Below are 48,808 nucleotides of genomic sequence, written 5' to 3'. Positions count from 1 at the left end.
GGAGAAATGGCCAAACCAGCTTATGGACTCCTCCTTAAATTTATTGATAAAAAGATGGAAAATATAAAAGGATGATGTCCCTTAAACAAAAAACCGGACTTCAAAAAAATGAAGTCCGGCTTTAACTAACTAACAAACTCAAACGATATTTTCGGTTTCGGTAATTTGATAAACTTTCTGCTTCCTAACGATTAATGTCATAAACAAAACACAAACTATTAAAGTTATAATTCCACCTAAAATATAGGATATCGTATTATCCAATTCAAATCCCTCCGGTGCAATCAAAATATAGGTGGAACATACCATAGTCATAAAAATAGCAGGAATAAGGGTAATCCAATAGAACTTTTTGGTATAGGTTAGATATGCTGTAATCGCCCATAGTACTACTGTTGCCAAGGTTTGGTTGCTCCATGCGAAATAACGCCAAATGACACCAAAATCAACTTGTGTCAGAATAAAGGCTATCACAAATAATGGTATACTTAGATACAGCCTATTCTTTATTTTCTTTTGATCCGTTTTAAATATATCAGCAAGAATTAGTCGTGCAGATCTAAATGCTGTATCCCCTGACGTAATAGGTGCAGCTACAATACCCAATAATGCCAAAAATCCCCCTATCTTACCTAACATATTGGTAGAGATTTCATTAGCAGCCCAAGCTGCGTTACTATTATTAGCGAGCATAGCATCATTCAGTAAGTCAACATTTCCAAAAAAGGCCATTGCGGCTGCGGCCCAAATCAATGCTACAATACCTTCCGTAATCATAGTGCCATAAAAAATTTTCCTCCCCAAAGTTTCATTTTTTATACAACGGGCCATTAGCGGAGATTGTGTTGCATGAAATCCTGAAATAGCTCCGCATGCAATTGTTATAAAAAGAATTGGAAACATGGGGGTTTCCGTAGGATTCGTAGTCATATTCCTTAAATTGGCAGGTACTATTTCCGGTATTACATAATCCCCAAACAAAAGGGCAATAAGTAACCCAATTGCCATCAAAAGCATTGCCAATCCAAAAATAGGATAGATCTTACTTATCATTTTATTAATTGGCAGTAATGTCGATAGGATATAATAAAGTAAAATAATACCCACCCATACCCATAGGTTCCAAAAATTACCGGTCATTTCATCTATTATCTTAGCTGGCCCCATTAAAAAAACAGTTCCCACAAAAATTAATAATACAATAGTGAAGAACCTCATAAAATACTTCATATTTGGACCTAAATAGATACCCACGACTTCACTAATGCTTAATCCATCATGCCTTAAGGAAAGCATTCCAGAAAAGTAATCATGGACAGCTCCCGCAAATATGCTTCCTAGAACAATCCATAAAAATGCCGATGGTCCAAACATTGCCCCCGCAATGGCTCCGAAAATTGGTCCTAAACCAGCAATGTTCAAAAATTGAATAAGAAAAATTCGCCAGGCAGGAAGTGGCAAATAATCCACATCGTCCCTTAATTTGATTGCCGGAGTTTCCCGATTTTTATCTATACCGAAAATACGTTCAACAAACTTACCATAGGTGAAATAACCTAAAATCAAAACTGCAATGGAAATTAAAAATGATATCATTTAAAAATCTTAATTATTCAACTATCTGACCCTTTGCCACTAAAACTTCTTTCAATTTATTATAATCCACATTTTGAACTGTGGTATTTTCATTGATTGCCAAAACTGCTGCTGCTGCTGCTGATTGACCCAAAATCATAAATACCGGCTCCATTCTTATAGAACCAAAAGCAATATGGCTTGATGAAACACACACAGGCACCAATAAATTTTTACATTCATTTTTCTTCGGCACCAAGGAACCATAAGATATTGTATATGGACCATTTGTTTCTACCCCGATATCGCCTTCATTCTGGACAAAACCATCTGGTTTTATATAGCGTTGCACATTGTGGGAATCCATTGTATATGATCCTAATCCAATTGGGTTTGGGGTTTTTCTCTTTTTTAATAATTCATTTTCTGTCATAACAAATTCTCCAACCATTCGTCTTGCTTCCCGAACATAAATTTGATGAGGCCAATTACCATTATCTGTAAACTCGTCTTTGGCTAACCCCCACTTTTGCATTTTCAACTGTATATCTTTAGGAACCCTTGGGTCGTTGGCCACAAACCACAATAGTCCCTTTTGATATTGTTCGTGTTCCTTTATAATTTCTTTTCTTCGCTCATAGGAAGCTTCCGGATAGTCATAATTCATACCAATATTATCGCTACTGAACGGACCATGATTATTCGTATCGGTCTTATGATTTGGTATGGCATCAAATTTTTGGAACCAGTCTTTTCTTCCTGTATCAAAAACTCGTGCCATTAGTTCATATTGCATTGGGTCATAGCCATCTGGTTTAGGAAAAGGAACTCTATTCGGTTCATGATCGGTCATACACATTCTAAAACAATAGGCCTGAATCTTATCGTCACCACTATGTTTTTCTCCTGGATTTTCCGCAGAAACCCTAGGCAATAGCCCGCTTGACGGGTCACCTGGTACTACGTAAGGAGAAATATCGGACTCAAACCAATGCTTATGATGTAAAACTCCTGTTTGTACGCCGTTCCACTCTTCCCCATACACGTCTTTACCTTCGCGACCTACATGATAACTAACTCCTGCTGCGGCCATTAAGTCTCCTTCATAAGTTGCATCTAAAAATATTTTACCAGAATATGTTTTACCGGATAGTGTAGAAAATGATTTGATATTACCGCCCTCAAGCACAACCCCATTTTCCCTATCCAACCATTCATCCCGATCAACTCTTATACTATCTTCTTTAACCAAGTCTTCAAATACTTTTTCTGCCACATGAGGTTCAAAAATCCACATAGTTCTATTTTCACCGTCCATCGCAGGTGTTCCCTGACCAGTATTCCCATACTCCTCTTTGGGCTGCCATTGCCAAGCCTCATCTGTATTATAATATTTGTATACTCTATGGTAAAACTCTCTTGCCAGTCCTCCAATCACGCTTTTGTCCCCTGTATCTGTCCATCCTAAACCTCCTGAAGTCAAACCTCCTAGGTGCTTATCCGGAGATACCACAATAACAGATTTTCCAGAACGCTTTGCTTCCACAGCTGCTGATATGGCTGCCGAAGTACCTCCATAAATAATGATATCCGCTTCAATTGATTCTTTTAGTACATTAGCTTTTTCCTTACAGGAAAACATAATAGATGTTGAAATCAGTAACACCATCATGGACAATATGATTTGCTTATTATTTTTCATAAGTTTTCTATTTTTCTGAGACCGTTCCTGTTATTATATTAAGTAATTCTTTACGCATTTCCTCTGCCACGTCAGCATTCTCCCTGATTAGGTTTCTTGATTCTGATTCATCCTCCAACAGATTGTATAATTGTCCTTCCAACTCATCATTATCTGGCTCAACGTATTTCCAATTCCCCTTTCTAAAACCCATACGGTTTTTTGCAGATTGTACCACCACGGATTCCCTAATGATTTTTTCTTCTCCCATAAGGTTCGGAAATTGGTCATAACTATCAATGGCAGCATCTTTGGGTAAGTCAAATCCAATTACCGAACTAATGGTTGCCAGTATATCATTTAATGCAAAAATCTTATCTGATTTGATACCTGCCGGAATCTTACCAGGCCATTTTGCAATAAAGGGCATACGCACACCACCTTCCCAAATTGTCCATTTAGAACCTTTTAAATTACCGTTAGGATGATGTTCATTTGGATTCTGACTTTTTCCGTTAACATCTTCTAGGTTGTTACTTGGATTTGCATTATCTATATGAACTCCGGTCCTCTCAAATTGGGACCCATTATCACTTGCAAAAAGGATTATCGTATTTTCTGCCAGTCCCAAACTGTCAAGTGTATTCAATATTTTACCGATATAGGTATCCAATTCAGATACGTAATCACCATAAAAACCAGCTTTGGTCGTACCTTTAAATTCTTCGCTAACCGATAAGGGTATATGAGGAACATAAGGGGCGAAATATAAAAAGAAAGGAGCTTCCTTTTTGGTTTTGGATTGTTGGGTTAAAAATTGAGTACTCTTCTCGGTAATACGTTTAAGATATTTATTGGCCGGAATAATTTCAATATGTTCCTTATGTTTGGCTGAATCGATATTATAAAATTCATGCTGTAAAGCGGCTACAATATCATCACCGTCCATAACCCAACATTCACTGGCACAACTGAATCCATACCAATTCTCAAAACCATGAGCGACGGGACCATCACTGATTGGCTTTTGTAAATCAATATTCGCACCATTATTATCTGCCTTAAATTTTCCAAATCCAGCAGGTTTTAACCCATCCAATGTAGGAAATGTAGCTCCCAAGTGCCATTTACCAAACCCTGCCGTCGTATAACCCGACTGTTGTAACATTTGTGGCAGAGTTAATTGACCTTCATCTATCATTGAGGGTTCATAATTGGACATAACACCTGAACTTTTCCAACTCCTAAAAGGATATGTTCCGGTCATCAACGCATATCTAGAAGGAGAACATACAGAAACAGGGCAATATGCATTGGTAAAACTAATTCCTTCAGATGCCAATTTATTCAAATTTGGTGTGGGGACTAGGGAATTATTATTGTATGACCCCAAGTCCCCATAGCCAAGATCATCTGAAAGTATCAATACAATATTAGGTGATGCTGTTAATTCTTCATTTTTATTTACACATGAATTAGCCAAAAGTGAGCCTAAACAAATTAAACCAATAAAAAAATACTTACTAAGGTTTGAATATTCTATTCTAAACATGACATTTTACGTTGATGTTTTAAAGGATATCTATTGTTTTAAAGGATATTTCCTGCTTCAATTATTTATTCTAGATGCTGCCCATTTTTCAACAAAGTTGATTTCAAATTTTCATAGGAAATGTCTTGAACCGGTTTACTAGAATCAATAGCCAAAGAAGCTGCTGTAGCCGCAGATTGTCCTAAAACCATGAATACCGGTTCCATTCGAATAGAGCCAAATGCAATATGGGTAGAACTAAGACAAACTGGAACTATCAAGTTTTCACACTCTTCCTTTTTAGGCACCAGAGATTTATAACTTATTGGATATGGATCAAAACCATGAGCTTCGACATTACCCTCATTTTGAACATAACCGTTAGCATCTACGTAACGTTGTGTATTGTGGGAATCCATCGTATATGCGGCTAACCCAATGACATCCTCTGCCACAACGAGACCCTCACAATTATGCTGTGTCATAACATAATCACTGATCATTCGTCTAGCCTCACGAATATATAATTGTTGTTGCCAACCATCTTCTCTTTCAAATTCATCTTTTGTAGTACCCCAATTGGAAGCCTCATCACGCACTTCCTTCGGAATCCTGGGATGATTGGCCAATGTCCACATTAAGCCCATTTGGTAGTTACGGTGGTCTTCGATGATTTTTTCCCTCTCAGCATATGAAGCTTCTGGATAGTTATAATTTTTTCCTATATAATCAGTTGAAAAACCAAATCTATTATTAGAATCGGTCTTACGATTTGGCATACCGGAATTTATTAATGGTAACAAAGGACCACCTTTATAGTACATGTCACGTACCGAACCTTTGCGAGCTTCATAATTTCTAAATAGAAGCTCATAATTCAGTTCATCATAATTAGCAGGTTTCTTAAATGAAATTCGGTTTTCAGGATGGTCGGTCAAACACATCCTAAAGCAATAAGCCTGAATTTTATTATCCCCTTCTCCTTCAATGCCGGGTTTTTCATTGACATTAGGCAAAAGTCCACTCTCTGGGTCTCCTTTAACTATGTAGGGATCTACTCTCGGTATAAAATTGTGGTTTGCAGCATTTTTAGAAATCAAATGGGTCAAAGATATATTATAATTGTTCGGTTGAACCCCGTTTAGCGTTTCTCCATATTCCTGATTGCTTTCACGACCTAACGCATAGCTGATTCCAGCCGAAGCTAAGAGGTCACCTTCATAAGTTGCATCAAGAAATACTTTACCGACAAATTTCTTTCCACTTTCCATTGTAATCGAAGATATCTTTCCATTTACCTTATCTACACCTGAATCCCTATTTAACCTCTCGTTATATATTACCTTTACCTTCTCCTTTTTTAACATATCATGATAAACGGACAAGGCAGCCGAAGGCTCAAAAGTCCACATGGTAGGTTCGCCTTTTTCCGTTCTTGTTTGACCTCCATCCATATATTCCGACGATTTCTCCCATTTCCAATTGTTTTCGTCATCATAATATTTTTTGATATTTTCATAAAATTCCCTGGATATACCTCCAATAGCCTGTTTGTTACCAATATCTGTTTGACCCAACCCACCTGTTGTCAACCCTCCTAATCTGTTGGTTGGTTCAATTAATACTACAGACTTATCCATTCTACTGGATTGGATAGCTGCAGCTACTCCTGCCGAAGTCCCCCCATAAATGACTATATCATATTTTTTTGTTTGGGCATCCAAAGCCTGAATCATTAATATGAGTATAAAAAAGCCTAATAATTTTTTCATATTCCATTATTTTATCATTAATACTTAATTGTGTTTTATTTTGGATCATATACCAATGTATTATCATACCAAACTCCTATCTATGTAACCGTTATTTGGATGGAATTTACTGTAACCCCATCATAATTGTTTCTCCAAATCGGAATTAGATCCGTTACCTCTTTTTGAAGTATTATCAATGGAAAACAATCAGATAACTAGTAGTTTTAATACCTAAATGCTATTCTAAACTGGGTAAACCAAACAGAGGGATTTCATTTCGGTAGTAATCAGTGGTATTTAATCCTATAACCGTTGCGTCATACACATAAATCCGTTGTAAACAAAAATGTTAGGAAAATACAGGCCCAATACCAGGCCTGTATTGACTTACTATTTATGTTAATATCCTGGATTCTGATCAGACTGACTGATTGCTGGATTATTGTTTATTTCATCTTCGGGTATTGGCCATAAAAGACGTTCGTCTATAATGTTTTTACCCGCAGCAGCAAAAGCTTCCTGAACTGTCCCCGTTCGTTTTAAATCAAACCAACGTCTACGTTCCAATAAAAACTCATATGCCCGTTCCTGTAATACTGCATTTCTAAAATCATCCGCTCCCATTCCAGAAGAATAATCTTCTACAGATGTTGTATTAAGGTCAAAACCATAAGCCCTCCTCTTTATTATATTCAACCGCTCCAACGCAAGTGCGGTTGGGCTTCCATTTGCATTACTTGCAGCTTCGGCATAAAATAAATATGCTTCAGCCAATCTATAAACAGGAACGCTATTTACGCTTTGTCCAGAGGCATTCGTAATAAACTTTTTGAAGAGTACAGGTAAAGTTTCAGGTAAAGGAACCCATAACCCTTCAGAATCCTGATACTGGGTATATAAATTAAAACCCTTTCGTAAGTCATTATCGTCCCAGCTATCACCAATAAATGAATTGGAATCTGGAAGCCATGCATAATATCCAGTTGAAGAATAGTTGTATGGTATTGCTTGTGCCCTATGAATATAGGTCGGGATGCTCGAAGTCTTTGTTTCAGAATGGTGTATGGACATTATATCCTCAGTGCTAGTATTAACAGCAAAAATGTTATAAAAATCATCTGAATTTTCAACTGTGACAAGACTAAACGGACCGTTTACAATTACATCTTCTGCCTTTTCAGCTGCGGCTTCCCATTCTTCCAAAGTTAAATAAACATGGGCCAAGAGCATTTTTGCAGCCCATTTAGACGCCCTACCTGTTTGTCCCCCTACTTCGCCAAGACCACTTTCAGCGGCTAAGGCATCAGCAATGATCAATTCATAGACCTCACTTTCCGGTTTCCGTGGAGCTTCCACAGCACTCAAGTCGATACTTTCACTTGTCTTTATCGGTACAGCTCCCCAACCACGAACCAATTCAAAATAACTTAAGGCCCTTAAAAAATGTGCTTCGGCTAAAATCTGTTCTTTTACCCCAGTATCCATATTTTCAATATTAGGCACATTATCCAATACCGCGTTTGCCCGATTGATGGTAGTATAAAAAGATGACCAATTTGTGGCACACCTTCCTATACTTGTCTGATCTAATATTTGGTCCCAAATAGTAATTGGGGCCTGTGATCCTCTTCCAAAGATAAAATCTCCGTGCAACTCTGTCATTAAATAACTGTTAATCCCAAAAAAGTCAGATTGTAAACCAGCATAAACACCGACAATAGCTGCTTGGGCGTCTTCTTCATTATTGTAGAAGTTTGCCTTGGAGATAAAATCTTTTGGAACTTCCTCCAATGTCTTTTCACAAGCAGAGAAACATATGATTATTATTAATCCTAAAACTATATTTTTCATAATGTTATGTCTTTATAAATTAAAATCTAAATTTTAGACCCATAGCATAAATCTTGGCACTGGGATAGCTACTCTGATCATGACCAAAACGTAGGCGATCACTAACATTACTTGAATCAGTTCCTCTGGTATTTGCCTCGGGGTCTAAACCTGAATAATTCGTGAATGTGAAAAGATTAGTACCAGAGATATACAATTGAACCATATCAAATCCGCTTAAACCAATTTTAGAAACTGGAAAATTATAAGCTAACCTCATAGATTTTACACGTAGATAACTAGCATCCTCGATAAATCTATCAGAAACAGTAATTTGAGTGGCACTGCTGATTTTTGGGTATTTGGCATTGGGATCTGGATTTTCTTCTGTCCAATAATTACCGATGATGTCACTAAATTGATTGTTTCCTCTCTGAAAAGAATTTAAATGTGTACCATTGGTTGCATTGAATAATTCATTGCCTTGAACGCCTTCTAAAACCACATTGAGTTCTACACCTTTAAAGCTAAAATTAGAGGTAAGACCATATATAAAGTCTGGATGATAACTACCCAAAATTACACGATCCAGCGTATTTATCAATCCATCAGGAACTCCATCGGGACCACTTACGTCCTGATATTTAATGAACCCATTTTCATCCAAGCCATCTTCAAGAAGTCCATAAAAAACCCCCAAAGGTTCACCGACTCTTGCAATATTGGCACTTGGCCAAACCGCACCTTGGGCTGACCCATAAATATCGCTATCTCCAGCAAGCTCAATAACCTCGTTTTTATTAGCGGAAATTTGTGCTGAGGCATTCCATTTAAAGTCATTTCTTAGAATATCGGCATCAATACTAAACTCAATTCCTGAGTTTTGAATTTCTCCTAGATTTCTTAAAATCGAACCAAATCCTACACTTGGAGGAAGCGGCACGGATGCAAGTAAATCTTTAGTATTCTTTTTATAGTAATCAAATACAAATCTCAACCGGTTTTTATATAAATTCAAATCAAATCCTACATCCAACTGTCCTGTCGTCTCCCATTTCAATTCACTGTTGGAAATACCGGCAGGATAAAACCCGATAACATCCGTTTGATCCTCATAAATATATCTGACCGAATTTAGCCTATCTAGTGATTGGTATGGATTGAGTGCAGTGTTGCCGGTAATGCCATAACTCGCTCTTAATTTTAGGTTTGAAATGGTGGTACTATTTTTAAGAAAGTCTTCATCAGAAACACGCCAAGCTAAAGCAGCTGATGGAAAATACCCCCATTTATTTTTTGCACCAAACCTGGACGAACCATCGGCTCTTATACTGGCAGTCACCATATACTTACCATCAAAGGAATAATTTGCCCTTGAAAGAAAAGAAGCCAATGTCCAGTCTGAATAACCTGACCAAGGATTTCCAATGGTCTCGGCAGCGGCTAAATTAAAATTCTCTGTAATATTATTGGCAAAACCACTTACAGAAATTCCAGAATAACGGTTCATATTTGTTTGATAGGTAGCACCTCCAATAACATTTAAACTATGCTTTTCATTGAAGGTTTTAGAATAGGTCAGGACGTTTTCCGTTAGGAAGGAATTAAAGTATGAATTTCCTTCAGTAGCAGAGCCCCTATCATTTTCATATACAATTGGGGTAAATGTTTCACTACGGGAATTTCGATATTGCAGTCCTAATAATGTTCTAAAAGAAAGATTAGGTGCTAATTGAATATCAAATGTTGAATTTGCTAAAATGCTATTTGAAAAATCTTGGTCTTTATTATACGAATACAATAAAGGGTTTCTCATATCCGCTGATCCAAAATTGTAAACCTGTTCAATTTGAGTAGGAAGACCAACTTCATCATATATTGGAAGTGTAGGTGGCGCAGAAGCAGCACCAGAAAGTATTGATGTGCCACGATATCCATTATCCACATTGACCGAGTTTATTTCATTCCTGGATAATTGGATATTAATACCCATTTTCAACCAACTTTTTAATTCTTGATCCAAATTGACTCTGACAGAACCCCTAGTAACACCGGAACTTTCAATTATTCCTTCCTGATCATAATAATTACCTGAAATAGAATATCTACCTTTTTCAGAACTTCCTGAAAATGTAACCGTATGATTTTGCACAGGAGAAGTTCTAAATATGGCATCCCACCAATCTGTTCCGGGATTTTGTACATCGGAAACATTGAAATATGGATTTAATCCTTCATTTTTCAACCATTCATTGGCAACAATCGCATATTCTTTAGCATCAAGTAAATCATATTTATTGATGGCCTGTTGCATACCAAAGAAACTATTTACTTCAATTTTACTTTCTTGATCTTTCTTACCCCTTTTCGAAGTTATAATTACTACACCATTCGCACCACGTGATCCATAAATTGCGGTTGCAGAGGCATCCTTTAAAATATCAACAGATTCTATATCTGCGGGGTTAAGGAAATCTATACCTCCTGTTACTGGAAAACCATCTACTACATATAATGGTTGATTATCACCAATTAAAGAATTTCCACCCCTTATTCGTACTTCAATTCTGGAACCAGGAGTACCTGAGTTTTGAGAAACCCTAACACCTGATGCACCTACTTTGAGTGCTTGCTCCATATTGTAAACAGGAACTGATTCCAGGGTTTCACTTTTTACCTGAGAAACGGAACCCGTCAAATCACTTTTCTTAACACTACCATATCCGACAATAACAACTTCATCTAAAGTGGAAGTACTCTCTTGCAGAACGATACTGAGATTATTTTGACTGTTCACCGCAATTTCTTTTGTAGCATATCCTAGATAAGAAACTACCAATATCGCATTGCCCCCTAGTAATTCTATCGAGAAATTTCCATCAAAATCTGCGGTAACACCATTTAGCGTACCTTTTTCAATCACATTCGCCCCCGGCAACGGTGTTCCATGGGAATCCACAATATTTCCTATTACAGTAAACTGTTGGATCGTATTTCCAATGGATACCCCCTTCGGCCCCTTTATGATAAGTGGTAACTTCTTGGTAAGCACTATTTGCCGATTATCCAGTACTTCATAATTTGTATCGGTCTCCTTGAATAATTTATTCAGTATATCATAGATTTTTTTCTTGTTGACATGAATGGAAACTGTTCTTTTAAGATCAACTTCCTTACTCTTGTACAGAAATCTAAATTCACTTTTTAGTTCTATCTCCTTAAACACATCACTTATACTTATCTGATCGTGATCTAGCGATATTTTAGTGTTTTGTGAATAGGTATTTGCCTGAATTTTAAAAAGTGAAACTATAAGCAATATAGTGGTCAGCTTCATTTTGAGGGTCATTTTGAAAGGAATAGGGTTGGTCCATCCCTTTAAACAAATGTTTTTCATATTTTTACACGGTTAATCGGTTTAACAATAGACTTCGTTAAATCACATTATCTCTATTCGGGGGATGGTCGGACATTCCCCGTTTTATGTGATATAACAGTTTTAATATTGGTTTTTTATCATAGGCATTCGTTTTAGTTTATAGTTATTATTCCATTTTCACTTATAACATAGCTATAAGGGGTGTTTTTAGAGATATAGGTCATTACCTGCTCAATATTTTCAATTTCCACATTAAAAGTGGCCGTGAAAATTTCATCATTGAGTGTCTTATTATTATTTATAATGGTACAATTGTAACTCCTTTCCAATTTTTTGACAATATCCTTAAAAGCCACTTCCCTGAATATCAATTGCCCATCCATCCACGCCATGGTTGTTGCTATATCAGCCTCCTTAACCACCATCTCTTTTTCAACCTTATTCCAAATGGCTTCGTTTTCAGGCTTAAGAAGTACTGCAGAATTATTTTCCTCGTTATTGCCCAATAGCTGAACAGACCCTTCTACCAAGACAGTATGCATGGATGGGTCCTCTGGATAAGCCGATACGTTGAACCGGGTCCCCAATACCTTTACAGCGATATTTTCAGCATTCACTATAAAGGGGTCTGTACCTTTAGTTACATCAAAAAAAGCTTCACCCGAAAGAAAAACTGTCCGATTCATACCCGGAATAAACTTAACAGGGAACTTAATACTCGAACCTGAATTTAAAAACACCTTGGTTCCATCAAAAAGGGTTATTTGAAACTTTTTACCATAAGGAACCTTTAAAGTATTATACACCAACTCCAAAAGCTCTGTATCTTCATATTGGATGCCCTGCTTAATTTGTTTCCCGATAATTTCCCCTTTCTCCGAAACAATATCTTGAGTACCATCCTCCTTCAATTTGACAGATCTCCCATTCTCCAATTCCAATGTTATCATTTGATCATCCTGGGATGGGACAATAGCTGTCTGACCTGAATTTTCCTTTCGGAATAAAAAAACAACTCCCACTATGACAACCAATATTGCAGCATATTTAGTTATCTTAAAAACACGTTTTCGAATTTGCCTTTTTTTATCCTTTTGGATTTTTTTAAGCAAGTGCTTTTTTACTTCTTCCGTATTATAAGTGCTCAATTTGTAATCTATTGTATAATTAATTCTTGAATAATCTTTAAAAACCTCCCTGTTCTCAGGGTGCTCCAACCAAGAAATAAGCTCATCCAATTCATCGTTATTAATGGAATGATTGAGATATTTTACTATTAAACTATCACCTCTACTTGGCTTCACAAATACATTATTTATAATTAATACGAAGCTATTTTACAAATCCCCTATTATTTTAAAATAAAAATTCACATATTTGAATATAATTTTCTAAAAAGAAGAAATGACGTGGGATTTTAATATCAATTCCGTACTGATCGATCAACTGGGAAAAGGCAACAAAAAAGCTTATTCCTATTTAGTGGAAAACTACAACCATAGACTATGCGTTTATGCCAATAGCTTGGTAAATGACCCGGCAAAGGCACAGGATATTGTACAGAATGTTTTTGTTAAAACATGGGAAAGACGACATACCCTTAGAACCAATTTCTCAATAAAGGGGTTTATGTACCGAGCTGTCCATAATGAATTTATAGATCAATATAGGAGTACTAAATCGCTAATGGCCTTAGAGCAATTGTATATGGATACCCTTATACAATTTGAGATGCAACCCGAACAACAAAAGACGAAAGAACTCATGAAAAGGGTCACGCTGGCCATAGATGATCTACCCCCAAGATGTAAACAAATATTTGTTTTGAGTAAAAAGGAAGGATTGGACAATATTGAAATAGCCGAATACTTAGAAATATCCCGTAAAACCGTTGAAAATCAAATTACCAAGGCCTTCGCCCTTCTAAGGGAAAAGTTAGGAAAAAAATACGAAACCGTTTTCCTACTTATTTTTGGTGTTGATACGGGAAAAATCAATTATTCAAGGAGAAACTAAAGGAGAGGCTTCCAAACAAAAAACAAAAAGCATAAAAATGCTAATTTCCGTGTTACTTTCCGGGACTTATTGTACCCCATATGCTCCAAACGCCTATGAAATATAGATAAATAATTTCTGTATCGGGAAATAAATAAGAATTTCATTTTCAGGTTGTCGAGTGTTGTTATGCAATTAGGAATACCCGAATTAAATGCATTTTCAAAAACAATAGTGAATATCTATCATATAAAAAATCACCATCCTAAGCCCTATTACCTACCAGATCAACTACGCCAACATACCCATTATTATTCGAATGCCTACCCATTTAGCTACCCTAACCGCTAGACTACCCTCTTGATTTCTTTTTAAAACAAGTGATTTTAAAAAGAAGTACTTATCCATCATGCAATCGCTGAATACAAAAATGCATCATTATTAACTGTAGAAGCCTAAATTATAAATACCAATCTTGGCAAAATTCTGATTTCTGAGATCGTTCCAAAACACATTATACCTCACATCTTATTGGGTGGTTTCAAATTAGGTAAACACTTTCCATATTAAATCATGGATTGCTCTTTTTTACCCTGTAAGTTATTCGTTTGTTGGTAATTACGGTACCGACCTTAACGGCTAACAGTAAATTTTCCGAAACAATGGGGGTACTACAGGCAAATCCGTCGTTATAGAGTATTACCCTATACATATAGCCGTTCATCGAGAGCGAGGCTCCTTTGACCTGTAGGGAAGCCGTATCTGTCCCTATATACTCTGCAGAATCAACAAGGTCTGAAAAATCCACCCCACCATTGGTACTTATCTGCCATTGATAAGACGAAGTATTCCCGGATGTAACCGCAAACGTCCCAGTACTACCATCGAAAATTACCGTATCATGGGGTTGTACCGTAATATTGGGAGCAGAACCTGTTTCTCGAAAATCAGGAGTGCCATTGGCATCAAGATCATCTGGATCCGTGTAGCCACCTTGCCCTGTCACTAGCCCCGAGGAATCGATGGATAATATACCGCTGCCTAAAAACCCATCATCGTCAACATCTGTAAATCCTGCCTCAAGAACATCATTACATCCATCGGAATCGCTATCAAGGGAAAGAAAGTCCAGAATGTTATCGTTGTCCGAATCTTTCAGTTCATAATCGATCGTACCATTATTTTTTTGCGAAGCTACCTGAACATTGTCGGGCACCCCATCATTACTAACAGGCCCCGTAACCCTACCATCGACAAGATTCTGTCCATGACCAGCCTCTACGGCATCGAATATCCCGTCATTGTCACTGTCCAGGTCAATGCTATTCGGTATTCCATCACCATCGGTATCAAGGGCTGGACAACTGGTAACGAAACTTTCCTCGTTCACGGCAAAAAAGATAGGATCAGCGTTTGCCGAAATCTCAAGTCGAAAAATAACGGCCTTGTCCATTTCTGCAGGGGTAAGTCCAAATTCAGAAAGTTCAACCGCTGCGAAACGTATCGCTTTACGCTGATTTCTGCCGCTTACCGAATCATCCGCATTGTATTGGTCTACCATGGAGTATCCCACTACGGGTACATTGTTCCAGTTCACTTCAACCCCGTTTCCTAAATAATTGCCGTCCTCATCCAGTAGGTGCACCCTATTATAATTCGAACCTCCTCCCAATTGCGCTCCCTGTGTCAATAAGATATCCATTATCCCGTCCCCGTAGGCGGCTAAGTTGCTGCCTCCCAAACGGAAATACCAAGAGTTACCAATATTGGCAATGGCATAAGCCATATCAAGGCCACGTTGCCCGGCATAGAGATAAGGATTGAATGGCAACCCACCCGAAGTCAGCAAAGGTCCAACAGCGCTACTCGTATTCCCATCGATTGACCTTGCCTCCAATCGTATTCCTGATTTGATCTTGGTAACCGGCTTAAGAGCTGTCCAAAGGGTTTCCTCCACGGTTAGATCCCCTATACCATCGCCATTGGTATCCATTAAATCCAAATAGCCGTTGGCATCACTATCAAACATGGCACCATCAGTGACCCCAGTCGCATAAGTTTTGGTGCCTACCTTGAATGCCAATAACGTAGAGAAGTCATCAATGGCTTGCGTATTGATAGCCCCTGTGGAGGAAGACCAAAAGCTGTTATAATCCGAATATAAGGAAGTTACATGATTTGATGAAAGCAAGGTTGCAGAAGGGGAACCATACGGTGTAGAGGTCTCGCAACGGCTCTCAAAAATATCGGGAATACCATCATTGTCATCGTCGTCGTCAATATCGTCGGTAAGTCCATCATTATCCGAATCCAAAAGTGGCTGAAAATCAAAAGAGCTTTTGCCGTGGTTACCTTCAATTTTTTTCATTAGTCCATCCTTTGAGGTGCCCGATCCATTTATGGAAAAAGCAAAAGAAAGGAAAATGATGAAAACAGATTTTTGAATATATGTTAACCTTGGTTTTCGACTGTTTTCTTGATGATACATCTACAATGGACATTAGTAATTTGACAAGCCAAACTTAAACTGTTATTTGGCACTGGTAAAAATAATGTTGTCAAAAACATGAAAGTCGTGGTAATGTATAACAATTGTATCATCGTTTTACTTTGAACATATATGGCAGGGTGTACTTGATCGGGGTTTTCATCATTTTATAAAATTATAGGTATACAGGAAATCCCTCTTTCCAACATAATCACTATCCATATATATTTACTTGCTCATACTAAAAAAACAATCTAATTGTAATACGCCAACAAGCGGTACAATGCACCAAGGAATCATAAGAATGTTGGAAAACATTTAACATTTTTTAAGCACCCCGCTATTACCTATTCCGATTTTTGTAGTGGAATATTTTGTAACTTCCACAAAATCATTCAATAACAAATTAGGTATGGCAAGTTTTAATCTGAATATCAACGGAAAGACACAGCAAGTGGAGGTTGATCCCGCTACCCCTATTTTATGGGTATTGCGCGACCATCTCGATTTGTTGGGTACCAAATATGGTTGTGGTATTGCACAATGCGGTTCCTGCACCATACATGTAGGGGGAATGGCGGTACGATCCTGCCAATTACCGGTTTCTGCCGTAGGCAACCAAGAGATCACAACCATTGAAGGCTTATCGGAAAACGGGGACCACCCTGTTCAGCAAGCATGGTTGGAGCACGATGTATACCAATGTGGCTATTGCCAGGCTGGTCAGATCATGTCGGCCTCTGCCCTATTGAAGAGCAATCCAAATCCTACCGACGAGGAAATCGAAGGTTCCATGAATGGCAACATATGTCGTTGTGGTACGTACACACGAATAAAGAAAGCCATCAAAACAGCGGCAGCCAACACGGAAAACGCTTAAAATCACCTTCAACCACCTAAAACTATAGAAATGACACGTATAAAGACCTCTTATAATCGACGATCTTTTATGAAGGTATCTGCCGCAGCCAGTGGAGGAATGCTTATAGGATTTAGCTGGCTCAACGGTTGTGTACCTGCTGCATCAAACAAAAAAGCAGGATTGGCCGTGCCCAAGGAATGGTTTGATATAAACGGCTATATAAAAATCGGGGATACGGGGTTAGTAACCATCTATTCCCCCAATCCTGAAATAGGTCAAAACGTAAAGACCTCCATGCCGATGATCGTAGCCGAAGAATTGGATGTGCCTTGGGAAAATGTTATTGTGGAGCAAGCGCCCTTGAATACCGGTTTTTACCAAAACCAATTTGCGGGCGGTAGCCTTTCCATACGATTGAGTTGGAACGCATTGCGAATGGCCGGAGCTACAGGTAGGAGAATGTTGATGGAAGCGGCCGCCAAGGAATGGGGCCTAACGGTGGCAGACCTAACGGCGAAGGACGGACAAATCAGTGAAACAAATGGGGAACGTACCGTTTCCTATGGGGAAATAGCCTCAAAAGCCGTGGGTATTGAAATACCCGAAGAAGTTGAACTCAAGGAAATAAAGGATTTCAAACTGATAGGAACAAGTATTAAAAATGTTGATGGTAAAAAGATCATTACCGGGGAACCCTTATTTGGACTCGATTTTAAGAGGGAAGGAATGAAAATCGCCATGATCCAACATCCTCCAGCATTCGGTATGACGGTAAAGGATTTTAATGCGGAAGAAATAAAAAAGATGCCTGGGGTGACCGATGCCTTTATCATAGACACGACCCTTGAAGAAGTGGGAATGTTCGATGAAAAAGGTTTCCTACAACTCATTGCCATTGTAGGTGAATCCACTTGGCCATTGATTCAGGCCAAAAAGGCCATCAAAGCCAACTGGGAAACCATTGGTGAATTAGAAGATTCCAGTTTGCATGTAGAGCGTTTGGAAAAAGCCCTTGTATCGGGCAAGGTTCAGGAAAGTAGAGTAGATGGGAATCCAGATGCCGCCTTCAAAAAGGCCGTAAAAGTGATCGAGAGAACATACAGCGCCCCGTTTATTGCCCACAATACCATGGAACCCATGAATTTCTTTGCCAACGTCACGGAAAATGCGGCCGAATTAATAGGTCCGACCCAAACCCCGGAGGCACTAGAGGGCTCTGTCGCTAAATTACTCAACATGCCCATTGAAAATATTACGGTGAACATGACCCGAATCGGTGGAGGTTTTGGAAGAAGGCTTTATGTCAATTTCGGGGTCGAAGCGGCTGCTATCTCCAAAAAGATAGGGGCTCCCGTAAAACTAATATATACGAGGGAGGATGATATGTCGCAAGGTACCTACCGACCCACGTACCGGGCAAGGTATAAGGCTGGTCTGGACGAAAACAATAACTTGATCGCCTTTTCGGTAAAGGGGGCTGGGTTACCTGATGGACCTATTTTCCCAAAACGTTTTCCAGCAGGGGCCGTTGAAAATTATAGGGCCGAAAAAATAGGTGGAAAAACCAATGTCACCACCGGGGCATGGAGGGCTCCCAGATCCAACTTTACCGCTGGAGCCGAACAATCCTTCCTCGATGAAGTAGCCGAACTGGCGGGTAAGGATCCTATAGATTTCCGTTTGGAATTGTTTGAGCGGGCCATGAACAATCCCGTAGGGGAAGAACATGATTATGAGGCCGAACGATATGCGGGCGTGTTGAAAATGGTAAAGGAAAAGTCAAATTGGGGTGAAAAAATACCAGGAGTGCATCGCGGTGTTGCTGCTTATTTTTGCCACTCTACCTATGTGGCCGAAGTGTTTGACATGGTCATGCAAAACGGACAACCTAAAATCAAAAAAGTATGGTGTGCCGTTGATTGTGGTATCGTTGTAAACAGGGATGCCGCCAAAAATATGGTTGAAGGTGGTGTCATTGACGGCATCGGTCATTCGATGTATAGTAAATTGACCTTTGCCAATGGGGCGGTCAGTGAAATGAATTTTGACAGGTACCAATTGATACGACATTCCCAAGTACCCGAGGAAATTGAAGTTTTCTTCGTTGAGAACGAAATAGCACCCACCGGATTGGGCGAACCGGGTCTGCCCCCAGCTATCGGAGCATTGGCCAATGCGATGTACAAGGCGACAGGACAGCGGTATTATCACCAACCGTTTGCAACCGAACGACAGATACTAGGTTGATAAAACATCCCTATTGAAGAATATTGGAATACAAAAAGGAGGGTAGTACACTACCCTCCTTTCATTTTTAAAAAACTATTCCTCTTTCTTTTTGGTTCTCTTGGAATACATCCTATTTCAAAAAACTTTCCGCAAACCGCTCGAAATGACAAGTATACCCATTAGGGTTTCGAACCAAATAATCTTGATGCTCGGGTTCTGCTGGCCAAAAAACCGTGAAGGGCTCTAATGTAGTCACTACTTTCCCTTCCCATTTTTGTGAAGCATCGACGATGCCTATCACTTCCTTGGCTTCTTCTTTTTCTTCTTCATTTTGAAAAAAGATGGCCGAACGATAACTGGATCCCAAATCATTTCCCTGCCTATCGACCGTAGTTGGGTTGTGAACCCTAAAAAAATAATCCAAAAGCTCTTTGAATGAGGTAATGGAAGGATCGTAGGTGATTTCAATACCCTCGGCATGACCTGGATGGTTTTTATAGGTAGGATGTTCGTTCTCCCCTCCAATATATCCTACTTCGGTGTCCATTACCCCTGGGCGTGTTCTAAAGAGGTCTTCCATTCCCCAAAAACATCCACCCGCTATATATGCTTTTTTATAGTTGTTCATCAGTATTGAATTAAAAGTTGTGCAATATCATTATTTGAAAAGCATTAGTCAATTTTAACCCCTAAAAATTACAGTTTTGAATAATTTATTGTTGGAATTTTTCACCAATGCATCAGTGACCGCTTCGATAAAGGAATCCATTCGTTGGTCTTCTTATCAAGAATCGCATCAGGAACTACAGGATAACATAGAGCACCCCACCTTGTTCCTAGCCCATTCAGGTCTTTTGGCAAACCATTTCTGCATGTTCAATTGCTCCTCATAGGGTTGCTTCAACAGGTTGAACAATTCATCCAAGAGGGAATAATCCCCTTTATCCGCTGCATCAATCGCCATTTGTGCCATATAATTCCGAAGTACGTATTTGGGATTTACAGCATTCATTCCCCCAAGGCGTTCAGCATCGTCTTTCTGCTCTATTTTTAAACGTTCCCTATAAGTTAGAAACCAACCGTTCCATTCCAATTCGACTTCCCCCTTTATTTCATCCGGATTATAAAAAGCCTCCTTTACCAATTCCAAACCAGCAGTGGAACCGTCTTTTTTAAAATCGGCAAGCAATCTAAAGAAGATGGTCATATCGGTTTCCGAACGTTGCAACACGGCCTCCAATTTATCCACCAAATCCTGATCGTGGGTATCTGTTTCATATAATCCCAACTTCGACCTCATCATGGTCAAATACGTTATTTTCAGCTTATCTTGATATTCACCAAGAATGGCCTGTAAGGGCTCTACTTCTTCAATCAGTGGATATAAGGCATTTGCAAGCTTCAATAAGTTCCAAAGGACAACCTGTGGCTGTGTACCATATCTATAACGCTTATGGGCCTTATCGGTCGTATTGGGTGTCCATCCATGGTCATACCCCTCCAGCCATCCATAAGGGCCATAATCAATGGTCAAACCTAGAATGGACATGTTATCGGTATTCATAACACCATGTACAAAACCAACCCGTTGCCAGTGTATAACCATTTCCAAACTTTTCATGGCAATTTCCCTGAAAAACGCAATGTATACTTCCTTCGAGGGTTCCCCTAAATAGGAATAATGGTATTTTATGGTGAAATCAGCTAATTCACGCAATGTTTCCACATCATCCTGGGCCGCCAATATCTCAAAATTCCCAAAGCGTATAAAGGATGGTGCCACACGACATACGATGGCTCCTTTTTCATAGGCAGGATTACCATCATACATGACATCCCGTAAAACCTGATCCCCGCTTAAAACAATTGATAATGAACGGGTTGTAGGAACACCAAGATAATACATGGCCTCAGCACATAAATATTCCCTAATGGAAGATCTTAAAACAGCCAAACCATCTGCAGTTCTTGAATACGGGGTCTCCCCTGCCCCTTTAAGCTGTAGCGCCCAAGTTTTATCGTTATGTGCTACCTCAGCAAGGTTGATGGCACGACCATCGCCCAACTGTCCGGCCCAATTTCCAAACTGATGGCCACCATAACACATGGCATAAGGTTGGGTTCCTTCCAGAACCTTGGAACCTGAAAACACCCCTAAAAAATCTTTTGATGTGATGGGTTCCGTAATTCCCAAAGCCCCGACCATTTCTGGGGAAACATGCACCAAGGAAGGGTTCGATGGTTTCTTGGGTGTTACATAGGAAAAACACGCTCCGCCCACCTGTCGCCTTGAATTCCCCACAATGGGGTCGGCAGGCAATTCCTTGTTGAATCTATCGGTAATATTGAGTTTCAGCGCCAAAAGCAATTGTTTAAGTTAGGTTATAAAGTTACAACCTTCCTTTTACATCAAAAGGTTGTAGCCAAGTTTAGGGTTTTAGGATTGTTTGGTTGATAACCAAAGCCCTTATCCTAGGTGTACCAATGATAATATAAGAAAAGTAATCATGTATGGGGAATTAACAAGGGTAAATCCCATTACCCTTGTTAATCGTTAATATTAAGTTAATAATTGATTGTTTCGAACCATTTAATCGACCAGTACATTGGGGAGTCAATATTATTCTTAATTTTAGCGTACTTCCCTCTTAACATCCCCCTTTATACAATAACTCATGGAACAAGTAAGAAACCTTGAATTGGGAAAAAGTCAACAAAAAGGCTATCAAGATCGGGATGACGCATTCAAAAGCCATAAGACTACAGGGCTTTCCGATTTCAATTTAGAATTTAAAATAACCACGGATACTATGGTGGCTAAAGTCTCATTTATGGCCAACAAATCCACAAAAATGATATGGGTTTTTTGGGGAGACCTCGAATCGGACAAAATATCGGTTTATCCTGGTCTGAATTTAACCCATTCGCCAGAATATGGATTACTGGATTCCGTACCCAATAGAACCTACGAATTATTGCACGTCTATGACGATCCGAAAAATCCCGATGAATTCAAAAAGAGTATCACGGTAAGAATCCAAGAACATTCCGGTCGTATCAGCCAATTCTCAAAAACAATAGCGTTCATCCCTTAAAGATAAAGTACAATCCATCGGGAAAGCATCTTATTTTTAAAAGTGACATAAAGAAAACAAGGATACCTTATGTAAGAAATCGTGCATGGAATCCTTTCTACTAAAACACTTCCCTTTTTCCATGAAGAAAGTTGGAAATTCTATTTTGATACAACGATTTTATTAAAGAAAACATCGGGATTAGAATGCCTTTTCGAGAAATAGAACAATTTTGTAACCTAAGTTACACAGGGCCTTATTCATGATATTTGTCATGTAATAAGGCTATTTAAATCTCTATTTTAGTTGGATACTAATAGAAACATCACTATGGAGACTTTAACAGAAATCAAAAAAAGAGTATATCTATTTGGAGATAAAAAAGCTGACGGAAACAGTAAATTGAAAAACCTCTTGGGTGGAAAAGGCGCCAATTTGGCCGAAATGAGTGCCATTGGAATTCCAGTACCACCAGGGTTTACGATAACTACTGAAGTTTGTACGGAATATAATATTCTGGGAAAAGATAGCGTCATTGAGGCATTGAAAGAAAATGTGCAAGAGGCTATAGCCTCCATTGAAAAAACAATGGGTACAAAATTCGGTGATTCCGAAAACCCACTCCTTATATCCGTACGATCTGGCGCTAGGGTTTCTATGCCTGGTATGATGGACACCGTATTGAACTTAGGACTCAATGATGAGGCTGTTATGGGATTGGTCAATAAAACCAATAATGCCAGATTCGCTTGGGACTCCTATCGAAGGTTCATTCAAATGTATGGTGGTGTGGTTTTAGGAATGAAACCAAAGACCAAAGAAGATTTAGATCCTTTTGAGGAGATCATGGAACACCTTAAGGATAAAAGAAATATTGTATTGGATACCGAATTCACCGTACAGGATTTACGAGATCTGGTATATGACTTTAAAGATGCTGTTAAAAAACAAACAGGGCATGATTTCCCTACCGATCCATGGGACCAATTATGGGGTGCTGTAATGGCCGTTTTTGATAGTTGGAATGGTGATAGGGCCATTTACTATCGTAAAATGCACGGTTATCCCAGTGATTGGGGTACTGCTGTGAACGTACAAGCCATGGTTTTCGGTAATATGGGTGATAATTCAGGTACTGGGGTATGCTTTACTAGGGATGCCGCTACTGGCGAAAATATTTTCAATGGTGAGTATCTTATAGATGCACAAGGTGAAGACGTTGTAGCCGGAGTAAGAACCCCTCAACAGATTACTAAATTGGGATCACAACGCTGGGCGGAATTAGCGAAAATAGAAGAAACAGATAGGGCCGAAAATTATCCTTCCTTAGAAGAATTAATGCCCACCATATACGCAGAATTAAACGAGTACCAACACAAGCTCGAAAAGCACTATTGCGATATGCAGGATATGGAGTTCACCATACAAGACGGCAAGCTATGGATCTTGCAGACACGAAATGGCAAGCGTACTGGAGCGGCCATGGTAAAAATCGTCATAGAACTATTAAAAGAAGGCGCTATAGATGAAAAAGAAGCTCTTCTTCGTATAGAACCCAATAAATTGGAAGAATTATTACACCCGGTCTTTGATACCAACGCACTAAAAAGAGCTCATGTAATCGCCCAAGGTTTACCCGCTTCCCCAGGGGCTGCAACAGGTCAGCTCGTTTTCTTTGCGGATGAAGCGAATAAGTTCAAGAATACGATTTTAACCCGTATCGAAACTTCCCCAGAAGATTTGGAAGGCATGAATATTGCCAAGGGTATCTTGACCGCTAGAGGTGGTATGACCTCCCATGCGGCCGTTGTTGCGCGTGGTATGGGTAAATGCTGTGTATCCGGCGCAGGAGCCTTGAAAATCGATTATAAGAATAGGGTCCTTAGGGTTGATGGCAAGGAATACCACGAAGGGGATTGGATTTCCTTAAATGGATCAACCGGTAATATTATCGAAGGTAAAGTTGCCACTATGGAACCTGAATTGAGTGGTGAATTTGGTGAAATCATGGAGCTTACGAATAAATATAGCACTATGCAGGTTCGTACAAATGCGGATACCCCAAAAGATGCTAGGATAGCTCGTAATTTTGGCGCACAAGGTATAGGACTCACAAGAACGGAACATATGTTTTTCCAAGTCGACCGTATCAAGGCCATGCGCGAAATGATCTTGGCAGATACCGTAAAAGGAAGAAAACATGCCTTAGAAGAATTACTACCTATGCAACGGGATGACTTTGAGGGTATTTTTGAAGCCATGCAAGGCTTACCGGTAACAGTACGTTTATTAGATCCTCCCTTACATGAATTTGTGCCCCACCAAATGGCAACCCAAAAAGAGTTGGCTGATGAGATGCACATATCGCTATCGGCTGTTAAAAACAAAGTTGCTGAACTTGAAGAGTTCAACCCTATGTTAGGCCATAGAGGTTGTCGATTAGGAAACACCTATCCAGAAATTACAGAAATGCAAACTAGGGCTATTATCGAAGCTGCATTGAATTTAAAGGAAAGAGGAATTGAAACCAAACCTGAAATAATGGTTCCCTTGATAGGTACGGTTAATGAATTTATTGAACAAGAGAAGATAATTAGAAGTACCGCCAATAAAATTTTTGAAGAACGAAACGATAGTATCGATTACTTGGTAGGCACTATGATAGAAATTCCACGAGCTGCCTTGATGGCTGATAAGATTGCGAAACATGCCGATTTCTTTTCTTTCGGCACCAATGATTTAACGCAAATGACATTTGGCTATTCTAGGGATGATTCGGGGAAATTCCTGAATGTTTATCTTGAAAAAGGAATATTGACCGAAGATCCTTTTGAAGTATTGGACCAAGAGGGTGTCGGACAATTGGTGATCATGGGAACCGAACGTGGCAGATCCACCAAACCCAATCTTAAGGTTGGTATTTGTGGTGAACATGGCGGGGAACCCAGTTCTGTTGAATTCTGTAATAAGACAGGCATGAACTATGTTAGCTGTTCCCCTTTCAGGGTGCCTATCGCCCGTTTGGCAGCTGCCCAAGCCGCTATTAAGGCCATGGCGTAGTTTTCTATACAAATGGATTAAAAATGGCTTTGCAACACCGCAAAGCCATTTTTTTGTCACACCAATGATGAAAAAGAAAGGTTTACCGTACAACGATTTTAGTAGAATCAGAAGTAGTATCTTTGCCAAATCATAAAAGATATAAACACCTTAAGTTATATCATTTTAATTGATTTGAACCATGTTTGACTTTTTTAAAAAGAAACAATTTCTTGTAGATTCATTAGAAGGGTTTATAGACATACACAACCATATCTTACCGGGTATCGATGACGGGTCCAAAAACGTATCGGAATCCATTGACCTAATCAAGGGCTTTGCCGATTTCGGGGTAACCGACTTCATTGCCACACCACATATCATGCACAATTATTATGCGAACACCCCTGAGACCATAAAAAATGCATTAATGGCCCTAAAAGATGGATTGTTGGAGCAAAAAATGAAGGAAGTTTCCATACAGGCGGCCGCGGAGCATATGATCGACGATAATTTTGAACCCATTTTGGAAAGTGGGGAAATCATGCCCCTTGGCGGCAATTACCTATTGGTGGAAATGTCCTATTTACAGGCCTCGATCAACTTTGGGCAGGCCTTGGAAAAAATACGGCAAAAAGGGTACTTTGCCATCTTGGCACATCCGGAAAGATATCTCTATTTACATTCGCAACTGTCCCAACATAAAATATACAAACAACAGGGGGTACTTTATCAATTGAATTTACTGTCCCTCAGTAAATACTATGGGAAGGAAGTCCAGCAAATGGCCCTAAAACTATTGAACAAGGGATTAATAGACTTTGCGGCGACCGATGTGCACAACATACGGCAATTGAATAGTCTTAAGGAAGTACAGGTAGATACCAAAACATTGGATCTTTTAAAACCCATACTCCATAAAACAGTCAATTCGTTTTAAGGTGAATTGTCGACAATTCCTTCATTTCCATATTGCTTATGCAAAATAATGACGAGGCTTTTCTCCATAATCCAAAAAGGCATCCATATCCCGATTGTCAATAAAATATTCCGCTTTTTACAAAGGATGAAAATTAGATCAATTGGGTTTAATGAATTACACCGATAAGCTAAAACTTTGATAATCATAACTTTTATCATTAATACGATAGCAAAGCACAAATCCTTTTTAACCAAAGCATCTATACTTAATCTATACCGACCAATATCAATTCATTTTTATAATTTTCAATAGGGTTATTTTTTTTGCAAATAACTTCTGACATTTAATAAAGATATTTCTAAATTTATTTAAAATGTGTCGATTATATACTTTTTAAGTATTTAATCGAGAATTAGGGAGTTATTCATTTAAAGAGCAATACCTTCGAATAGGATAACATAAAAGCTTATACATTTATACTGTTTATCCATTAAATTAATACGGGAAAATAAATTGAACCAATAGCAAATTATGCCCTACTTGTTAGATTTATTTTCAAAAATTTGTTTTAACGGGTGGCCTTCTGTTTTAGACAGAATACCACTCTTGTTTTTTATGGCCTATAAACCTGTCCTTCCTGAATTTAGTCGTGGTTTATGTATTAATCGAGCGATATATCACCGAAATACAGCATCAAAAGGAAATTGACAAAATAAAATAGGGATAAGTGAGTTTCAATAAAACCAAGGGCATGTACAATGCAAACAAAATTGTTTAAGATATGACAGAACATAGTAAAACGACCAAGAATATATTAATCACAGGCGGTGCTGGATTCATTGGGTCCCATGTCGTTAGACGATTCGTTACAAAATATCCCGAATACCGGATTTACAATCTGGACGCGTTGACGTATGCCGGGAATTTGGAAAACCTAAAGGATATAGAGGATAAGGAAAATTACACCTTTATCCAAGGTAGTATTACCGATGAAAAATTCGTAAATGATATTTTCAAGGAATTCCGTTTTGAAGGGGTAATTCATTTGGCGGCAGAGTCACATGTCGACCGATCGATAAGTGACCCTTTGGCATTCGCCAAAACCAATATTTTAGGTACCATGATCCTTTTGAATGCATTTAAGGAATTATGGGGTAAATACTGGGAGGGAAAACGCTTTTACCATATTAGTACCGATGAAGTATATGGCACCTTGGGAAAAACCGGATTATTTGAAGAAACAACCTCCTATGACCCCAATTCCCCCTATTCTGCATCGAAAGCAAGTTCAGATCATTTCGTAAGGGCCTATGGGGAAACATACGACCTTCCTTATGTGATCACCAATTGCTCCAACAATTATGGGGCAAACCAATTTCCAGAAAAATTAATACCCTTGTTCATACATAATATAATCCATCACAAACCACTACCTGTTTACGGGGATGGAAATTACACAAGGGACTGGCTGTATGTGATCGATCATGCTATAGCCATCGACCTGGTATTTCACAAGGGAAAAGGCAAAGAGACCTATAATATTGGTGGTTTCAATGAGTGGAAGAATATTGATTTGGTAAAATTACTTTGCCAACATATGGACGAAAAGCTAGGAAGGGAAATAGGCAGTAGCGAGCAACTCATCACTTATGTAAAAGACCGGCCCGGACATGATTTACGTTATGCCATCGATGCCAGTAAGATCAACAAAGAGTTGGATTGGAGCCCTACGGTAACCTTTGAGGAAGGCCTATCCAAAACCATAGATTGGTATTTGAACAACGAAGAGTGGCTCAATAATGTAACGAGTGGGGCCTACCAAAAATATTATACAAAACAATATCAATAAAACATGAAAGGAATAATTTTAGCAGGAGGTTCAGGAACCAGACTTTTCCCCATTACCATATCAATTAGCAAGCAATTGTTGCCTGTATATGACAAACCCATGATTTATTATCCGTTATCGGTTTTAATGATAGCCGGAATTCGGGAAATACTAATAATTACCACGCCTCACGACCAAGAGGCATTTAAGAACCTTTTGGGGGATGGCTCCCAAGTAGGATGTAAATTCGAATATGCTGTACAACCAGAACCTAACGGATTGGCTGAGGCTTTTATAATAGGAGAAAAATTTATAGGTGACGATAGGGTTGCCCTTGTTTTAGGCGATAATATTTTTTATGGTCATGGATTAGGTAGATTATTAAGGAGTAAAACCAATATTGATGGTGCCTCTATTTTTGCTTATCCTGTGAATGACCCGGAAAGATACGGGGTTGTTGAATTTGATAAAGAACAAAAAGTCATTAGTATTGAAGAAAAACCACAGGAACCAAAGTCCACCTATGCGATTCCTGGATTGTATTTTTATGATAATAAAGTCGTGGAATATGCAAAGAAGGTAAAACCGTCGGCAAGGGGGGAAAAAGAAATCACCAGTCTTAATCAAATGTATCTGGACAATGGAGAGTTGGAAGTTGGTATCATGGAGAGAGGAATGGCTTGGTTAGACACAGGTACCGTAGATGCTATGGATGATGCCTCTGAATTTGTGAGGGTAATGGAAAAACGTACGGGCAATAAAATAGCATGTATTGAAGAAATCGCATACTTACATGGCTATATTGACAAGAAACAAGCCATAAAGATTGCTGAAAAATATGGAAAAAGCGGTTACGGAACTTATATCTTGAAAGCAATATCCGAAGCATGAAAAAGGCCCAAATTATTGAACTGCCAAAAATTCTTGATCCTAGGGGGAACTTAAGTTTTTTTGAAAGTAGCAATCAAATTCCATTCGACATTAAGCGAACCTATTGGATTTATGACGTTCCGGGAGGTGAAACAAGGGGCGGGCATGCCTTTAAAGAACAAAACGAATTTATTGTAGTTTTGTCAGGTAGTTTGGATGTTGCCGTATTTGATGGCGTGGAAGAGAAAAAATACTCATTGAACCGCTCATACTACGGGTTATACATTCCCAATGGATTATGGCGTCGTATGGAGAATTTTGCAACAAACACGTTAGCATTGGTCGTTTCAAGCACTTCCTTTGATGAAAATGATTATATACGGGACAAAGATGAATTTTTGAAACTAAAATTGAAAGAAAATGACGGTATTTGATTGTTCCCTTATTGAGCTACCTCGAATTCAAAATAGGTCTGGCAATATTACGCCCATCGAGAATAATATAGAGATTCCATTTGAAGCCAAACGAATTTTTTATTTGTACGATATTCCGGGTGGAGAAAGTAGAGGTGCCCACGCCCATAAACAGTGTCACCAATTTTTAATTGCCGCATCAGGCAGTTTTGAGGTACAAATGGATGATGGTAAAGTAAAAAAAACAGCGATGTTGAATCAACCCTATAGGGGCTTACATATTCCTCCGGGCATATGGGCTTCGGAAGTAAATTTTTCATCGGGCGCCATTTGTCTGGTATTGGCATCCCATACCTATGATGAAAATGATTATTTAAGGGATTATGATTCATTTTTAGAATATACGAAGCTTTTATAATGGAAGGGTTACCAACAATTACAGTTAGAAAATATCGAAAAGAGGACAAAGAGATTTGGGATGACTTCATCGATCATTCCAAAAATTCCACATTCTTATTTAAAAGGGATTTTATGGATTATCATAAAGATCGATATGAGGATTGTTCTTTAATTGTTTTTGAAAATAACTTACCAATAGCCGCGTTTCCTGCCCATAAAATTGATGAAAATACCATTGCCTCTCATTTTGGACTAAGTTATGGTGGCATAATACTCCGGAAAACGGAAGTTCTCCATAAAACCCTCCAAATCGTTTATAAAATTCTATTTGTTCTAAAATCGAGTAAAATAGAAAAGATTATTTATAAATCATTTCATAAATTTTACAATTCAATTGGTTCAGAAGAAATTACATATGCCAAATATTTAATCAAGGCTAAATTAACAGTACGGCAATTTTCCTCTGTAATCAATTTAAATGATAAATTGGAAATGAACAGAACCCGATTGAGATTGGCCAGAAGAGCCATGAAGATGGGAGTGGTTATTAAGGAGGTAGATACATTTGATGATTATTGGAACAATATATTGATGCCGAATCTAAATTGTAAATATAGTGCGAAACCCGCCCATACCGTAGAGGAAATCACCAAGTTACATAATTCATTCCCGAAAAACATTCATCAATTCAATGCCTATTTGAATGATACGATTGTAGCGGGAGCTACATTATTCGAGACAGCTAACGTTGTGCGGGTTCAATATAATTCCGCGAATGAAGAAGGAAGGCATTCAGGAGCTTCCGATTTATTATACCTTGAATTGATTGAAAGGTATTTTAAACACAAGAATTATTTTGATTTTGGAACTTCATTTGACGATAATGGTCTTAACCTTGGATTATTAAATTGGAAAGAAAGTTTTGGTGCCAGGGCTTTTTCGATCGACACCTTTGAAATAGAAACGAAAAACTATATCCTATTGGAAAAAAGCATTAATTGTGATGATCGGAAATTGATTCAGAATCATCATCACCATTAACTTAAACCCAATAATGATTTAATGGAATTTGATTGAAGTTGTTCATAAAATAAATGTTCCGATACCAACAAATCGATTGTATTGATTTGAAAAGAAAAATAAGAATTTAAGTTTATTAAAAAAAGAATACCAATGGTCAATAATAGAAAAAAAATAATAGATGATCTTTTGCCTGCGAACGCATATGGTTGCTATTTCCGTCTGGTAGAAATTGAAGATGCGGAATTCATACTTTCCCTGCGAAATAATGAAAAACTTTCCAAGCATATAAATCCAACAAGTACCGATATTGAAGAACAGATCAAATGGATCAAGGAATATAAAATTCGGGAAGCGAAAGGAGAGGACTTTTACGTCATATGCATAAAGGAGGACAAAAAGACCAAACTTGGATTAAATCGAATATACAATGTTTCAGAAGATACCTTTGAGTTCGGTAGTTGGTTATACAGTCCGGATGCAGGTTCAAATGTAGCCGTTCTAGGGGAATTGTTTACAAAAGCCTTGGCTTTTGAACACCTTGATTGCAAGATCTGTAAAATGTCAACCATGAAAAAAAACAAACGTGTTTTATGGTATTGCAAATCTTACAATCCTAAGTTCACAGGAGAGGATGAGCACAGTCATTACTTCGAGTCTGATTATGAAAATTTCAAGGCACATAGAACAAAATATTTGAAATTGTTTCAAATGGAAGAATGACACCGGTACTAAGACAACAATACAATGTAAATTTGGGGTCAATAACCATATCCAAAATTGTATCCAAAGATTGAAATTATTGATTTAAGCCCCCTGAGTACGTTTTAAAATAACAAGAATGGGGAAGCAGATCATTTGAATCTTTTATTGGTACCATCAATATATTCATGCTAAATGGACATATGGAAGACGATATTATAAAATAGATCGTTATATTAAAAAATAATCAAGATCCTTAGAAGAAAATTATAGTGAAAGATTTTTTACAACTTAAGAAAAACATCAAAAAAGATTTCTCCGGTTTTAAGACTATCAAATTGGCAGTTTTAGGGGATACGGCTACGCAGTTCCTTACACAGGCTATAAAAGGTCTTGGTTACGATTACGCCATGAACCTTGATATTTGGGAGGCTGATTTCAATCAAATTGAAAGACAGGTTTATGACCCGTCTTCCGAACTCTATGATTTTAAACCGGAATATGTAATCGTATTTCAATCCTCGCATAAACTATTGGGGAAATACAACAAATTAAAGCCAGAGGAATATGCTTTGTTGGCAACAAAAGAGATTTCTTCCATTGAAACCATTTGTAATACGATTACCAATAATCTTGATGCGAAAATCATTTACTTCAATTATACTGAAATCGATGATGCCGTTTTTGGTAACCATGCCAACAAAACAGCGTCTTCATTTTTGTATCAATTACGGAAGCTAAATTTCAATCTAATGGAATTGGCTTCAAAGAATCCAAATTTATACCTCTGTGATATTTCTTCCATCCAAAACCAAGTTGGAAAATCAAACATGTTTCAACCTGCGCTGTATATAAATACAGAAATGGTTTTAGGTATTGATATTTTACCCAAGGTTGCTTCAAAAACAATTGATTTGATAAGCACACTTAACGGTAAGTTCAAAAAGTGTGTAATTCTAGATTTGGACAATACGACCTGGGGGGGTATTATCGGTGACGATGGCCTCGAAAACATTCAAATTGGAAGCTTGGGCATAGGCAAGGCCTTTTCAGAATTTCAATATTGGATCAAGAAATTAAAAAACCGTGGAATTATTGTTGCCGTATGTAGCAAGAATACGGAGTCCGTTGCAAAGGAACCCTTTGAGAAACATCCGGATATGGTTTTACGGTTGGAGGATATTTCTGTTTTTATTGCCAATTGGGAAAATAAAGCGGATAATATTCGGCAAATCCAAAACATTCTGAACATAGGTTTTGATTCCATGGTGTTTTTGGATGACAACCCATTTGAACGGAATATTGTAAGGGAAAACATTCCAGAAATATGTGTTCCCGAAATGCCCGAAGATCCTGCCAACTATCTCGAATTCCTATATGGGTTGAATCTTTTTGAAACCGTTTCTTTCTCTAATGAGGATGCTGAACGTACCAAGCTTTATCAAATTGAGGCAGAGCGGGCGAAAATCGCTCAAAAGTTCACAAATGAAGATGACTTTTTGAAAAATTTGGAAATGGTTTCAACTGTTGAACCTTTTAATAAATTCAATACACCTAGAATAGCGCAACTCTCACAACGTTCCAATCAATTTAACCTTAGGACCGTTCGCTATTCAGAAGCGGATATTGAGCGAATTTCAAACTCCGGGGATTATGCTACTTTTTCATTTACTTTGGAAGATAAATTCGGTGACAATGGCCTAATTTGCGCTATTATTTTACATAAAGAAAATGAAAAAACATTATTTGTCGATACCTGGTTTATGAGTTGTAGGGTTCTCAAACGGGGGATGGAGAATTTTGTATTGAATACAATAGTCGATTTTGCAAAAGAGAATGGATTTACGACCATTAAAGGGGAATATATCCCTACTGCAAAAAACCCAATGATGAAAGACCATTATCATAACTTAGGATTTACTAAAGACCATTCTTATTTTACTCTGGAAGTAGACAAATATCAATTTAAAACCAATTATATTAAAGTTAAGCAATAGTTATATGACAAGAAATGAAATACTGGCAGGAATAAATGAAATATTCATCGATACGATGGATGATAAAGATATCGTACTTAAAGAAACCACCCAAGCAGCTGATATAGAAGAATGGGATTCGATTATACATATTTTATTGGTAGTGGCCATTGAAAAAAGATTTGATATCCATTTTGCTTCCAATGAAATCCAAAATTGGAAAGATATCAGTGAGATCATCGATTCCATAAGTAGTAAAATTTAATTATATCAACGGATAATTCTATGGGCAATCCAATTCAAAATAGTTCATTTGGTCTCGATTTTCATCATGTGGGTGTTCTTGTTACCGATATAGTATCCTCACTAGAACATTTTAGTGTTGTTTTTGGAAAAGAAAGTATTTCAGAAATTTATGAGGTAAGTACACAAAAGGTTAAAGTTTGTTTCGTTAAAAATGGAGAGAACAGTTTTTTAGAACTTGTTCAGCCCTTAGGGGATGATTCCGTTGTTTCCAAACTTTTAAAAAAAAGAATTACCTATTATCATGTTGCCTATAAAGTAATTGATATTCGTCATTCGATCCATCAATTAGAAGAGTTAAATTACAAATCGTTGGATGTTTTCAATTCAGAAGCATTTGAAGGCAAGCTATGTGCATTTTTGTTTACACCGGACGGTCATCTTATTGAATTGATAGAAAAATAATGATATGTAAATGTATTTGGTAAGTTTTGTTTGTTACCAATACAGTTTAAAGGTCTTATGAAATAGGATTGTTGATTAAATTATCCATTATAGAATAGGCCCTTAGTTAAATTACCGTTTATAACTAATTAAACCATTGTTTCAAGATGAATTTAAAATTTAAGAACAAAAAAATAACCGGAATCCTAACCGTGTTGGGTGAAGATGAAATCAAATTTGACGACGAAATAGCAAACTATGGTTTCTCAAAAGGTCAATCCATGAAACTCAAAATGGTCATGGGTTATAACAAACGACGTGTTGTTAAGCAAGGAACCACGACATCTGATTTATGTGTTTTTGGATTGAATTACCTTTTCGATAAAAAATTATTGGACAAAGATGATATTGATGCGATGATTTTGATTTCACAATCACCGGATCATCTGATGCCTGCAACCAGTTACATAATACATGGAAGACTCGGACTTAAACAAGATATGGTCTGTATTGATATAAATCAAGGTTGTGGAGGATACGTAACTGGTCTTAGCCAGGCCTTTATGCTTTTAGAGCAAGATGAAATCAATAAAGTTGTGGTCCTCAATGCCGACATATTAAGTGCCAAGGTTTCCAAAAGTGATCGAAGTAGTGGTCCATTGACTGGGGATGGCGCTGCCATAACCATTGTTGAGAACGACCCTAACGGTGGTGTCATCCATGGTTCCGTAAAAAGTGATGGAACCGGTGCCGATGCCTTGATAATCCCTGCAGGAGGCTTCAAAATGCCTTCCACTGAAGAAACGGCAAAGTTGGTCACGGATAAATCAGGAAATGTCAAATCATTGGATCATTTAGAGATGAAAGGCGATTTGATTTATAATTTCGTAATACGGGAAGTACCACCAATGATCGATAACTTATTGGATAAAGCGGGTAAAAACAAAGAACAGATTGATTATTTCATGTTCCATCAGCCCAACAAATTCATGTTAAAACAGTTAACCAAGCAATTGGAAGTCCCTGAAGAAAAACTACCGACCAATGTGGTCGAGAATTTCGGAAACGCCAGTAGTGTAACCATCCCTACCACAATAGCACACAATCTTGGTGATCAATTAAAAACTAACTCATATTTAATCTGCATGGCCGGATTTGGAATAGGATTAAGCTGGACATCCATGTTGATGACGTTAGGGAATCTAAGCTTTTGTGAAAAAATTAATTATAAATAGATTTTATGGAAAAATACTTATCAACCATGACGGAATTTTTGGAAGTGGATAGCGTTGATTTAAACGATTCGCTTACGTCCTTTGAGAGTTGGGATTCAATGACCATTTTAATGGTTATTGATTTTTGTGCCGGTGAATATGGGATTAGCTTGTCTGCTGAAGAAATTGAAGGCTCGGAAACCATTCTTGGATTAAAGGAATTGATCGACTCTAAATTGTAAGGCTTACCCAAAGGGAAAATAGATGTTCCAATATCAATTTGAGGTTGTTTGCGAATCATTGCCTTTTAGTATAGAACAGGTTATTGAAATTTGGATTCATTGCACCATATTATATTGCCCTGAGACCAAACCGATCATTCAAATAAACCTTCTTTTGTAAATAACCCGGTAATTTTTAAAATAATATTTTGTGATAAAATTTTTAGATCTTCAAAAAATAAACGCCTGCTATGCCCAAGAGCTAAAACAGGCCGCTGACAGGGTCATTGACTCAGGTTGGTATTTAATGGGAAAAGAACTGGCCTCATTCGAAAGTGATTACAATGAATTTTGCAAAACGGGGCACACTATAGGGGTTGCCAATGGCTTGGATGCCCTTCGGTTGATTCTCAAAGGGTACATAGAACTCGGTATCATGCAAAAGGGTGATGAGGTAATCGTTCCTGCCAATACGTACATTGCTTCAATTTTAGCTGTTACGGATAATGAACTTACCCCTGTATTTGTTGAGCCCAATATAAACACATTTAATTTGGATGCTTCCAAGATTGAAGCTGCCATTACCCCAAAAACAAAGGCCGTCCTTACCGTGCATTTGTATGGTCAAATCTCAATAGATCAGCAGATGTTGGATATCTGTGATAAATATGGTTTAAAACTTATTGAGGATGGGGCTCAATCCCATGGGGCACAATGGCATGGCAAAGTATCTGGTGCTCTTGGCGATGCCGGCGGACATAGTTTTTATCCCGGTAAAAACTTAGGGGCTTTGGGTGATGCCGGTGCGGTCACTACGAACGATGAAAAATTATCCCTTGCCATACGGGCATTGGCCAATTATGGTTCCCACAAAAAATACGAAAATATTTACCAAGGGCTTAACTCACGTCTTGATGAAATACAGGCAGCCTTTTTAAATGTAAAACTGAAATATATACAAGAAGATATAGCGGGCAGGAGAAAAGTAGCTAACTATTATTTGGAGCATATCACCACGCCGTCAATCGTATTGCCAGAGGTTATACATGAAGATGGGCACGTTTGGCATTTATTCGTAATCCGGACAAAAAATAGGGATAAATTACAAAAACACCTGTTAGACCAAGGTGTTCAGACCCTTATCCACTACCCTATTCCTCCCCACAAACAGGAAGCCTATAAAGAATATAAGGATTTACACCTTCCTATTACCGAACAGATACACAAAGAAGTATTGAGTTTGCCCATAAGTGCTGTAATGACCGATGCTGAAATAGAACAAGTGGTCAAATCACTAAATTGTTATAATGACTAAAAACAGTGCTTCAGGTAAAAAAAGCAGTTATAGACAGATTATGAAGGCGACCTCCATTTTTGGGGGTGTTCAAGTTTTCAACATAATAATTTCCATTGTTCGATCCAAAGTCATAGCGCTTTTATTGGGACCGGCGGGGATGGGTATCGCCGGACTTTTAACTTCAACCATTACATTGGTCGGTTCCTTGACCAATTTTGGTTTGAAAACCAGTGCTGTAAAGGATATTGCTGCAGCCAATGAAAGTGAGGATAACCATCAAATTGCAAGTGTTATTGTCGTTATGCAAAGATTGGTCTGGATTACAGGCCTCCTGGGTGCTCTGGTAACCCTTGTGCTTGCACCTTGGCTTAGTGAATTATCGTTTGGAAATACTGACTATACCATAGCCTTTAGGTGGCTTTCAATCACTTTGATATTTAATCAGCTAACTAGTGGACAGTATGTTCTGTTACAGGGTTTACGAAAATTGAACCACTTGGCGAAGGCCAATATGTTGGGTTCTGCTTTTGGTTTATTGATATCAATTCCATTATACTATTATCTTGAATTAGAGGGTATTGTTCCTGCCATCATTTTAACAGCACTTATGACTTTTATCGTAAACTGGCACTTTTCCAGAAAGATAAATATTCAGAAAATCAATGTATCCTTTAAAGAAACAAAAGTTCTAGGAAAGGGAATGATGCTTATGGGGTTTATGCTCAGTTTAAGCGGTATTATGACCTATGGTGAATCTTATATTATCCGAATTTTCATCAGTAATACAGGAGGTATTGAGGAAGTAGGACTATATAATGCCGGTATCGCCATCATAACCAATTATGTGGGTCTAGTTTTTACTGCAATGGCCACTGATTACTACCCTAGACTCTCTGGAGTGGCCCACGATAATGAAAAGGCTACCGAATTGATCAACCAACAGGCCGAAATAGCCATTTTAATATTAGCCCCTATATTGGCCATCTTTTTAATTTTTATCGATTGGGTAATCATTTTATTATATTCCAGTCAATTCATAGGGGTAAGCGCAATGGTTTACTGGGCTGCCCTTGGTATGTTCTTTAAAGCGGCAAGTTGGTCCATAGCTTTTATCTTTCTTGCCAAAGGAGCTAGTAAGCTTTTCTTTTGGAATGAGCTTGTTGCTATAACTATTTTGGGAGGGTCAAATATATTGGGGTATTACTATTGGGGCCTAACAGGTCTCGGTATATCCTTTATCGTTGCCTATGTTATTTACCTTCTACAAGTGTTCCTAATTGCCAAAACCAAATACGGTTTTACCTTCAACCGAGGCTTTGTGAAAATATTTGTTTTTCAATTTATTTTGGCCCTAGGCTGTTTTCTAACAACTAAATTTATTGCAGCACCATGGTCTTATGTTATAGGTATACCTCTTATCTTAACTTCAGTATGGTATTCCTTTAAAGCATTGGACAAAAGAATGAATTTGAAAGGGGTCATAAATAAATTCAGAAAAAAATAATGCATTTAAATAAAATTGTAAAACAGGATAGCTAATGGATAATGAAAATCCCTTAACCCCTTTGGTATCCATTGTGGTGGTTACGTATAATTCGGCCAAATTTGTTTTGGAAACCTTAGAAAGTGCCAAAGCACAATCCTATAAAAATATAGAATTGATTGTTAGTGATGATTGCTCCTCGGACAATACACTGGAATTGTGCAAAAAATGGTTCGCTGAAAATAAGAATCGCTTTAAGAGAACGGAAATAGTTAAAGTTGAAAAGAATACCGGGATAATCGGTAATTGTAATCGTAGTGTTAAAGCTGCAAATGGAGTATGGTTAAAATTAATTGCAGGAGACGATATTTTAATTGAAACCTGTGTTGATGACTTTGTAAATTATTGTAATGCCCATCCCGATTGTAAAGTTCTTTTTGGAAGGGCCTATGCCTTAAGAAATAAAGAACTTACACCATTGCCATTACAGAAAATTGCGTTAGCCAAACCAGAGGAACAAAAAAAAATAGTATTTACCAGCCGACCATGGCCAGGAATCAATGCAACAACAAGCTTCTTTCATAAACCAACACTTATTGAAATAGGTGGTTTTGACACGAATTACCAGGTAATGGAAGATTTACCTATGTGGGTAAGGTTTATAAACAATGGTATTCCTTTCCATTTTATAGATAAGTTCGTAACCCAGTACAGACTTCATGAAGATAATATAAGTGGCAATAGGAGTTCTTTATTTATGAACGAAAGACTGTATGCAGATAAGAAAAAGTACATAAAAAACGTATTGTTTCCCTATAATTTAAAGGAAAGAAATTTTGGATTTATATTACACTTTTACAATTATTTTGCTGTTTCCGAATTAATTCTATTGTTTGGAAACAAAAATAACTTTCTTTCAAAAGTGTTATCCAGATTAATTATTCTCCATTTTATCAGTGAAATAAAGTATAAAACAAATCGATTTTTTAATAAAAATGGGAATTATAAGATGGCCGAATGACCATATATAAATATATATCAGTAGGTAGTATTATACTATTGTTAACGATATTGCACCTATAATTGGTTGTTTTTCTCCACAATTTCAATAAGTAACCCATCAGGCCCTTGTACCAAAAAACTCTTATGATTATAAACGGGATCAAATTTAATATCTTGGGGAATAATCGTACCTGCAGATTTCAGTTCTTTATAAATGGATTCGATATTCCCAAAGGAAAATCCAATATGATCTAAAGCTGACCCTGTAGTTGGCTTTAAACCTTCTTCAGGCCACCAGGCTTCTTTCCCTATCGGTTTTCCAAATACCACAATATCTATGGTATTTACGGTTAAATAATTCCATTTAAAGCCGTTTGGATTTAATGCTGCTTTTCTATACACTGGATCTAACCCTAAGTGCGATTTAAACCAGTTCATTGTTTTATCAACATCAGAGGCCAATAAGTGAATATGTTCAAAGGCATGTCCTTTTTTACGGGTATAAACCTCAACCATTTCTTTGTTGGGACCAAAAAAATACATGAAATGATCATCATCTAGGGCGGTTACGGGCGTATGTACTTCTATGCCTTCCTTTACCCGCCAATCCATCTCCAATTGGGCATCTTCTCCTGACCAACCTATATGCCATAAGCTAGTACCTTGATTGGTCGAAGGTGGTTCCTTGACAGGGTTTAACAATAAGAATAAATTATCGGCAAACAGGGCATCGATATTGCCATTATATCTTACTCTTTTGGCACCAAAATATTTTTCATAAAATGCAAGTGTCGAATCCACATTGGTGACATTTAACCCAATATGATGTAAATTCGCAACATCTGAAACTTTAAATTGCCCAATACTTCGAATCTTATAAATAATATTGGACAGGGTTGACCTGATTTTACGATATACAAATAACAATGTCTTCATGGGAATAATGGGATTATTCTTTCAAGTATCCCTTAAAATTTCCACCACTTTTTGGTGGTTTTACCATAGCCATAACCGTATTTTCCCCCATACCCCAAATTGGAATCCTGTACCCCATTAACGACGAAAGCCAATCCTTTTAGCTTGCCTTCAGCATGCAATTTAAGTGGATAATCCAATACCTTTAATTCGGTCATTCCCGCCCGTGTCACATAGAGTATCTGATCGGCATATTCACTGATCAACAAGGTGTCGGTCACTACTAACAAAGGAGCCGTATCCACAACGATATAATCATATTGATCAACTACCTCATCCAATAACTCCTTCATCCGTCCGTTCATTAATAGTTCTGCCGGATTTGGTGGTATTTTCCCGGAATAAATAACATCGACGGTTTGCTCATGGGCCAACATTGAGGAGATAATATCCTTACCTCCAATTGTAGTGTCCACTAAAAATTCCGTGAGTCCAATATTCTCTTTATTTCGGGCGGGTTTCCCTAATTTATCCACATTTTTACCAGAATAGAATTGATAGATTTTCGGGTTTCGTATATCTGCCCCAATAAGCAATACTTTCTTATTCGTATTGGCAAAGATCATGGCCAAATTAGATGCCAATAACGTTTTCCCTTCCCCGGAAGCACTAGAAGTCACATATATAATATTGCCCCTAACCCCAGGTTTCTTCTTGGATTTAATGATATAATCCAAATTGGTTCTCAATATTCGCAATGATTCTGCCAATACGGTACGTTCCCCTAGCTGTACCAAGGTATTTTCCTTTTTAGAGATCTTGGGTAACTCAGCCAAAACTGGGATATCGCCTGTTAATTTTTCCAAACTCACCTTATTCTCTACCTTATTATCCATCAGATCTTTTACATATATCACAGAGAAAGGCAGAACAAACCCGAAAATCATTGCTGCCAATAAGATAAGTGGTTTCTTAGGGGAAACTGGAAATTGACTTGATAAATAAGCATTATCTATAATTTTTGACTTTGGGGATGCGGATGCAAAGGTAATCTGGGATTCCTCCCGTTTTTGTAGAAGGTATAAATAGAGCTGTTCCGTGGTCTGCTGTTGTCGGGTTATATCGCGTAAGGCCCGTTCATTTTTGGGCGTCGAATAGATTCGTGAATTGATTTTGGATAATTGGCTACTTAAACTATTGACCTGCATTCCTAAATTGTTCGTCACACTACCCAAACTAGACTGCATACTGCGTTTTAAACCCTCCAATTGCTGGTCTAAATTTACAATAATAGGGTTTTTTTCATTGGAACTTTCCAACAATCGCTTGCGCTCCAAGGCCAATTCATTATATCTAGCCGTTGTACTCGCAATAGAGGCATCCGCCAAACCTATATTGGAAGGCAACAACTCATACCCGTCCTGACTATCGATAATATCCTTCATGGAAGAGGCAATATCCAACTGTACCGAAGCATTTTGTAATTCCTGCTGATTGGCAGCCCCTATATTAAGATTGACATTGGTTTGGGTCGCTATATCTGCAATGCCTTTACCAGACTTAAAATCTTCCGCACTTTGATCTACAGTAGATAAATCCCCATAAATATCCGCAATACGATCATTAATAAAATTTGAAGTCCTATCTGCAATGGCTTTTTTGTCATTAACAGCATTCTGATTGTAATTGGCGACCAAGGCGTTTAAAATATCCTTACCCCTTTCAATAATCGGATCATTCAATGTAATAGAGATAATATTGGACATTTCACCAATGACTGAAATATCAATTTTTCTTTGATATACCTCAGCTACTGCGGCCAAAGGACTAACCGCAACTTGATACTTACGCCCATTATATGCTCCTATATTAGGTATATTCGGGGTGATGATTACATCCCCAACACCTGTGGTAACGGGCTTCCCAAAAGATATGGGTTCCATAGGCCCATCTTCCTCATTCGAAAATTGGAAGGTTGTTTCTGAAGATATGGTTATAAAAAACTCACTCTTTGAATTATGTATTATAGAATCCTCTGCAATAAAGTTTACATTAAAGGGTGGATTATTATAAAGCTCCGAACTCTTTATCTGACCAAGGGCTATGATTTTTTTATTCAATCCAAGTTGTTTGACAATATCGATAAGATTAGATCTTGAATTCAATAGTTCTATTTCATCTTCTATCTTGTTTCCTCCACCACCAAAGACATCCAAGTCCCGAAACACATCAAGTTCCGAACCAGAACTTTGATCGTCTAAAATTTGGATTTTGGTCTGTATCTCATATTGGGGAACCGCATAACGTATATTAAATATCCCAAGTACAACTGCAATAATTATTGATAGCAAAAACCATTTCCAGTTCCTTAAATAAGGTTTAAGCATTTCACCTAAGTCCATACTTTTATCGGACATCTTCGAAGTATCAGTTTTCATTAAAATATGGTTTATTGTCTTGAAAGTATGAGAACTGTAGACGTGATTAAGATTGATGCAATGGAAATGGCAATATTGGCCCTGTTATCCAAGGATGAAGCGGTTATTCCAGAACGGTTTGGTTCTACATAAACCACATCGTTTTGGGTTAAATAGAACACCGGGGACTTTACCATTTCCTTTGTTGTTAAATCAATACGGTTATACACCTTGGTTCCGTTAAAATCCCGGATGACCAAAACGTTTTGGCGTACGCCCCGAATAGTTAAATCCCCAGCCATACCCAAGGCCTCCAAAATGGTGATCTGCTCCCCATTGACCGGATAGGTACCTGGACTATTAACTTCCCCTAATACCGTTACCGTAAAATTACGAAGTCGAATATTAATAATAGGATCCTTTAAATAGTCCGAAAGGCGATCTCGCAATAACAAACGCAGTTCCTCAGGGGAAAGCCCTTCTATCTTTAATTTACCTATTACCGGGAAATCAATTTCCCCGGCTTGATCCACCAAATAATCAACTTGTTCTGCTTGAAAACCACCTTCACCAGCTCCTCTAAACAGATTAAACGGTGCACTGGCCTCAGGATTTAATGACGAAATATGGATGGAAACCAAATCATCTACCTTGAACTTGGATACAAAATCATTATTATTTACCAAGGTTTCAAAATCCCCTGTATCTTGAAAGTATACCACCTCTTTTCGCGATGCACAAGAGGTAACAAAGGTAATACCCAATAATAATACAATGGAACGAACGTAAATCTTCATATTTTTAAACATAGTTATGGCTTTTATTGTGCAATTATACTAAAAAATTAGGAGTGTAAAACCTTGAGGTTACTTTTACTGGGCTCCTTGACGTCAGTTGCTTTGTCATGTTTGCACAAATCGGAATTATTGGAGATGTATTCGGGTACGATTTCCTTCATTAACTTTACGGTATCCCCATTGAAGAACATGTTATTGACACAAAGCTCATCAATCTTGGTACGGACGAAATTATAATCCAAATCCCTAACCTTACCGATCATAATTTTTTTGTGATAGGTTGGCATCGTATTTTCTCCATTGGCCAATAATTCCTCATATAATTTTTCCCCGGGTCGCAATCCCGTAACCTTGATATCGATATCCTCTGGGTATCGTAACCCGGATAATTTGATCATATTTTTGGCCAGATCGAATATCTTCACCGATTTGCCCATATCAAAAATGAATATCTCCCCCCCTTTTCCCATGGCCCCTGCTTCCAATACCAATTGGGAAGCCTCTGGGATGGTCATAAAATAACGGGTAATGTCTTTATGTGTCACCGTCAACGGTCCTCCCTTTTCAATTTGCTTTTTAAACAAGGGTATTACAGACCCATTGGAACCGAGAACATTTCCGAAACGTGTTGTAATGAATTTTGTTTTACGCTCTTGTTGCATACAACTGATATACATCTCTGCAATACGTTTGGTAGCCCCCATGACATTGGTAGGATTCACCGCCTTATCCGTGGAGACAAAAACGAACTTATCCACCTTATGTGCTATGGACAAATCCACAATGGCCTTTGTACCTGCAACGTTTATTTTAATGGCCTCATACGAATTGTATTCCATCAAAGGCACATGTTTGTAGGCTGCGGCATGAAAAACCAAGTTTGGCTTATATTCCTGAAAAATATTGTTCATTCTATTTTTATCCCGAATATCAGCGACGATCGGTGTGAAATTCACATGTCCATTCTGCTTCAATTCCTGCTGCAAGTCGTAAAGGGCCGATTCTGCCTGGTCTACGATAATCAATGCTTTGTAATTGTATTTACATAGCTGCCGCACTATTTCACTACCTATAGATCCTGCGCCTCCACTTACCAAAACCACCTTGTCATTTACCTCTTGGCTAATTTTTGAATTGATAATATCTATTGGGGGCCTGTTCAATAAATCTTCAATCTGGACTTGTTTGATCTGTGATGCATTCAATTCCCCATTGATCCAATCTTCAACAGGAGGGACTTTCTTGACAAGAACAGGAAAATCGACCAAACCTTCAACCAATTCCTTAAGTTTATTGGGTTCGATTTGTTGAATACAAAAAACAACTTCAGAAACGTCCTTTTTCAGAATAAAGCTTTCCGTTAAAACTTCCGGAGCATAAACCGTAACACCATTGATTTGTTTTCCTATCTTTTTAGGGTCCCTATCAACATAGCCAATTACCTTGGTATTACTTTTAGTATGGTTGGTAATGGCATCATAGGTCAAAATACCAGACTCCCCCGCCCCATAGATAAGTACCTTCTTACTCGCCTTGAATTCACTTGACAAACTGGAGTAGATAGATTTAAAAATATATCGGGACGCCGTCAGGGCTACAAAGCTGATCAAACTATGGATAATGATAATGGACAATGGAATAGTAAAATTATCAACCAATTCAAACTGCCTATTGGTGATAATCATAAAGATGGCCAGGATACTTGACAGGCAAATAGCATTGAATATGTTATACACATCACGAACCCCCGTGTGGCGTACAACCCCTTTGTATGAACCAATAATCAAAAAAGACACCAATGCAATGCCTAATACGACAGGTAATTGCACCAATAGTTTATTGACTTCAAAATTGAAGGTCAAATTAAAACGGATAAAATAGGACAATAAAAAAGAAGCGGCAACCACCATTAAGTCAATGGCTAAAACCAACCATTTAGAGGCATACCGTTGAGCATTATTGATCAAGTAATTTTGTATCATAGTATTTGGGTCTTGATAATATTAAAAAAGCTTATCAAATTTTATTTTAATTAATTAGGGCCAGTGCACAAGCAAAAAGCACCTTTTACACAAATCCTTTTCCTATTACAACACTGAAAAGCTTTTAACTTTTCAAATCCACATCACAATAGACCTTTAGTAATAATCCAATTGATATTATATACTTTATACAGAAAAAACATTTCTTTATCCCAACTTGGGAGTATAAAGACCAAATATCGTTTACAAAACAATCTTTTCAGATAATCCATATTCTATAAGATACGCCAAAATATCCATAAAACACACTTGTCGAAATGATACATATCATTAATAAATTATATGTATTACCCATACCTATCCACAAAATTGCTGCGAATTTAAAGATAAAGTTACCTCTTAAATCGAAGTCGATGGAATTTTATTAAGATAATTCGGTAAATGTGTTAATAAACTCGGTTTAATGCTTTTTTACCTGTTCCAAGCGTCCTTAAACATTAAAAAAAGTAATAGATAACCACTTAAATTCCTGTTAGTTTCCATAAATGGTATATTCATCATAGCGTAATGTACTTTGTTCCTACGACCCAAAGACCATACCAAACTACTAAATCACATAAGGGACTACCTAATAAATCCGTAACAATTATTTATTAATTACTTACTTTGCACTGAATTTATAAATACAATATCGGCATGAAGATTTTAGTTACAGGCGCCGCTGGTTTTATTGGTTTTCATACCATTAAAAAATTAGTAGCCAACAAACATATCGTTGTGGGTCTTGACAATATCAATGACTATTATGAGGTTGATTTAAAATACGCTCGTTTAAAGGAATTGGGTATCGAAAAGTCACAAGCCAGCCAACTTAATAAACTAACCACTAGTAAAAAACATTCCGGGAGTTATAAATTCATCCGAATGAACCTTGAAGATCGCGAAAAGTTACCTGAACTTTTTAAGTCCGAGGCCTTTGATGTCGTATGCAACTTAGCCGCCCAGGCTGGCGTACGATACAGTTTGGAAAACCCGGAAGCCTATGTAGATAGCAATATCGTTGGTTTTTTAAATATCCTGGAGTGTTGTCGAAATAACAGTATTAAACATTTGGTCTATGCCAGTAGTTCAAGTGTATATGGATTGAACAAAAAAACCCCTTTCGAGACATCGGATAATGTGGACCACCCCATTAGTTTATATGCGGCCTCCAAAAAAAGCAATGAATTAATGGCCCATACGTACAGTCATTTATTTGGTCTACAAACTACAGGACTCCGATTTTTCACAGTGTATGGCCCCTGGGGAAGACCCGACATGGCCCTATTCCTGTTTACAAAAGCCATCCTCGAGGGCGAACCTATCAAGGTTTTCAACAACGGGGATATGGAGCGTGACTTTACCTATATTGATGATATTGTTGAGGGGGTAGTCCGCATAATAGAGAAAACAAAAATAGAAAGAACGATAATACCCGGTTTATATAAGGTATATAACATAGGCAACAATCGTTCGGTAAAGTTGATGGATTTCATCGAAGCTATCGAAAAAGACTTAGGAATTATCGCTAAAAAGGAAATGCTACCCATGCAACCTGGGGATGTCGCAAAAACCTGGGCCAATGTAGATGAACTCATTAAAGATTATGGCTATCACCCCAATACTCCTATACGTGAAGGAATCCATAATTTTATAAATTGGTATAAAAAGTATTATAAGACCCCAAATTAAATTTAGGAATTCAATTTAATTATCTTTAAAATTCCAATGCAACACGCTATGGATTACCCGCAATATTTGTCATTTCGAAGGAGGAACGACCGAGAAATCGTATTACGGCGAGCCAAAATCCTTAAAAGCATGTTGTAGTTAAAAATCAGGATGTGATTCCCCATATACATTCGGAATGACTTCCCGTCATTTCGAAGGAGGCACATCAGGGAAACTACGGATCAATCTAAAAAGTTGGGCGTGAATTAGAAAAAGAAAGCATAAACTAACCCGAAGTTCGTGTTCTGTTCTTTTTTGCATTGCCCAAAAAACGAACCAAAAAACGCTAGGCTGATTTTGAATTTCTTTAAATCCACGCACTTTCCGCGGCCACACCGCCCAGGCCGCTTTCACTAAAGTGAAATGCTCTATGGACGGCTTCCCCACCCAATGCGGAAACCACTTGATTTAAAACGAAATCAAAAATAGGCCGTTCCTTCTTTAGACCCCGTTCAGGGGTATGGAAAATATAGAATTCTTCCTTTCAAGATTAACCACAATTTTTGCATAAACACTACAATTGATCAGGACCCGAAACCACATTGCGGCGAGCCAAAATCCTAAAAAACTCATTGTAATTGAAAAGCAGGATGTGATTCCTTATCTGTATTCGGAATAACTTCCCGTCATTTCGAAGGAGGTACGACCGAATAATCGCATTACGGCGACCAAAATCCTTGAAAAAATACATTGTAATTGAAAAGCAGGAGGTGATTCCCCATATTCATTCGGAATGACCTTCCAGTCATTTCGAAGGAGGAACGACTGAGAAATCCCGGATCAATCTAAAAAGTTGGGTGTATTTTAGAAAAAGAAAGCATAAACTATCCCGAAGTTCGTGTTCTGTTCTTTTTTGCATTGCCCAAAAAACGAACCAAAAAACGCTAGGCTGATTTTGAATTTCTTTAAATCCACGCACTTTCCGCGGCCACACCGCCCAGGCCGCTTTCACTAAAGTGAAATGCTCTATGGACGGCTTCCCCACCCAATGCGGAAACCACTTGATTTAAAACGAAATCAAAAATAGGCCGTTCCTTCTTTAGTACCCCGTTCAGGGGTATGGAAAATATAGAATTCTTCCTTTCAAGATTAACCACAATTTTGGCATAAACACTACAATTGATCAGGACCCGAAATTACATTGCGGCGAGCAAAAATCCTAAAAAGCTCATTGTAATTGAAAAGCAGGATGTGATTCCCATATACATTCGGAATGACCTCCCCGTCATTTCGAAGAAGGCACGACTGAGAAATCACATTACGGCGAGCAAAAATCCTAAAAAGCTCATTGTAATTGAAAAGCAGGATGTGATTCCTCAATATGCATTCGGAATGACGTCCCAGTCATTTCGAAGGAGGCACGACTGAGAAATCGCATTACGGCGAGTAAAAATCCTAAAAAGCTCATTGTAATTGAAAAGCAGGATGTGATTCCTCAATATGCATTCGGAATGAC

36 protein-coding genes are annotated in these 48,808 nt (G+C 37.9%); 21 read left to right on the top strand and 15 right to left on the bottom strand.

Annotated elements, in window-relative coordinates:
• Window positions 1–138 precede the first annotated feature (138 nt).
• From HPE56_RS19745 to HPE56_RS19715, 7 genes are all read right to left on the bottom strand, one after another.
• The gene (locus tag HPE56_RS19745; protein ID WP_188245469.1) at window positions 139–1,596 is read right to left on the bottom strand and encodes a carbon starvation CstA family protein; all 1,458 of its coding nucleotides are present in this window, start codon (window positions 1,594–1,596) and stop codon (window positions 139–141) included.
• A 13-nt stretch (window positions 1,597–1,609) separates the two neighbouring features.
• Complete coding sequence (locus tag HPE56_RS19740) at window positions 1,610–3,277, bottom strand: FAD-dependent oxidoreductase (protein ID WP_223170389.1); 1,668 nt, start codon at window positions 3,275–3,277, stop codon at window positions 1,610–1,612.
• Window positions 3,278–3,284: 7 nt separating this feature from the next.
• Window positions 3,285–4,808, bottom strand: a complete 1,524-nt coding sequence (locus HPE56_RS19735) for a sulfatase family protein (protein ID WP_188245468.1) — start codon at window positions 4,806–4,808, stop codon at window positions 3,285–3,287.
• Window positions 4,809–4,873: 65 nt separating this feature from the next.
• Entirely contained in the window at window positions 4,874–6,559 is a 1,686-nt protein-coding gene (locus HPE56_RS19730; protein WP_188245467.1) for an FAD-dependent oxidoreductase, read from the bottom strand.
• Window positions 6,560–6,940: 381 nt separating this feature from the next.
• Window positions 6,941–8,392, bottom strand: coding sequence for a RagB/SusD family nutrient uptake outer membrane protein (locus tag HPE56_RS19725; RefSeq protein ID WP_188245466.1), 1,452 nt, complete (start codon window positions 8,390–8,392; stop codon window positions 6,941–6,943).
• A gap of 19 nt (window positions 8,393–8,411) precedes the next feature.
• Window positions 8,412–11,768, bottom strand: a complete 3,357-nt coding sequence (locus HPE56_RS19720) for a TonB-dependent receptor (protein ID WP_188245465.1) — start codon at window positions 11,766–11,768, stop codon at window positions 8,412–8,414.
• 134 nt (window positions 11,769–11,902) lie between these two features.
• Window positions 11,903–13,054 (bottom strand): FecR family protein, encoded by a 1,152-nt coding sequence (locus HPE56_RS19715; protein ID WP_188245464.1) that lies wholly within the window; start codon window positions 13,052–13,054, stop codon window positions 11,903–11,905.
• A 100-nt stretch (window positions 13,055–13,154) separates the two neighbouring features.
• On the opposite strand from HPE56_RS19715, the gene HPE56_RS19710 reads away from it, so the two are divergent.
• On the top strand, window positions 13,155–13,766 hold the full coding sequence (locus HPE56_RS19710; RefSeq protein ID WP_188245463.1) for an RNA polymerase sigma factor: 612 nt from the start codon (window positions 13,155–13,157) through the stop codon (window positions 13,764–13,766).
• A gap of 550 nt (window positions 13,767–14,316) precedes the next feature.
• Here HPE56_RS19710 and HPE56_RS19705 read toward each other — a convergent pair.
• Complete coding sequence (locus tag HPE56_RS19705) at window positions 14,317–16,113, bottom strand: hypothetical protein (RefSeq protein ID WP_188245462.1); 1,797 nt, start codon at window positions 16,111–16,113, stop codon at window positions 14,317–14,319.
• Between the two features lie 532 nt (window positions 16,114–16,645).
• On the opposite strand from HPE56_RS19705, the gene HPE56_RS19700 reads away from it, so the two are divergent.
• Both HPE56_RS19700 and HPE56_RS19695 read left to right on the top strand, forming a co-directional pair.
• Window positions 16,646–17,113, top strand: coding sequence for a (2Fe-2S)-binding protein (locus HPE56_RS19700; protein WP_188245461.1), 468 nt, complete (start codon window positions 16,646–16,648; stop codon window positions 17,111–17,113).
• A 30-nt stretch (window positions 17,114–17,143) separates the two neighbouring features.
• Window positions 17,144–19,342, top strand: coding sequence for a xanthine dehydrogenase family protein molybdopterin-binding subunit (locus HPE56_RS19695; protein WP_188245460.1), 2,199 nt, complete (start codon window positions 17,144–17,146; stop codon window positions 19,340–19,342).
• Between the two features lie 112 nt (window positions 19,343–19,454).
• On the opposite strand, the gene msrA is transcribed toward HPE56_RS19695, so the two are convergent.
• Together msrA and HPE56_RS19685 are read right to left on the bottom strand one after the other, a co-directional pair.
• Complete coding sequence (msrA, locus tag HPE56_RS19690) at window positions 19,455–19,952, bottom strand: peptide-methionine (S)-S-oxide reductase MsrA (RefSeq protein ID WP_188245459.1); 498 nt, start codon at window positions 19,950–19,952, stop codon at window positions 19,455–19,457.
• A 168-nt stretch (window positions 19,953–20,120) separates the two neighbouring features.
• Window positions 20,121–21,680, bottom strand: coding sequence for a protein adenylyltransferase SelO (locus tag HPE56_RS19685; protein WP_188245471.1), 1,560 nt, complete (start codon window positions 21,678–21,680; stop codon window positions 20,121–20,123).
• A gap of 319 nt (window positions 21,681–21,999) precedes the next feature.
• On the opposite strand from HPE56_RS19685, the gene HPE56_RS19680 reads away from it, so the two are divergent.
• The 17 genes from HPE56_RS19680 to HPE56_RS19600 all read left to right on the top strand — a co-directional run bounded on the left by HPE56_RS19680 (window position 22,000) and on the right by HPE56_RS19600 (window position 39,490).
• Window positions 22,000–22,419 (top strand): hypothetical protein, encoded by a 420-nt coding sequence (locus tag HPE56_RS19680; protein WP_188245458.1) that lies wholly within the window; start codon window positions 22,000–22,002, stop codon window positions 22,417–22,419.
• 309 nt (window positions 22,420–22,728) lie between these two features.
• Entirely contained in the window at window positions 22,729–25,458 is a 2,730-nt protein-coding gene (gene ppdK, locus HPE56_RS19675; protein ID WP_188245457.1) for a pyruvate, phosphate dikinase, read from the top strand.
• Window positions 25,459–25,639: 181 nt separating this feature from the next.
• Window positions 25,640–26,377, top strand: a complete 738-nt coding sequence (locus HPE56_RS19670; RefSeq protein ID WP_188245456.1) for a tyrosine-protein phosphatase — start codon at window positions 25,640–25,642, stop codon at window positions 26,375–26,377.
• A gap of 763 nt (window positions 26,378–27,140) precedes the next feature.
• Window positions 27,141–28,208 carry a dTDP-glucose 4,6-dehydratase gene (gene rfbB / locus HPE56_RS19665; RefSeq protein ID WP_188245455.1) on the top strand — a complete coding sequence of 356 codons (1,068 nt, stop codon included), beginning with the start codon at window positions 27,141–27,143 and terminating at the stop codon, window positions 28,206–28,208.
• A 3-nt stretch (window positions 28,209–28,211) separates the two neighbouring features.
• On the top strand, window positions 28,212–29,078 hold the full coding sequence (gene rfbA / locus HPE56_RS19660; RefSeq protein ID WP_188245454.1) for a glucose-1-phosphate thymidylyltransferase RfbA: 867 nt from the start codon (window positions 28,212–28,214) through the stop codon (window positions 29,076–29,078).
• Window positions 29,075–29,491 carry a sugar 3,4-ketoisomerase gene (locus HPE56_RS19655; protein ID WP_188245453.1) on the top strand — a complete coding sequence of 139 codons (417 nt, stop codon included), beginning with the start codon at window positions 29,075–29,077 and terminating at the stop codon, window positions 29,489–29,491. The genes rfbA and HPE56_RS19655 overlap by 4 nt, the downstream gene beginning before the upstream one ends.
• Window positions 29,478–29,888 carry a sugar 3,4-ketoisomerase gene (locus HPE56_RS19650; protein WP_188245452.1) on the top strand — a complete coding sequence of 137 codons (411 nt, stop codon included), beginning with the start codon at window positions 29,478–29,480 and terminating at the stop codon, window positions 29,886–29,888. Before HPE56_RS19655 ends, HPE56_RS19650 begins: the two co-directional genes overlap by 14 nt.
• A 113-nt stretch (window positions 29,889–30,001) precedes the next feature.
• Complete coding sequence (locus tag HPE56_RS19645) at window positions 30,002–30,910, top strand: GNAT family N-acetyltransferase (RefSeq protein ID WP_188245451.1); 909 nt, start codon at window positions 30,002–30,004, stop codon at window positions 30,908–30,910.
• Window positions 30,911–31,042: 132 nt separating this feature from the next.
• Window positions 31,043–31,612, top strand: a complete 570-nt coding sequence (locus tag HPE56_RS19640; RefSeq protein WP_188245450.1) for a GNAT family N-acetyltransferase — start codon at window positions 31,043–31,045, stop codon at window positions 31,610–31,612.
• Window positions 31,613–31,863: 251 nt separating this feature from the next.
• Window positions 31,864–33,588, top strand: coding sequence for an HAD-IIIC family phosphatase (locus tag HPE56_RS19635; protein ID WP_317173234.1), 1,725 nt, complete (start codon window positions 31,864–31,866; stop codon window positions 33,586–33,588).
• A gap of 4 nt (window positions 33,589–33,592) precedes the next feature.
• Window positions 33,593–33,832 (top strand): acyl carrier protein, encoded by a 240-nt coding sequence (locus HPE56_RS19630; RefSeq protein ID WP_188245449.1) that lies wholly within the window; start codon window positions 33,593–33,595, stop codon window positions 33,830–33,832.
• 20 nt (window positions 33,833–33,852) lie between these two features.
• Entirely contained in the window at window positions 33,853–34,275 is a 423-nt protein-coding gene (locus HPE56_RS19625) for a VOC family protein (protein ID WP_188245448.1), read from the top strand.
• A gap of 146 nt (window positions 34,276–34,421) precedes the next feature.
• Window positions 34,422–35,489, top strand: coding sequence for a 3-oxoacyl-ACP synthase III family protein (locus tag HPE56_RS19620; RefSeq protein ID WP_188245447.1), 1,068 nt, complete (start codon window positions 34,422–34,424; stop codon window positions 35,487–35,489).
• Window positions 35,490–35,494: 5 nt separating this feature from the next.
• Complete coding sequence (locus HPE56_RS19615; RefSeq protein ID WP_188245446.1) at window positions 35,495–35,710, top strand: acyl carrier protein; 216 nt, start codon at window positions 35,495–35,497, stop codon at window positions 35,708–35,710.
• 190 nt (window positions 35,711–35,900) lie between these two features.
• A complete protein-coding gene (locus tag HPE56_RS19610; protein ID WP_188245445.1) occupies window positions 35,901–37,004 on the top strand; it encodes a DegT/DnrJ/EryC1/StrS family aminotransferase in 1,104 nt (367 codons plus the stop codon).
• Window positions 36,997–38,490, top strand: a complete 1,494-nt coding sequence (locus tag HPE56_RS19605; protein WP_188245444.1) for an O-antigen translocase — start codon at window positions 36,997–36,999, stop codon at window positions 38,488–38,490. The genes HPE56_RS19610 and HPE56_RS19605 overlap by 8 nt, the downstream gene beginning before the upstream one ends.
• A gap of 34 nt (window positions 38,491–38,524) precedes the next feature.
• The gene (locus HPE56_RS19600; RefSeq protein WP_188245443.1) at window positions 38,525–39,490 is read left to right on the top strand and encodes a glycosyltransferase; all 966 of its coding nucleotides are present in this window, start codon (window positions 38,525–38,527) and stop codon (window positions 39,488–39,490) included.
• A gap of 56 nt (window positions 39,491–39,546) precedes the next feature.
• Here the strand turns inward: HPE56_RS19600 and HPE56_RS19595 are convergent, their stop codons facing one another.
• Genes HPE56_RS19595 through HPE56_RS19580 form a run of 4 tightly spaced genes read right to left on the bottom strand, consistent with a single transcriptional unit; the run spans window position 39,547 to window position 45,582 of the window.
• Window positions 39,547–40,407 (bottom strand): VOC family protein, encoded by an 861-nt coding sequence (locus HPE56_RS19595; RefSeq protein ID WP_188245442.1) that lies wholly within the window; start codon window positions 40,405–40,407, stop codon window positions 39,547–39,549.
• Between the two features lie 32 nt (window positions 40,408–40,439).
• Window positions 40,440–42,824, bottom strand: coding sequence for a GumC family protein (locus HPE56_RS19590; RefSeq protein ID WP_188245441.1), 2,385 nt, complete (start codon window positions 42,822–42,824; stop codon window positions 40,440–40,442).
• Between the two features lie 11 nt (window positions 42,825–42,835).
• Window positions 42,836–43,600, bottom strand: a complete 765-nt coding sequence (locus HPE56_RS19585; protein WP_188245440.1) for a polysaccharide biosynthesis/export family protein — start codon at window positions 43,598–43,600, stop codon at window positions 42,836–42,838.
• Between the two features lie 47 nt (window positions 43,601–43,647).
• The gene (locus HPE56_RS19580) at window positions 43,648–45,582 is read right to left on the bottom strand and encodes a polysaccharide biosynthesis protein (RefSeq protein ID WP_188245439.1); all 1,935 of its coding nucleotides are present in this window, start codon (window positions 45,580–45,582) and stop codon (window positions 43,648–43,650) included.
• Between the two features lie 696 nt (window positions 45,583–46,278).
• On the opposite strand from HPE56_RS19580, the gene HPE56_RS19575 reads away from it, so the two are divergent.
• Window positions 46,279–47,313 (top strand): NAD-dependent epimerase, encoded by a 1,035-nt coding sequence (locus HPE56_RS19575; protein ID WP_188245438.1) that lies wholly within the window; start codon window positions 46,279–46,281, stop codon window positions 47,311–47,313.
• A 944-nt stretch (window positions 47,314–48,257) separates the two neighbouring features.
• On the opposite strand, the gene HPE56_RS19570 is transcribed toward HPE56_RS19575, so the two are convergent.
• The gene (locus tag HPE56_RS19570) at window positions 48,258–48,449 is read right to left on the bottom strand and encodes a hypothetical protein (RefSeq protein ID WP_188245437.1); all 192 of its coding nucleotides are present in this window, start codon (window positions 48,447–48,449) and stop codon (window positions 48,258–48,260) included.
• Window positions 48,450–48,808 lie beyond the last annotated feature (359 nt).

This window comes from Maribacter aquimaris (genome assembly GCF_014596745.1).
GTDB classification, from domain to species: Bacteria; Bacteroidota; Bacteroidia; order Flavobacteriales; family Flavobacteriaceae; genus Maribacter_A; species Maribacter_A aquimaris.
Note: the sequence above shows the minus strand (reverse complement) of the source record. Positions and strands in the feature narration are given on the sequence as shown.

Bases quoted from the DNA above. Each gene is read 5' to 3' on its own strand.
- HPE56_RS19745 (WP_188245469.1), bottom strand. From the start codon at position 1,596: ATGATATCATTTTTAATTTCCATTGCAGTTTTGATTTTAGGTTATTTC.
- HPE56_RS19740 (WP_223170389.1), bottom strand. From the start codon at position 3,277: ATGAAAAATAATAAGCAAATCATATTGTCCATGATGGTGTTACTGATT.
- HPE56_RS19735 (WP_188245468.1), bottom strand. From the start codon at position 4,808: ATGTTTAGAATAGAATATTCAAACCTTAGTAAGTATTTTTTTATTGGT.
- HPE56_RS19730 (WP_188245467.1), bottom strand. From the start codon at position 6,559: ATGAAAAAATTATTAGGCTTTTTTATACTCATATTAATGATTCAGGCT.
- HPE56_RS19725 (WP_188245466.1), bottom strand. From the start codon at position 8,392: ATGAAAAATATAGTTTTAGGATTAATAATAATCATATGTTTCTCTGCT.
- HPE56_RS19720 (WP_188245465.1), bottom strand. From the start codon at position 11,768: ATGAAAAACATTTGTTTAAAGGGATGGACCAACCCTATTCCTTTCAAA.
- HPE56_RS19710 (WP_188245463.1), top strand. From the start codon at position 13,155: ATGACGTGGGATTTTAATATCAATTCCGTACTGATCGATCAACTGGGA.
- HPE56_RS19705 (WP_188245462.1), bottom strand. From the start codon at position 16,113: ATGAAAAAAATTGAAGGTAACCACGGCAAAAGCTCTTTTGATTTTCAG.
- HPE56_RS19700 (WP_188245461.1), top strand. From the start codon at position 16,646: ATGGCAAGTTTTAATCTGAATATCAACGGAAAGACACAGCAAGTGGAG.
- HPE56_RS19695 (WP_188245460.1), top strand. From the start codon at position 17,144: ATGACACGTATAAAGACCTCTTATAATCGACGATCTTTTATGAAGGTA.
- msrA (WP_188245459.1), bottom strand. From the start codon at position 19,952: ATGAACAACTATAAAAAAGCATATATAGCGGGTGGATGTTTTTGGGGA.
- HPE56_RS19680 (WP_188245458.1), top strand. From the start codon at position 22,000: ATGGAACAAGTAAGAAACCTTGAATTGGGAAAAAGTCAACAAAAAGGC.
- ppdK (WP_188245457.1), top strand. From the start codon at position 22,729: ATGGAGACTTTAACAGAAATCAAAAAAAGAGTATATCTATTTGGAGAT.
- HPE56_RS19670 (WP_188245456.1), top strand. From the start codon at position 25,640: ATGTTTGACTTTTTTAAAAAGAAACAATTTCTTGTAGATTCATTAGAA.
- rfbB (WP_188245455.1), top strand. From the start codon at position 27,141: ATGACAGAACATAGTAAAACGACCAAGAATATATTAATCACAGGCGGT.
- rfbA (WP_188245454.1), top strand. From the start codon at position 28,212: ATGAAAGGAATAATTTTAGCAGGAGGTTCAGGAACCAGACTTTTCCCC.
- HPE56_RS19655 (WP_188245453.1), top strand. From the start codon at position 29,075: ATGAAAAAGGCCCAAATTATTGAACTGCCAAAAATTCTTGATCCTAGG.
- HPE56_RS19650 (WP_188245452.1), top strand. From the start codon at position 29,478: ATGACGGTATTTGATTGTTCCCTTATTGAGCTACCTCGAATTCAAAAT.
- HPE56_RS19645 (WP_188245451.1), top strand. From the start codon at position 30,002: ATGGATTATCATAAAGATCGATATGAGGATTGTTCTTTAATTGTTTTT.
- HPE56_RS19640 (WP_188245450.1), top strand. From the start codon at position 31,043: ATGGTCAATAATAGAAAAAAAATAATAGATGATCTTTTGCCTGCGAAC.
- HPE56_RS19630 (WP_188245449.1), top strand. From the start codon at position 33,593: ATGACAAGAAATGAAATACTGGCAGGAATAAATGAAATATTCATCGAT.
- HPE56_RS19625 (WP_188245448.1), top strand. From the start codon at position 33,853: ATGGGCAATCCAATTCAAAATAGTTCATTTGGTCTCGATTTTCATCAT.
- HPE56_RS19620 (WP_188245447.1), top strand. From the start codon at position 34,422: ATGAATTTAAAATTTAAGAACAAAAAAATAACCGGAATCCTAACCGTG.
- HPE56_RS19615 (WP_188245446.1), top strand. From the start codon at position 35,495: ATGGAAAAATACTTATCAACCATGACGGAATTTTTGGAAGTGGATAGC.
- HPE56_RS19605 (WP_188245444.1), top strand. From the start codon at position 36,997: ATGACTAAAAACAGTGCTTCAGGTAAAAAAAGCAGTTATAGACAGATT.
- HPE56_RS19600 (WP_188245443.1), top strand. From the start codon at position 38,525: ATGGATAATGAAAATCCCTTAACCCCTTTGGTATCCATTGTGGTGGTT.
- HPE56_RS19595 (WP_188245442.1), bottom strand. From the start codon at position 40,407: ATGAAGACATTGTTATTTGTATATCGTAAAATCAGGTCAACCCTGTCC.
- HPE56_RS19590 (WP_188245441.1), bottom strand. From the start codon at position 42,824: ATGAAAACTGATACTTCGAAGATGTCCGATAAAAGTATGGACTTAGGT.
- HPE56_RS19585 (WP_188245440.1), bottom strand. From the start codon at position 43,600: ATGAAGATTTACGTTCGTTCCATTGTATTATTATTGGGTATTACCTTT.
- HPE56_RS19580 (WP_188245439.1), bottom strand. From the start codon at position 45,582: ATGATACAAAATTACTTGATCAATAATGCTCAACGGTATGCCTCTAAA.
- HPE56_RS19575 (WP_188245438.1), top strand. From the start codon at position 46,279: ATGAAGATTTTAGTTACAGGCGCCGCTGGTTTTATTGGTTTTCATACC.